Annotated in this window: 61 protein-coding genes, 1 other RNA gene and 2 other annotated features (1 of these 64 running past the window's edge); of the genes, 3 read left to right on the top strand and 59 right to left on the bottom strand. The window is 44.3% G+C overall.

Translation table 11 applies throughout. The features are described from left to right. From CF394_RS13360 to cymR, 16 genes are all read right to left on the bottom strand, one after another. Nucleotides 1-17 carry the beginning of a YrrS family protein gene (locus CF394_RS13360; protein WP_094944269.1) on the bottom strand. Its footprint begins 655 nt before the window's first position, so 17 of the gene's 672 nt are visible here — the first part of the coding sequence; it begins with the start codon at nt 15-17; the stop codon falls past the left edge of the window. 143 nt (nt 18-160) lie between these two features. Next, complete coding sequence (gene greA / locus CF394_RS13355) at nt 161-634, bottom strand: transcription elongation factor GreA (RefSeq protein WP_094944267.1); 474 nt, start codon at nt 632-634, stop codon at nt 161-163. A 42-nt stretch (nt 635-676) separates the two neighbouring features. Further along, nucleotides 677-1312 carry a uridine kinase gene (udk, locus tag CF394_RS13350; protein WP_094944302.1) on the bottom strand — a complete coding sequence of 212 codons (636 nt, stop codon included), beginning with the start codon at nt 1310-1312 and terminating at the stop codon, nt 677-679. After that, on the bottom strand, nt 1309-2580 hold the full coding sequence (locus CF394_RS13345) for a peptidase U32 family protein (RefSeq protein ID WP_094944266.1): 1272 nt from the start codon (nt 2578-2580) through the stop codon (nt 1309-1311). Before CF394_RS13345 ends, udk begins: the two co-directional genes overlap by 4 nt. A 13-nt stretch (nt 2581-2593) precedes the next feature. Then, nucleotides 2594-3523: a peptidase U32 family protein gene (locus tag CF394_RS13340; RefSeq protein WP_094944300.1), complete on the bottom strand. Its 930-nt coding sequence runs from the start codon at nt 3521-3523 to the stop codon at nt 2594-2596. Further along, the gene (locus CF394_RS13335) at nt 3523-4155 is read right to left on the bottom strand and encodes an O-methyltransferase (protein WP_094944264.1); all 633 of its coding nucleotides are present in this window, start codon (nt 4153-4155) and stop codon (nt 3523-3525) included. The genes CF394_RS13340 and CF394_RS13335 overlap by 1 nt, the downstream gene beginning before the upstream one ends. 101 nt (nt 4156-4256) lie before the next feature. Further along, the gene (gene mltG / locus CF394_RS13330; RefSeq protein ID WP_207761732.1) at nt 4257-5375 is read right to left on the bottom strand and encodes an endolytic transglycosylase MltG; all 1119 of its coding nucleotides are present in this window, start codon (nt 5373-5375) and stop codon (nt 4257-4259) included. A gap of 306 nt (nt 5376-5681) precedes the next feature. Further along, on the bottom strand, nt 5682-5993 hold the full coding sequence (locus CF394_RS13325) for a DUF1292 domain-containing protein (protein ID WP_094944263.1): 312 nt from the start codon (nt 5991-5993) through the stop codon (nt 5682-5684). A gap of 11 nt (nt 5994-6004) precedes the next feature. Next, a complete protein-coding gene (ruvX, locus tag CF394_RS13320) occupies nt 6005-6424 on the bottom strand; it encodes a Holliday junction resolvase RuvX (protein ID WP_094944261.1) in 420 nt (139 codons plus the stop codon). After that, a complete protein-coding gene (locus CF394_RS13315; protein ID WP_094944260.1) occupies nt 6417-6692 on the bottom strand; it encodes an IreB family regulatory phosphoprotein in 276 nt (91 codons plus the stop codon). Before CF394_RS13315 ends, ruvX begins: the two co-directional genes overlap by 8 nt. Nucleotides 6693-6766: 74 nt before the next feature. Further along, nucleotides 6767-9394, bottom strand: coding sequence for an alanine--tRNA ligase (gene alaS, locus CF394_RS13310; RefSeq protein ID WP_094944258.1), 2628 nt, complete (start codon nt 9392-9394; stop codon nt 6767-6769). Between the two features lie 291 nt (nt 9395-9685). Then, nucleotides 9686-12076 (bottom strand): SF1B family DNA helicase RecD2, encoded by a 2391-nt coding sequence (gene recD2, locus CF394_RS13305; RefSeq protein WP_094944257.1) that lies wholly within the window; start codon nt 12074-12076, stop codon nt 9686-9688. A gap of 16 nt (nt 12077-12092) precedes the next feature. Further along, nucleotides 12093-12749 (bottom strand): tetratricopeptide repeat protein, encoded by a 657-nt coding sequence (locus CF394_RS13300; RefSeq protein ID WP_094944255.1) that lies wholly within the window; start codon nt 12747-12749, stop codon nt 12093-12095. A 6-nt stretch (nt 12750-12755) separates the two neighbouring features. Next, nucleotides 12756-13868 carry a tRNA 2-thiouridine(34) synthase MnmA gene (mnmA, locus tag CF394_RS13295; RefSeq protein ID WP_094944254.1) on the bottom strand — a complete coding sequence of 371 codons (1113 nt, stop codon included), beginning with the start codon at nt 13866-13868 and terminating at the stop codon, nt 12756-12758. Nucleotides 13869-13873: 5 nt separating this feature from the next. Next, nucleotides 13874-15025 carry a cysteine desulfurase family protein gene (locus tag CF394_RS13290; RefSeq protein ID WP_094944252.1) on the bottom strand — a complete coding sequence of 384 codons (1152 nt, stop codon included), beginning with the start codon at nt 15023-15025 and terminating at the stop codon, nt 13874-13876. Between the two features lie 11 nt (nt 15026-15036). Beyond that, nucleotides 15037-15459, bottom strand: coding sequence for a cysteine metabolism transcriptional regulator CymR (gene cymR / locus CF394_RS13285; protein ID WP_094944251.1), 423 nt, complete (start codon nt 15457-15459; stop codon nt 15037-15039). 134 nt (nt 15460-15593) lie between these two features. Between cymR and CF394_RS13280 the strand changes: the two genes are divergently transcribed. Further along, entirely contained in the window at nt 15594-16883 is a 1290-nt protein-coding gene (locus CF394_RS13280; protein WP_094944249.1) for a replication-associated recombination protein A, read from the top strand. An 860-nt stretch (nt 16884-17743) separates the two neighbouring features. On the opposite strand, the gene CF394_RS13275 is transcribed toward CF394_RS13280, so the two are convergent. The 4 genes from CF394_RS13275 to hisS all read right to left on the bottom strand — a co-directional run bounded on the left by CF394_RS13275 (nt 17744) and on the right by hisS (nt 21913). Next, a complete protein-coding gene (locus tag CF394_RS13275; RefSeq protein ID WP_094944247.1) occupies nt 17744-18523 on the bottom strand; it encodes a tRNA threonylcarbamoyladenosine dehydratase in 780 nt (259 codons plus the stop codon). 93 nt (nt 18524-18616) lie between these two features. Further along, nucleotides 18617-18801: non-coding RNA, 6S RNA (ssrS, locus tag CF394_RS13270), on the bottom strand. 56 nt (nt 18802-18857) lie between these two features. Further along, nucleotides 18858-20630, bottom strand: coding sequence for an aspartate--tRNA ligase (gene aspS, locus CF394_RS13265; protein WP_094944245.1), 1773 nt, complete (start codon nt 20628-20630; stop codon nt 18858-18860). Beyond that, nucleotides 20627-21913, bottom strand: coding sequence for a histidine--tRNA ligase (gene hisS / locus CF394_RS13260; RefSeq protein ID WP_094944244.1), 1287 nt, complete (start codon nt 21911-21913; stop codon nt 20627-20629). The genes aspS and hisS overlap by 4 nt, the downstream gene beginning before the upstream one ends. A 711-nt stretch (nt 21914-22624) precedes the next feature. Beyond that, nucleotides 22625-22858, bottom strand: a binding site (T-box leader). Between the two features lie 116 nt (nt 22859-22974). Between hisS and CF394_RS13255 the strand changes: the two genes are divergently transcribed. Beyond that, a complete protein-coding gene (locus CF394_RS13255; protein ID WP_094944242.1) occupies nt 22975-24501 on the top strand; it encodes an N-acetylmuramoyl-L-alanine amidase family protein in 1527 nt (508 codons plus the stop codon). 72 nt (nt 24502-24573) lie between these two features. Here CF394_RS13255 and dtd read toward each other — a convergent pair whose 3' ends face one another. The 14 genes from dtd to CF394_RS16385 form a co-directional block, all read right to left on the bottom strand. Beyond that, the gene (gene dtd, locus CF394_RS13250; RefSeq protein WP_094944241.1) at nt 24574-25011 is read right to left on the bottom strand and encodes a D-aminoacyl-tRNA deacylase; all 438 of its coding nucleotides are present in this window, start codon (nt 25009-25011) and stop codon (nt 24574-24576) included. A gap of 10 nt (nt 25012-25021) precedes the next feature. Continuing rightward, the gene (locus tag CF394_RS13245) at nt 25022-27211 is read right to left on the bottom strand and encodes a RelA/SpoT family protein (RefSeq protein WP_094944240.1); all 2190 of its coding nucleotides are present in this window, start codon (nt 27209-27211) and stop codon (nt 25022-25024) included. A 659-nt stretch (nt 27212-27870) separates the two neighbouring features. After that, nucleotides 27871-28383: an adenine phosphoribosyltransferase gene (locus tag CF394_RS13240; protein WP_094944238.1), complete on the bottom strand. Its 513-nt coding sequence runs from the start codon at nt 28381-28383 to the stop codon at nt 27871-27873. Between the two features lie 12 nt (nt 28384-28395). Further along, entirely contained in the window at nt 28396-30702 is a 2307-nt protein-coding gene (recJ, locus tag CF394_RS13235) for a single-stranded-DNA-specific exonuclease RecJ (RefSeq protein WP_094944237.1), read from the bottom strand. Nucleotides 30703-30768: 66 nt separating this feature from the next. Beyond that, the gene (locus tag CF394_RS13230; RefSeq protein ID WP_094944235.1) at nt 30769-31113 is read right to left on the bottom strand and encodes a LapA family protein; all 345 of its coding nucleotides are present in this window, start codon (nt 31111-31113) and stop codon (nt 30769-30771) included. A gap of 90 nt (nt 31114-31203) precedes the next feature. Further along, entirely contained in the window at nt 31204-33477 is a 2274-nt protein-coding gene (gene secDF, locus CF394_RS13225) for a protein translocase subunit SecDF (protein ID WP_094944234.1), read from the bottom strand. Between the two features lie 124 nt (nt 33478-33601). Further along, nucleotides 33602-33904 (bottom strand): post-transcriptional regulator, encoded by a 303-nt coding sequence (locus tag CF394_RS13220; protein WP_094944232.1) that lies wholly within the window; start codon nt 33902-33904, stop codon nt 33602-33604. Between the two features lie 114 nt (nt 33905-34018). After that, nucleotides 34019-34309 (bottom strand): DUF421 domain-containing protein, encoded by a 291-nt coding sequence (locus CF394_RS13215; RefSeq protein ID WP_094944231.1) that lies wholly within the window; start codon nt 34307-34309, stop codon nt 34019-34021. 264 nt (nt 34310-34573) lie between these two features. Further along, nucleotides 34574-34831, bottom strand: a complete 258-nt coding sequence (gene yajC / locus CF394_RS13210; RefSeq protein WP_094944229.1) for a preprotein translocase subunit YajC — start codon at nt 34829-34831, stop codon at nt 34574-34576. Nucleotides 34832-34876: 45 nt separating this feature from the next. After that, a complete protein-coding gene (gene tgt, locus CF394_RS13205; RefSeq protein ID WP_094944228.1) occupies nt 34877-36016 on the bottom strand; it encodes a tRNA guanosine(34) transglycosylase Tgt in 1140 nt (379 codons plus the stop codon). Beyond that, nucleotides 36013-37056, bottom strand: coding sequence for a tRNA preQ1(34) S-adenosylmethionine ribosyltransferase-isomerase QueA (gene queA / locus CF394_RS13200; RefSeq protein ID WP_094944226.1), 1044 nt, complete (start codon nt 37054-37056; stop codon nt 36013-36015). Before queA ends, tgt begins: the two co-directional genes overlap by 4 nt. Nucleotides 37057-37074: 18 nt before the next feature. Then, nucleotides 37075-38073, bottom strand: coding sequence for a Holliday junction branch migration DNA helicase RuvB (ruvB, locus tag CF394_RS13195; RefSeq protein WP_094944225.1), 999 nt, complete (start codon nt 38071-38073; stop codon nt 37075-37077). Nucleotides 38074-38085: 12 nt separating this feature from the next. Next, nucleotides 38086-38694, bottom strand: coding sequence for a Holliday junction branch migration protein RuvA (ruvA, locus tag CF394_RS13190; RefSeq protein ID WP_094944223.1), 609 nt, complete (start codon nt 38692-38694; stop codon nt 38086-38088). A gap of 245 nt (nt 38695-38939) precedes the next feature. Then, on the bottom strand, nt 38940-39053 hold the full coding sequence (locus tag CF394_RS16385) for a LysM peptidoglycan-binding domain-containing protein (protein WP_500691230.1): 114 nt from the start codon (nt 39051-39053) through the stop codon (nt 38940-38942). A 100-nt stretch (nt 39054-39153) separates the two neighbouring features. On the opposite strand from CF394_RS16385, the gene CF394_RS13185 reads away from it, so the two are divergent. Beyond that, nucleotides 39154-39678: a transcription repressor NadR gene (locus CF394_RS13185; protein ID WP_243370871.1), complete on the top strand. Its 525-nt coding sequence runs from the start codon at nt 39154-39156 to the stop codon at nt 39676-39678. Between the two features lie 233 nt (nt 39679-39911). Here the strand turns inward: CF394_RS13185 and pheA are convergent, their stop codons facing one another. From pheA to CF394_RS13075, 25 genes are all read right to left on the bottom strand, one after another. Next, entirely contained in the window at nt 39912-40772 is an 861-nt protein-coding gene (gene pheA / locus CF394_RS13180; protein WP_094944220.1) for a prephenate dehydratase, read from the bottom strand. Then, the gene (thrR, locus tag CF394_RS13175; protein WP_094944219.1) at nt 40772-41227 is read right to left on the bottom strand and encodes a transcriptional regulator ThrR; all 456 of its coding nucleotides are present in this window, start codon (nt 41225-41227) and stop codon (nt 40772-40774) included. The genes pheA and thrR overlap by 1 nt, the downstream gene beginning before the upstream one ends. A 26-nt stretch (nt 41228-41253) precedes the next feature. Further along, a complete protein-coding gene (obgE, locus tag CF394_RS13170; RefSeq protein WP_094944217.1) occupies nt 41254-42543 on the bottom strand; it encodes a GTPase ObgE in 1290 nt (429 codons plus the stop codon). A gap of 4 nt (nt 42544-42547) precedes the next feature. After that, nucleotides 42548-43078: a Spo0B domain-containing protein gene (locus CF394_RS13165; RefSeq protein ID WP_094944216.1), complete on the bottom strand. Its 531-nt coding sequence runs from the start codon at nt 43076-43078 to the stop codon at nt 42548-42550. Nucleotides 43079-43200: 122 nt separating this feature from the next. Beyond that, entirely contained in the window at nt 43201-43491 is a 291-nt protein-coding gene (gene rpmA, locus CF394_RS13160; protein ID WP_094944214.1) for a 50S ribosomal protein L27, read from the bottom strand. Between the two features lie 16 nt (nt 43492-43507). Beyond that, nucleotides 43508-43840 (bottom strand): ribosomal-processing cysteine protease Prp, encoded by a 333-nt coding sequence (locus tag CF394_RS13155; protein WP_094944213.1) that lies wholly within the window; start codon nt 43838-43840, stop codon nt 43508-43510. Nucleotides 43841-43842: 2 nt separating this feature from the next. Then, entirely contained in the window at nt 43843-44151 is a 309-nt protein-coding gene (gene rplU, locus CF394_RS13150) for a 50S ribosomal protein L21 (protein WP_094944211.1), read from the bottom strand. Between the two features lie 14 nt (nt 44152-44165). Further along, nucleotides 44166-44243, bottom strand: a sequence feature (ribosomal protein L21 leader region). Nucleotides 44244-44293: 50 nt separating this feature from the next. Beyond that, nucleotides 44294-44470 carry a hypothetical protein gene (locus CF394_RS15855; protein WP_165767564.1) on the bottom strand — a complete coding sequence of 59 codons (177 nt, stop codon included), beginning with the start codon at nt 44468-44470 and terminating at the stop codon, nt 44294-44296. 244 nt (nt 44471-44714) lie between these two features. Further along, nucleotides 44715-45515: a septum site-determining protein MinD gene (minD, locus tag CF394_RS13145; protein ID WP_094944210.1), complete on the bottom strand. Its 801-nt coding sequence runs from the start codon at nt 45513-45515 to the stop codon at nt 44715-44717. A gap of 1 nt (nt 45516) precedes the next feature. Continuing rightward, a complete protein-coding gene (gene minC / locus CF394_RS13140; protein ID WP_094944208.1) occupies nt 45517-46188 on the bottom strand; it encodes a septum site-determining protein MinC in 672 nt (223 codons plus the stop codon). Between the two features lie 17 nt (nt 46189-46205). Beyond that, the gene (mreD, locus tag CF394_RS13135; RefSeq protein WP_094944207.1) at nt 46206-46730 is read right to left on the bottom strand and encodes a rod shape-determining protein MreD; all 525 of its coding nucleotides are present in this window, start codon (nt 46728-46730) and stop codon (nt 46206-46208) included. Further along, a complete protein-coding gene (gene mreC, locus CF394_RS13130; RefSeq protein ID WP_094944205.1) occupies nt 46727-47626 on the bottom strand; it encodes a rod shape-determining protein MreC in 900 nt (299 codons plus the stop codon). Before mreC ends, mreD begins: the two co-directional genes overlap by 4 nt. A 12-nt stretch (nt 47627-47638) precedes the next feature. Then, nucleotides 47639-48658: a rod shape-determining protein gene (locus tag CF394_RS13125; RefSeq protein WP_094944203.1), complete on the bottom strand. Its 1020-nt coding sequence runs from the start codon at nt 48656-48658 to the stop codon at nt 47639-47641. 82 nt (nt 48659-48740) lie between these two features. Beyond that, on the bottom strand, nt 48741-49442 hold the full coding sequence (radC, locus tag CF394_RS13120; RefSeq protein WP_279327664.1) for a RadC family protein: 702 nt from the start codon (nt 49440-49442) through the stop codon (nt 48741-48743). A 90-nt stretch (nt 49443-49532) separates the two neighbouring features. Further along, nucleotides 49533-49763 (bottom strand): hypothetical protein, encoded by a 231-nt coding sequence (locus CF394_RS13115; RefSeq protein ID WP_094944201.1) that lies wholly within the window; start codon nt 49761-49763, stop codon nt 49533-49535. A 45-nt stretch (nt 49764-49808) separates the two neighbouring features. Continuing rightward, entirely contained in the window at nt 49809-49958 is a 150-nt protein-coding gene (locus CF394_RS15850) for a hypothetical protein (RefSeq protein WP_165767563.1), read from the bottom strand. 137 nt (nt 49959-50095) lie between these two features. Beyond that, nucleotides 50096-50848 carry a prepilin peptidase gene (locus CF394_RS13110; protein ID WP_094944200.1) on the bottom strand — a complete coding sequence of 251 codons (753 nt, stop codon included), beginning with the start codon at nt 50846-50848 and terminating at the stop codon, nt 50096-50098. After that, nucleotides 50845-52398 carry a GGDEF domain-containing protein gene (locus tag CF394_RS13105; protein ID WP_094944198.1) on the bottom strand — a complete coding sequence of 518 codons (1554 nt, stop codon included), beginning with the start codon at nt 52396-52398 and terminating at the stop codon, nt 50845-50847. Before CF394_RS13105 ends, CF394_RS13110 begins: the two co-directional genes overlap by 4 nt. 19 nt (nt 52399-52417) lie before the next feature. Continuing rightward, nucleotides 52418-53158 (bottom strand): hypothetical protein, encoded by a 741-nt coding sequence (locus tag CF394_RS13100; RefSeq protein ID WP_094944197.1) that lies wholly within the window; start codon nt 53156-53158, stop codon nt 52418-52420. Continuing rightward, nucleotides 53155-53751 carry a PilN domain-containing protein gene (locus CF394_RS13095; RefSeq protein WP_094944195.1) on the bottom strand — a complete coding sequence of 199 codons (597 nt, stop codon included), beginning with the start codon at nt 53749-53751 and terminating at the stop codon, nt 53155-53157. The genes CF394_RS13100 and CF394_RS13095 overlap by 4 nt, the downstream gene beginning before the upstream one ends. Next, nucleotides 53735-54727 carry a type IV pilus biogenesis protein PilM gene (gene pilM / locus CF394_RS13090; protein WP_094944193.1) on the bottom strand — a complete coding sequence of 331 codons (993 nt, stop codon included), beginning with the start codon at nt 54725-54727 and terminating at the stop codon, nt 53735-53737. Before pilM ends, CF394_RS13095 begins: the two co-directional genes overlap by 17 nt. 93 nt (nt 54728-54820) lie before the next feature. Further along, the gene (locus tag CF394_RS16180; protein ID WP_341476745.1) at nt 54821-55297 is read right to left on the bottom strand and encodes a type II secretion system protein; all 477 of its coding nucleotides are present in this window, start codon (nt 55295-55297) and stop codon (nt 54821-54823) included. A gap of 43 nt (nt 55298-55340) precedes the next feature. Beyond that, entirely contained in the window at nt 55341-56489 is a 1149-nt protein-coding gene (locus CF394_RS13080; protein ID WP_369333191.1) for a type II secretion system F family protein, read from the bottom strand. Next, a complete protein-coding gene (locus tag CF394_RS16305; protein ID WP_369333190.1) occupies nt 56434-56631 on the bottom strand; it encodes a GW dipeptide domain-containing protein in 198 nt (65 codons plus the stop codon). The genes CF394_RS13080 and CF394_RS16305 overlap by 56 nt, the downstream gene beginning before the upstream one ends. Next, nucleotides 56546-57586 (bottom strand): type IV pilus twitching motility protein PilT, encoded by a 1041-nt coding sequence (locus tag CF394_RS13075; protein ID WP_094944294.1) that lies wholly within the window; start codon nt 57584-57586, stop codon nt 56546-56548. The genes CF394_RS16305 and CF394_RS13075 overlap by 86 nt, the downstream gene beginning before the upstream one ends. Nucleotides 57587-57671 lie beyond the last annotated feature (85 nt).

Below are 57671 nucleotides of genomic sequence, written 5' to 3'. Positions count from 1 at the left end.
GATGTTTCTTGTGGCATAGTACTCACTCCTTAGTGTTCATAAAACCTCATTTCATCTTACTAGGAAACCGAGCCGCAAGCAACTGAACGCCATTGTTTGTCACGAAAATGAAAACTGCCTGACAGCTTGACCTGTCAGGCAATACGCTTCATTCGAACTATTAAGAAATCGAAACGATTTTAACGTCCATTTCGCCACCAGGCGTCAGAATTTTGACATTATCCCCAATAGTACGGCCAAGTAGACCTTTTGCAATCGGTGAATCGTTTGAAATCAATCCTTCTAGTGGATCCGCTTCTGCAGAACCAACGATCGTATATGTCTCTTCTTCCCCATCTGGGATTTCGATAAATGTAACCGTTTTCCCTAGTGAAACTGTATCATCGTTTGCATCTTCTTCAATAATGACCGCATTGCGAATCATGGATTCAAGTAAACTGATACGACCTTCGACGAATGCTTGGTCTTCTTTAGCAGAATCGTATTCCGAGTTCTCTGAGAGATCTCCGAAGTCACGAGCAACTTTGATGCGCTCAACAACTTCTTTACGTTTTACATTTTTTAATAGATCTAATTCTTCCTCTAACTTTTGCTTACCTGCAAGCGTCATCGGATATGTTTTTTCATTTGACACTCCCATACACTCCTTTAATCTTTAGCCACTCGTATCATCATATTATACAATTCCATTACTTTCAAGAATAGCCTTAATTTTCGTAACCATCAGATCAATAGCTACTTCATTCTGGCCACCTTCTGGAATGATGACGTCGGCATAGCGTTTTGTTGGTTCAATGAACTGGTTATGCATTGGTCGGACAACGTTTAAGTACTGTTCTACAACGGATTCTACTGTCCGGCCTCGTTCAGAGATATCTCGCAGGATACGACGAATGATGCGAAGATCGGCATCTGTATCTACGTATAATTTAATATTCATCAAATCCCGTAGACGCTCGTCTTCTAGTACTAGAATACCTTCTAAGATAATAACATCTTTCGGTTCGATAAGAATCGTCTCTTTTGAACGTGTATGCGCCGCATAATCATAAACTGGTTTTTCAATTCCTTGACGCTGTAATAACTGATTGACGTGATCAATCAAAAGATCGTTGTCAAAAGCAAGTGGATGATCATAGTTTGTCATCAATCGCTCTTCCATCTCCAAATGAGACTGGTCTTTATAATAGAAGTCTTGTTGAATCACGACTACTGAGTGATCCTTAAAAGCCTCATAAATAGCATTAGTAACACTTGTCTTTCCAGAACCAGAACCGCCTGCGATTCCGATAACCAATGGTCTTTTCACTATACTAACCTCTTCCGCATCATATTGTTCGGGTACACCTTGACCGGACAATGGAACTGGATCGTCTGCAGCGGATGACGCGCAGCATCTAGAGCTTTGCCTTTGTTGTCATAAATCTCAGGTACGACGAGCCGCACATTATCGATTTGCGGACCAAAGAATTCGATTTCATCGCCCGGCTTGAAATAATTCCGTTGTTCGAGCGTCACCGTCTGAGTGGTCTCGTTATAGTCTACCACAAGACCAACAAAGTCGTGAGACACTTTTCTACTATGTTCTCCATACATCTGTTGTTCATATCCTGGCTCTCCTTCAAAAAAAGCAGGAGCGGATTCCCGGTTGGCACATTTATCGAGCTCGATCAGCCACTCAGGATCCATTTTAAAATTGTCTGGGTCTGCACAATAAGCATCGATTACTTTACGGTACACTTGAACGACAGTTGCGACGTAATGAATGGACTTCATTCGTCCCTCTACTTTAAGTGAGTCGATCCCCATCTCAATCATACGGGGAATGGATTCAATCAATTTCAAGTCTTTTGGACTCATGGCAAAGGCCGCTGTACCTTCATCAGCAACAGCCACTTGTCCCTCTTCTGTGTTTTCAAAAAGTGTGTAATCCCACCTGCAAGACTGACAACAGCCTCCGCGATTGGAGTCACGTGCTGTCATATGGTTTGAAAGTGTACAACGTCCGCTGTACGCAATACACATAGCACCGTGAATAAATGTCTCGATCTCAATGTCTACTTTTTCTTTCATCAAAGCAATTTCATCTGCTGTCGTTTCACGAGCAAGCACGACGCGGTCGAGGCCTTCTTCTTTCCAGTACTGAACGGCTTTCCAGTTAGATAACGACTGTTGAGTACTTAGGTGGAGCTCAAGCTTTGGTGCATGCTTCCGGCACGTTTCAATGATTAACGGGTCTGCAACGATGATGCCTGTCACGCCTGTGCTCTCTACTCCTTGAAGATAATCGATTAGGCCGTCGATGTTCTCATTATGAGCAAAGATGTTGGTTGTCACATAAATTTTAGCGCCGTACTTATTAGCAAACTCGACTCCTTCACGCATCTCGTCAATCGTAAAATTACCGGCGTTTGAACGAAGACCGTATTCTTGTCCGCCAATGAACACCGCATCCGCGCCGTATTCCACAGCAATTTTTAATTTCTCTAAATTTCCAGCGGGAGCCAGTAGCTCAGGTTTTTTCACGATGACACGTTTGCCATCTACGATTTGACTGATTGAATCTGCTACTACAGTCATCTGCTCTCTCTCCTTAATAAACCGATTCTTTGAAGAAGAATCCTGTATCTAATGGTCGGTGTGGTTGTTGCATCTGTTCGATCTCAGAAAGAAGTTGTTGTTTCACAGCGCGATACTCTTTTGGAGAACTCGCATATGCGTCCAGTGCTTGACGATATAGCTTTGTAACTGCCACTGTATAGTCTTCAGTTTGCAGCTGCCCTTCAATACGAAACGCATCGATCCCAGCATCTAAAAGTTCTTCTAGTTCATCGATAATGCACATGTCGTTCGGTGAGAAGATATGCGTACCGTTCAAGTCCTCATAAATTGGGTAGCGATTGCCGCGTTCTTTATCATAGAGCAACATGTTCTTTTGCTGCGCACGATTTTCAATTTCCATCGCTTTTCCTTGGTATAAGAAATAATGCCCGAGTAAAGGTCGCTTCGACTGGAACATACAGCTCATTCCATGGACTTGTATCTCTACTTCCACATCAGCGTTTTCTTTGATTTCAATGATTTCGTCCATACTGAGTTCTCTGGCAAGATAAGCACGCTTCGATCCGCGTTCTCCCCAATAATTCGCTGTAAAATAATTTGTAGCTGTCTGTTCACTGTTCCAAAACAGAGGAACTGTACTTGCGATCTCCCGATGTGTCATCAGGACTGCCGGGTCGCCAAAATAAATTCCGTCAATTTGAAGTGCGTCCAACTGTCTCATATAAGTTTCGAGCGCTTCCACTCGGTCATTATGAAATAACGCGTTCATCGCTACATAGACTTTTTTATTTAAAGCTTTAGCAGCTTTCTTTACTTCTGCAATGGCATCCAGTGGGAATTCTCCTGCTAAGCGTAAACCGAATTGTTGTTCTCCAACTACAACTGCATCTGCACCTGCTTCAAAAAGAGCTTTTGCATGATTTACTGTTGTAGGGGTTACTAAAATTTCTGTCATCACTATCACCTCTTTGTACTTACGAGCAAGCCGTCTCCCAGTGGGAAGAAATAGCTGTCGTATTGCTCATTTTGCTGTAATTGTTGCGTAAACGCATGCAATTTCCGGACCATTGTTCGCTTGCGGCGAGGCACTTGGTCCATCGGAACTTGAGTCAATCCATTCAAGAAGATGTTATCGCTGTATATGACCCCACCTGGTTTAACTAATGGCGCGTACCTGTCAAAGAACAACTGGTATTGTCCTTTAGCGGCATCTATAAACAAGGCGTCATACTTTTCATAGGGCAATGTTTGTATATCAAACTCCAATGCATCTGCATGAAAGATCTGCACTTGAGCGGTGTACTCACTAGCTTGAATATAATTGCATGCGGTCTTAAAGCGTTCCTCGTCTCGTTCAATCGTAGAAACGTGAACTTCTGGATGTAAAGATGCCATGCGTAGAGCCGAATACCCTATTGCGGACCCAACTTCCAAAATGGTGCGAGCTTGTTGGACACGCAAGAGCTGTAAAAATGCGTCGATTCCTTCCGGTCTCATAATCGGCACGTGATGCTCTTCTGCAAAGCGTTCCATATCATGAAAAAACGCTGTTCGGTGGGAGCTGAACAGCTGTTGAAGGTCGTCTGTTGTCATGTGGTCTCCCTCTTTCCGTTGGGAAGTCGTTCAAAAAATTCATTTGTTATCATATCATGATGAACAAAAACTATCCACTAGAGAAAGTGGATAGTTTGAGCTTAACGCAAATATTCTTGAATGTTTGCCATATGTTCTTCATATGTTTCAGCAAAATGGTTCGTACCAGATGGATCTGCTAGGAAATACAGGTATTCCGAAGTAGATGGATCCATCGCTGCTTCTAAGGAGGCTTTACCAGGGCCTGCAATCGGTCCAGGTGGCAATCCTTTGTTTACATAGGTATTGTATGGATCTTGTACTTCTAAGTCCTCATACAAGACACGGTCCTTGTGTTCTCCAAGTGCATACAAAACAGTTGGATCTGTCTGGAGTGGCATATCAATCTTCAGTCGGTTGTTAAATACACTAGCAATCGTTTTACGGTCTGTTTGCGCAGTTGCTTCTTCTTCTAAAAGAGACGCAAACGTTAGCAACCAGTGAACCGATTTTTCACGTTCTGCTAAAATCTCTCGGTACGGTTGAACGTTATCTTGAGTACCTTGAAGCATGGCAAATGCAATGGTCTCCATTGAGGGGTTTTCCTCATAGAATGGATACGTGGCAGGATACAAATACCCTTCAAGTGCGTAACGAACGTTTTCACCAAAAACTTCATCAGTTATTAAGTCAGGGAATTGTTGTCTAGCTAATTCTACAAATTCTTCACTTGTCACGAGTGCAAAGAAATCCTCAGCTGAATGGTTCGTTTTCGCTTCAATGACATCTGCAATCTGATCAAGTGTCAAGCCTTCCGGGATATTCATTGTGAACACTGGTTCGCGATAAATACGACCAGATTTAAGGCTTTCAATCAGTTCATCCAGTGTCATAGATTGAGTCAGCGTATAATCTCCTGCTTGAAAATCACCTTCATTTTTAAACTTCACATAATATTTGAAGATCCGAGCATCTCGAATGATATTATTGTCTTCAAGAGTTTGCGAAATCGTATCGATACCCGATCCAATCGGAATGGAAACAGCTATCGGGTCGTTGTTCTCCGCATCGTAAGGCTTCAGGCCATCTGTAACGTAATTGTATGCAGAATAGCCTCCGATACCGGCGACGAGTAAGACAACTAGGACAACGGCTAGTACGATACGCCGGACAATCTTGACTTCTTTTTTCTTTTCTTTCATGCGTTCAAACATAATCTCTTTTTTAGAACCTTTTTCCAATTGGGCTTCCCCCTTTATCTTCAAATAGTATACTAGAAAAGTCGCAGGGACGTCCACATATGTAAAAAAGCTGGTACAAATTAAACTAAAGAGTCTAGACCAAACCCAATTAGATTGCACCATTGAAAGTTGTCACAACAACTTAATTAGCGTGTAGGGGTGACTCCAGCGGGATTAAAAGCGGAAGCTGAGACCGAGGCTCAGCCCGCGCCCGCGGAACGCTTCCCCTGCACACAAAAACATACAAAAGGGAGCTTCTCGTGAATGAGAAACTCCCTATTATAAGTTACCTGAACTATGCTGGAATTATTGTTCTTGAATTCCATATACGTCGTCTTCTTGCTCGTCCATGAACGCGCCAAGAGTCTCTTCGATCATGTCCCACTCTTCTTCTGTTTCAATTGGAAGAAGCTCTCCGTCAGTACCATCTTCAGAAGGTACGAATGAAGAAGCGTGGATTTCAATCTCTTCATTCTCGTCTTCTGCGTCTGCCCCTACTGGGTAGTACAATACGTAAGATTTGCCGAACTCGTCTGATTCAAATGTTAAAAGGACATTGCAAAGTTGCTCGTTGCCGTTCTCATCTACGATTGTGATATGTTCTTGTCCGTGTTCCATTTCACTTCACCTCATCTGTTTTTACTATCAAGATACCCTTGAAGGATCATGACAGCCGCCATTTTATCAATGACTTGCTTGCGCTTTTTGCGGCTTACATCTGCATCAATCAACATGCGGTCTGCAGCCATTGTTGTCAATCGCTCGTCCCAGAGCACGACCGGTAAATCAAACGTTTTATTGACTAATTGTGCGAAGCGTTCACTTGCTTCTGCACGCGGTCCGATTGAGTTGTTCATATTCTTTGGATAGCCGATGACAACTTCCGTCACAGTATACTCACGAATCAGCTCGCCTAGACGTTCCATGCCGAACTCTTCGTTTTCTTCGTGAATTTTGATTGTCTCAATCCCTTGTGCGGTCCACCCGAGGGCGTCACTGATTGCAACGCCCACAGTACGTGTCCCAACATCTAAACCCATTTTACGCATCTTTGCCCTCTTGTGTGTGTCGGATATAGAACCGAACCAATTCTTCTAAAATTTCATCACGCTCTAATTTACGAATGACGTTACGGGCGTCTTGATGGCGCGGAATATAAGCAGGATCTCCTGAAAGCAGATAGCCTACAATCTGATTGACAGCATTGTACCCTTTCTCTTCCAGCGCGTCGTGTACATGCGTCACCACATGCTTAACTTCCTCTTCCATTGTTTCATCTTGAACGTTAAATTTCATCGTTTTGTCAAAGGAATCCATAGTTACCAACACCCTTCCTGTCCACCTCATGGAACTGTAGTTCTAGTATACCCCATGACGGAAAAAGAAGGAACTTATTTCACTAGTTCGTCAATGGATTTCAGAGCCTCTTCAAGCTTCGAACCGTCCTTCGCACCTGCCATAGCAAAGTCTGGACGGCCTCCACCTTTACCACCACATTGTTCCGCTACATGCTTCGCTAAGTTTCCAGCGTGCGCACGCTCTCCGGCAAGATCTTTTGTGACACCAGCTGCAATCATCACTTTCTCTCCTGCTACAGCACCTAGAACAACAACTCCAGAACCAAGTTTTTGTTTCAAGTCATCTACAAGTTGACGCAATTGATTGTTGTCTTTTGCATCGACCTTGGCAGTCAATACGGACACCCCGTTCACATCACGAACAGCAGCTAACAATTCACCTGCTTGGTTACTAGAAAGCTTTGCAGATAACGACGTATTTTCTTTTTGAAGCTGTTTCACTTCTGCAAGTAGAGCTTCTAATTTCGAAACGATCTCACGAGGCTGCGATTTGATAAGAGCAGCTGCTTCAGCTAGACGTGCTTCTTCTTCTTTCATCAATTCATAAGCCGCTTGGCCAGTGACCGCTTCAATACGGCGAGTTCCTGCACCGATCCCGCCTTCAGAGACGATTTTAAAGACGCCAATTTCAGCAGTTGTCGAGACGTGACAACCACCACAAAGCTCCAACGAATAGTCGCCCATTTCCACAACGCGTACGATATCTCCGTATTTTTCACCGAAGAGTGCCATAGCTCCACGTTGTTTCGCTTCGTCAATAGAATGGAATCCTGTGACAACAGGAGTTGACTCCCAAATCTTTTCATTAACGATACGCTCTACTTGCTCAAGCTCTTCTTTCGTTGCTTGACCAAAGTGAGAGAAGTCAAAACGCAAGCGGTCTGGCCCTACATAAGAACCAGCTTGGTTGACGTGTGACCCTAGAATATCCTTAAGTGCTTGATGCAACAAGTGCGTCGCTGAGTGGTTCTTGATCGTCTTCGAACGAAGCTCTGCATCGACTTGTGCCGTCACTTCCATGCCGACTTTCAACTCCCCAGATTCGATGACAACCGAGTGCAAGTTTTGACCGTTTGGAGCTTTCTGCACATCTTTGACGCGACCTAGGAAGTGGTCGTTTGAGATTGTTCCAATATCAGCAATCTGTCCACCGCTCTCTGCATAGAAAGGCGTACGGTCAAGTACAAGCTTCACTTCGTCACCTTCTGTTGCCGAGTCCACTTTTTCAGCCCCTAAAACAATTGTAGATACTTTTCCAAGTGTCTTCAAATGATCATATCCGATAAACTCGCTGTCATCTTGAATAGACGCAAACACTTCAGATTGAACCTGCATCGAATCGACGTTTTGACGTGCTGCACGAGCTCGAGTCCGCTGCGCTTCCATCTCTAGATCAAAGCCGTCGCGATCGATCGTCATACCAGCCTCTTCTGCGTACTCTTCAGTCAGCTCTACTGGGAACCCGTATGTGTCATAAAGAGTAAAGACTGTAGTTCCTGGAACAACTGTAGAACCTCCAGCTTTTTGTTCTTCAACGGCACGTGACAAGATAGAAAGACCGTCTGCAAGTGTCTCGTGGAAACGTTCTTCTTCTGTTTTGATCACGCGTTTGATGAACGCTTCTTTTTGTTTGACCTCTGGGTAGAAGACTTCCATCAATTCCCCAACGACTGGAACAAGCTCAAATAGAAAAGGCTTTTCGATGCCTAGCTGCTTTGCAAAACGAACCGCACGGCGAAGTAAGCGACGAAGTACGTAGCCACGGCCTTCATTCGAAGGAAGTGCACCGTCCCCAATAGCAAACGCTACAGTACGGATGTGGTCTGCAATGACTTTGAATGCTACGTCTTGTTCTTTCGATTCGCCATAAGTCTTGCCACTGATGTCTTCTGTTTGCTTGATAATTGGCATGAATAGGTCTGTATCGAAGTTTGTCGGCACGTCTTGTACAACAGAAGCCATACGCTCAAGACCCATCCCTGTATCAATGTTTTGCTTTGGAAGTGGCGTGTATGTGTGGTCTGGATTGTGGTTGAACTGAGAGAACACCAAGTTCCAGATTTCTAAATAACGCTCATTTTCTCCACCTGGGTACAGTTCAGGATCTTGCGGATCGTTTCCGTACTGTTCGCCACGGTCGTAGAAAATCTCTGAGTTTGGTCCACTTGGGCCTTCTCCGATATCCCAGAAGTTCCCTTCTAAACGGATGATACGTGATTCAGGAACCCCTACTTCGTCTCTCCAAATTGCATACGCCTCTTCATCTTCTGGGTGAACAGTCACTGATAAAAGTTCTGGGTTGAACCCCATCCAGCGTTTGTCCGTCAAGAACTCCCATGCAAAGTGGATCGCTTCTTTTTTGAAATAATCCCCAATTGAAAAGTTTCCTAGCATTTCAAAAAATGTATGGTGACGGGCTGTTTTTCCTACGTTTTCAATATCATTTGTCCGAATCGATTTCTGTGCATTCGTAATACGTGGATTTTCAGGTACAACACGACCATCAAAATATTTTTTAAGTGTTGCCACTCCTGAGTTGATCCATAGAAGTGACGGGTCATTGATCGGAACTAGTGGAGCACTTGGCTCGACTTGGTGCCCTTTTTCAATAAAAAATTCCAAATACAAACGGCGAATCTCGTTACCAGTTAAAGCTTTCATCGTTGTGTCCTCCTTTATTTTCCAGACGAAAAAAGAAAAAGCCCTCATCCCCAAAGGGACGAAAGCTTTGCATTCGCGGTACCACCCTAAGTTGCAGAGAACAATACCTGCATCTCAATATGCCGTAACGTGGCGGGTACGGCAGGTTTTAGCCTGCACTCAGAAGTAGCTTTCCATAGTGGACGTTCGGAAACCCTTGCAGCCGAGGGGCTTCTTTCTAGACCGGTACACTACGTACTCTTTTCGTCATCGATTTATCTTTTCTGCCACTTATCATACCGAAAGTAGCTGTCAGCTGTCAATCTCTTGTGTAAGAAATTGCTCTGGCGTAACCCCGTCCATTCCAATCATCGGATGAATGGACAACACCGTCTCTTCATTTAAGATATAGTCTTTGTCTTCCGAATCCAAATCGACTTCAATAGGTTGCGCATCTGGTGACAGCCGTTCAATCAATGTAGTGAAGCGTAAGTTGTCATCGTTGCGTTCAATCCCGACTTGAAATGCTTGCGGGTCTCCACAAAGAATCAAATAGTTTTTGGCACGAGTAATCGCTGTATAGAGTAGGTTCCGTCTGAGCATCTTCATATAGCCTTTTGTGACAGGCAAGATGACCATGGAGAACTCACTACCTTGTGATTTGTGTACCGAGCAACAGTACGCTAGCGTCAATTGACTGAGATCTGATTTTTCATAAGTAACTTCAATCCCATCAAACGACACAATCATCAATTCTTTCTTTTCCACGTTCTCCGATGCTTTGAAGATACTGATGACTTCCCCCATATCTCCGTTAAAGACGTTCGATTCCGGCTGGTTCACTAGTTGCAACACTTTGTCGCCGATTCGGTACACTGCATCTCCAAATACCATTTCTTTTCGAGAGCCATCTGGATTGGCGTTTACCATTTCTTGAATCATTTTATTGAGGGCATCGATGCCTGCAGGTCCTCGGTACATCGGTGCGAGCACTTGTAAATCTCGGATTGTAAAGCCTTTTGCGAGTGCGCTGGAAACGACTTGCTCCACGACTTTCGGAATCTGGTCAGCTGAAGCTGGGATAAACGAGCGGTCTTTTGTCTTCGACAGCAGGTCTTGCGTCGTCTTTCCAGACTTCATAGCATGTGCGAGTTCAATGATTGATGAGCCGTCCGCTTGTCTGTAGATATCCTGAAGTTCCACTACGGGGAGTCTCCCACTTGCGAGTAAGTCTTTCAATACTTGCCCTGGACCTACGGGTGGGAGTTGATCTTGGTCGCCAACTAAAACTACTTGCGAAGTTTCAGGTACGGCCTTTAGCAATTGATGCGCGAGCCAACAATCAAGCATAGACGTCTCATCGATGATGATCAAGCTTGCTTCCACCGGGCGTCCTTCAATGTCTTCAGTATCTTGTCCCGTGAAGCCTAGCAGACGGTGAATAGTCATGGCAGGAAGTCCGGTAGATTCACTAAGTCGCTTCGCCGCTCGACCTGTTGGAGCTGCAAGAGCTATCGGAAACGGCTTGCCCTCTTTTGCCCATTCTTTTGGATCCAGTGACAGACCATTCAAATCGGCATACAGTTCAACAATGGCACGAACTACGGTCGTTTTTCCCGTTCCCGGTCCCCCGGTCAAAATTGAGATCTGGTTGTTCAGCGCCATCTCAATCGCTTTCCTTTGCGTCGGTGCATACGTCACTCCAAAGTCGGCTTCAATAGAAGTAAGGGATTCATTGATGAGTTTCTTTTTGAATCCTTTAAACTTTGTTTGTAACAGCCGCTCCGTCTTTGTTGCAATACCGACTTCTGAGAAATAGAGAGACGGCATGTAGATTCGGTTCTGCTCGACCACGATCTTGCTCTCTTCTCCGAGTTCGATAACAGCTTGAGCCAGAGATTCATAATTGATTTCAGCAGCCTGAGATTTTTCGAGCAGTCTTTTCACATCTTCAAGCAATTGTTCAGTAGGAACAAAAATATGTCCTTCTGAAAGCGATGCTTGATTGAGTAGATACAAGATACCAGCTTTTAAACGATCTGTGTGGACGCCTTCGATTCCGAGTTGAGCACCAAGTTCATCGGCACGACCAAACCCGACACCTTCGACATCTTCAATCAAACGGTAGGGATTGTCGTTAAGCTTCTCTAAAGTCTCTTCGCGGTAGATCTGATAAATCTTCATCGACAACTGAGGACCGAATCCCCATTCGTTCAGCTGCACCATGATTCGTTCCATACCATGGTTCTCTTGAAGACCTTGTATAATGGTCTGTTGTTTGTCTTTTGTCAGGCGCGGAACGGATTTCAACACGTCCGGATTGTCGAGGATTTGCTGTAGGGCATTCTCCCCGAGTTTCTTTACGATTGTCTGAGCAGTCTTTGGCCCGATCCCAGGGAATAAGTCAGAAGATAGGTAGTGAACGACTCCTCGCACAGAATCCGGCTTGTCTCGCACAAATGTATCCACAGCAAACTGCTGTCCGTAGCGAGGGTGGTTCTTGAGCTGTCCATAAAATGTGTAACTTTCATCTGTTGAGAGCTTTGGGAAGTACCCGACGATGATGCCTTCTTTGTCTGTGTAATTCGTATTTGTCGATTTGATCTTCACTTTAAGAATCGAGTACAGATTATCTTCATTATGAAAAATGGAGACAATCGGCCGACCCGAAATAAACAATTTGTCTTCATTTCGTTCCGTCATCCGATCGCCTCCGGTATTAGTTTCGTAATCGAATCATGTCCGCCATATAAAGCGCTTGGTCATAATTCGGTTCAATTTCGAGCGCTTTATCTAAATGAAGAAGTGCAGGTGCTGCATCTTCTTGCGTCAACGCATACAGGACTCCTAAGTTGTAATGTGCGTCTGCATGTTCTGGTTCGCGTTCGATCAAGTCTTCTAAGAGTGGCTTCGCTTGATCAAATAGTTCGTTAGAAGCGAGTAAAATCGCGTAATGAAGTGTAATCTCGTCATCTTCTGGAGCCAGTTCGTGAGCACGTTGTGCGTAGGGAAGTGCCAGCTTCAATTCGTCTGTCATTTGGAGTGATTTAGACAGCATGTAATGCCCGTCTGCACCTTCTAGTTGATTGCGAATCGCACGCTCATAGAGTTTGGCAGCTTCATCAAAACGCTCTGAATTGTAGTAGAGATTGGCAAGACCATAATAAGCCGTTGCTGCTGTCTCATCTAAAGTTAGAGCTTTTTGAAAGAAACGCTCTGCCCGTTCTGTATCGTTCATGATAGCTAGCAAGTTGCCGAAGTTGATATAGCCAACAGCTTCTTCCGGATTCTCTTCGATGGCTTGCGTGAATGCTTTTGCTGCTTCTTCGTAGTCTCCAGTATGCATCGCGTGGATGCCGGTTTCATTCCAATTCATTGCTGATTACCCCACGTAGTCTAATTTTTTGTTGTCACGGAAGACGTGATCGATCGTACCGCCACCTAAACATTCGTCGCCTTGATAGAAGACGACCGCTTGACCTGGTGTGATAGAGCGTACAGGCTCGTCAAACACGACTTCCACTTTGTCATCTCCAAGAAGACGAACCGTTACACCTGTATCTTGTTGACGGTAACGGAATTTTGCCGTGCAGTGGAATTCTGCCGGCTTTTCTTCAGTTGTTGTGAATGAGACGTTGTCAGCAATCAAACTAGTTGAGTACAATGCTTCGTTTTGTGCATTTTGACCAACGAATAACACGTTGCGTTTTAAGTCTTTTCCGACAACGAACCATGGGTCTCCTGCTCCGCCAATTCCTAGTCCGTGGCGTTGACCGATTGTGTAATACATCAATCCGTCGTGCTTGCCGACCACTTGGCCGTCCATCGTTTCCATGTTGCCTGGTTGCGCAGGAAGATACCCACTCAAGAAGGTCTTAAAGTCACGTTCTCCGATAAAACAGATTCCTGTTGAATCTTTTTTCGTAGCTGTCGCAAGACCTTGATCTAATGCGATTTCACGAACACGTTTTTTCTCGATCTCGCCGATTGGGAACAATACGTGCTTCAGTTGGTCTTGATTCAGTTGATTTAAGAAATACGTTTGGTCTTTGTTAGCATCTTTTCCGCGAAGCATGCGGAACTGACCATCACGCTCTTCCACTCGTGCGTAGTGACCTGTTGCCAAGTAATCGGCACCAAGTGCTAGTGCATGCTCTAAGAACGCTTTGAATTTGATTTCTTTATTGCACATTACGTCTGGGTTTGGTGTCCGACCGGCTTTGTACTCGTCCAAGAAATACGTGAACACTTTATCCCAGTATTGTTTCTCAAAGTTTACCGCATAATACGGAATCCCGATCTGATTGCACACTTTGATCACGTCGTCGTAATCTTCTGTAGCTGTACACACACCGTTTTCATCTGTGTCGTCCCAGTTTTTCATAAAGATTCCTATGACGTCGTATCCTTGTTCTTTTAATAAATAGGCCGCGACGGACGAATCCACGCCACCGGACATTCCGATGACAACGCGTTTGCCTTTAGTTTCTGTCATGTTAGTCACTTCCATATCGAGGCAGGTGTCGTTAGAACACCCGCAATTTTTTCAGCAGCTTCTGTCAGCTGCTCTTTAGTCGTTGTATAGCCGAAGCTAAATCTCACGGACGAACGAAGCTGAGGGGCTTGTTCTCCAAACATTGCAACCAGTACATGTGATGGATCGACGGCTCCTGCAGTACAAGCAGAACCACTGGATGCATCAATACCTGCAAGATCTAATTGAATCAATAAGGTCTCAATGTCTGTCTGTGGGAAAAAGAGGTTGCAGATATGTGGCAGTTGCTCGGCCGCCTTAGCATTTTCTTCAAAAGTAGCGCCGAGTCGTGTCAATTCCTCTATAAAATGTTGCTTCAAACTGAGCATAGACAAGTAATGCTTTTTCAAGCTCTGTTGTTTAATATCTGCAGCTTTTGCGAATGCCACAGCTAGAGGAATCGCTTCAGTTCCTGCTCTGCGTTTGCGCTCTTGTTGACCACCTTGAGCTAAGGGACGAAGCTTTGTTCCGGTCCGTTGGTAAAGAAATCCGATTCCTTTAGGACCATTGATCTTGTGTGCACTGGTACTAAGTAAATCGACTCCTAATTCCTTTACATCGATTTCAAGCGTTCCGTAAGCTTGAACGGCATCTGTATGAAAGACGGCTTGGTGGTCCTTGACTACACCAGCAAGCTCTTTAATATTTTGAATTGTCCCGACTTCGTTATTACCAAACATGATTGACACAAGAACTGTATCGTCGCGCAATGCGTTCTCGAGTGCTTCGACTGTTACCACTCCTGCTTCGTTAACAGGTAGATAGGTCACGTCAAAGCCTTCTTTCTCGAGTTGGATGGCAGCGTGTAACACGGCATGGTGTTCAATCGAAGTGGTAATGACGTGAGTTCCTAAATGACGATTCGCATAGGCCGCACCTAGAACAGCAAGGTTGTCTGCTTCTGTACCACCACTAGTTAAAATGATTTCATTCGGATGAGCCTGGATGGTCGCTGCGAGTTGTTCCCGTGCTTGATCTAGCTGTTTACGTGCTGCTCTCCCCGTCCCATGGATGCTCGAAGCATTTCCGAAACACGTCGTATAACTTTCTGTCAATGCTGCTATCACGTCAGGGTGTACAGGTGATGTAGCCGCATGATCTAAATAAATTCTGTTCATTAGAACCTCTCCTAAATATAAAACATATATGCGTCCGAAGTGAACGGATCGTCTGAGTGATCGGCCAAGTCGCGAATAGTCGTTGTATCTAAAACATTTTTCACGGCATCACGAATACGAATCCATAGCTCGCGTTGTGCTGGAGCTTCGTCTTCAATACCCTCGACCGGTTGAATCGGTCCTTCTAAGACACGAATCACATCACCAGCAGTGATTTCTTCTGATGGTTTAGCAAGTTTATAGCCGCCGTATGCTCCTCTAACACTTTTTACTAATCCTGTGTTGCGAAGTGGCGAGACAATCTGTTCTAAATACGCTTCCGATAAATCATGGTCCGCAGCAATTTGGCGAAGAGACAACGGGCGCTCTCCTTCATTTTTGGCTAATGCAATCATAATTGTGAGGCCATAGCGGCCTTTAGTTGAGATTTTCATCTCCTGACACCGTCCGTTCATTAGTTAACTTTTCCGCTACAAGTATAGCATACCTAGCAAGGGATTTTCGATGAAATGACCTGTCATCTTTGGTACACTAAGAAGTACAAATGTTCGTAATAGGAGGTGTCTGCATGGCATCAGGAGAACCCCTCGCATTTCGCATGCGACCTCAGAAGCTTGAAGAGATTGTGGGTCAACAAGATATTATAGGCCCTACAACCGGTTTATACCAAATGATACGCAACGGGCACGTCCCGTCTATGCTGCTTTACGGTGAACCAGGTATCGGCAAGACATCACTTGCTTATGCAATCGCGGGATCTTCAAATCTTCCCTTTATTGCACTGAATGCAACAACTTCTGGGAAAAAAGATATTGAAGATGTTGTTAAAGAGTCTCGTTTAACTGGAAAAGTGTTGTTGTTTTTAGATGAGATTCATCGCTTTAACAAGCTACAACAAGATACACTACTCCCTCATGTGGAAAACGGGTCCATTGTCTTGATTGGGGCGACTACAGAAAACCCGTACCATGATGTCAATCCCGCCATCCGGTCACGCTGTGGTGAAATCAAACAATTGAAACGCATTGAGCAACCTGATATGGAAAAGCTCTTGCGTCGTGCTCTTGAAGACGAAGACAGAGGGCTTGGCAAAATGGACATTGCTATTACGGATGCTCAGATCGTGCAGATTGCTGAGGCTTCTAATGGAGATGCCAGGAAAGCGTTGACGTTACTTGAGTCCATTGTAGAAGCTTCTGATGAAGAAGATGGAAAAATTTTGATTGAGGATTCTCTTGTTGAGCAGCTCGCTTCGCGAATCGGTGTCTTCGGAGACAAAAAAGGAAGTCACTTTTATAACCTACTGTCTGCACTTCAAAAATCGATACGCGGTAGCGACACCGATGCCGCTCTCTACTACACAGCTCATTTACTAGAAAGCGGAGATTTAGTGGCCTTATCTAGGAGACTTCTTGTCATTGCATACGAAGATATCGGTCTAGCAAACCCCGCTGTTGGTGGACAAGTATTATCTGCCATCCAAGCAGCCGAACGGTTAGGATTACCGGAAGCTCGCATTCCTCTAGCAAATGCCGTCGTCTTAATGTGCTTATCCGAAAAATCCAACTCTGCATACAAAGCACTTGATGCAGCAATTGCTGGAATACATGCCGGCAAGACCGGAGACATCCCACTTCACTTGCGAGATGCACACTATGGAGGCGCTAAAGCACTAGGTCATGTTGGCTATCAGTATCCACACGACACAAAGGTCGGGTCGTTCGGTGGCTGGGTCGATCAGACGTATTTGCCAGACAAATTAGTTGGCACGCATTATTATGAGCCTGTGGAGGCTGGCGAAGAAAAACGCCTGTCTTCTATCTACCACAAGCTCGAATCCTTTAAAAAGAAGAAATGATCTCCAACTGAGAAAACTATTTAAAAACCAATTCCTTATACTAAACCGAAAATCTGAAGAGTATCAGTCACGTCTACTCGCCGAGGTTTGATTTTTTAATAGAAATAAAAACTAGCAGTGGCTGATTCGCTTATTGAGCAAATCAGCCACTGCTCTTCTTAGTTCTCTGATAAATCAATCCAAGCCTTCAGATAGGACCGGTATTACTAAAGCTTTGTTGAGAAGTGGTAGAACTACAAAACTTCTGCGACGTCTACGCCTCTACTTGTTCCGAAGTTTTAACCAACTAGCTGAATAGAGATCGGAAAGCAGTCGGGCTACGCTGGGGCGGGCCCGTCATGTCAAGTTTAGAATCACATTCTAGTCAGCGAGAAAGTTGCACGCAACTTAATAGTTCAGTACTAAATACAGTTGGTATTGATTCAACCCCAAGGGTTGGGTTTTAATTTGGAAGTCTACGCTCCTGCTGTCCTAAACTATGAGTCTTAACTTAATCAATCGGGCCTTGCTCCAGCACAGCCCCGCCTTCATCTAGTTGTATAGAAGATATCTGTAAGTTTTGCCACATCTGTTAGAGGCAGAGCCGACGAAGGGATAGTGAAGTTTTCGCAACTTCCTCCAAAGCAGTTACAAACTGACTTTCTGCCACTATTAGATGTGGATTTTCTCCCGTACGATGAAGACAGGTGCAGGACCCGCTCAATAAGCGAGTCCTGCACCTGTGGTTTATTGCACTAAAAGAAAATCCATCGTCTCGAGATTGAAGAAAGTCAATCAAAATTACCAAGGTTCTCCCCTAGGAATATGACATTTTGGGTGAAGGGGATATTTTCTGAAAAAAATTAGCTTTTAAGCACTAGTTATTTCTTCTTCGACTTTACATCCATAACCGTTTGGATTTCAATTGGCTCTAAAATATCGCGAATGACCCAGCTCGCTGCAATCAACCCAGCAGCTGAAGGAACAAACGCATTCGAGCTCGGCGGCATCTTCGCCTTACGGATCTCCGCTTCAGGCTTCCCTACTGTCTTCACAACATCTTCACGAACCACAATCGGGCTCTCATCTGAGAAAATAACTGGAATCCCTTTTTTAATTCCTTCTTTACGAAGCTTCGTACGGATGACCTTCGCAATCGGATCCGTATGTGTCTTCGAGATGTCCGCAATACGGAAACGAGTTGGGTCCATTTTGTTTGCAGCACCCATACTCGAGATGATCTTAATATTGCGCTTCAAACATTCTTTCATCAGATGCACTTTGTAAATGATAGTATCTGATGCATCAATCACATAATCGATACCAAGGTCAAAGAACTGCTCGTAAGTTTCTTCCGTATAAAACATATGCATATCGATGACTTCACAGTCTGGGTTGATATCCGCAATCCGGTCTTTCATGATAGCAGATTTACTCTTCCCTACAGTCGAAAGATACGCAACAAGCTGGCGGTTGATATTTGTGATATCTACGTTATCTTTGTCCACCAAAATAATGCGCCCCACTCCACTTCGAGCACAAGCTTCAGCAGCAAACGATCCGACTCCACCGATACCTAAAATAGCAACAGTTGTATTCTTTAAAAGGTCAAGTCCCTCTGTTCCTATAGCTAATTCATTTCTTGAAAATTGATGCAACATAAAATTCACTCCAAAAGTTAGTTGATTAGTCGGATTTACTCCGTTAAAAAACCCTTCAGCTAGATAACTGAAGGGGTAGCATTCAATAAGAAGACGAATCCCAAGCGTGCCGTCTCTGTAAAGCTATCGTTTTGAACCCGCACTCAGCAGGTGGGTGTCCTCTTCACAACGCCGAAGCGTCCACCGAGATGGCATGCTCTTTATTGTGAAAGTCAGACTCCCGACGATAAAATGTTCGGTCAAAATCGATTAACAAGTCACGTACACATCAGGATTCGTATTACCGTTATAGTAGCACAGAAATTTATCTCTTGCAACACTTAACGTGAATTGTTTACTGATTATTCTGTGAAATCACTGCAACGTGGAGATCTTTCAACTGGTTTTCAGCAACTGGGCTTGGTGCATCTGTAAGGACACAGCTTGCACTTGCCGTTTTCGGGAACGCAATTGTGTCACGAAGGTTTGTACGACCCGCTAAAAGCATGACTAAGCGGTCAAGTCCAAACGCTACACCACCGTGTGGAGGCGTTCCGTATTCAAATGCTTCGAGCAAGAAACCAAACTGTTCTTTCGCTTCTTCATCACTGAAGCCAAGTGTGCGGAACATTTTTTCCTGCATCTCACGCTCGTAAATTCGTAGTGATCCGCCACCAAGTTCAAAGCCGTTTAATACTAAATCATAGGCTTGAGCTCGGACATTCGCAGGATCCGTGTCTAAAAGAGCGGCATCTTCATCAGCAGGACGTGTGAATGGATGGTGCGCAGCAAAATAACGACCTAGTTCTGCATCGTACTCAAATAGTGGCCAGTTGACTACCCACAGGAAAGCAAATTTAGACTCATCGATCAGATTGCGCTCTTTCCCGAATTTCATACGTAGAGCTCCAAGGGCATCCGCTACCACTGCTGGTTTGTCTGCTACAAATAGTAGCAAGTCTCCTGGCTCGGCTTGCATAGCAACAATCAACTCTTCCCCTTTTTGTTCTGGGAAGAATTTTGCGATTGGTCCTTTGACGCCGTCTTCTTCGACTTTCAACCAAGCAAGACCCTTCGCACCGTAACGTCCAGCGAATTCACCAAGTGCATCGATGTCTTTACGAGAGTAATCTGCTGCAGCACCTTTAACAGCAATCCCTTTCACTTGACCACCGTTTGCTACCGCGTTTTTGAAGACGCCAAAATCTGAAGTCTCAGCAATTGCTTGAAGATCTTGTAATTCTAATCCAAAACGAACATCCGGTTTATCAGAACCGAAACGCGCCATCGCCTCTTGATAATCCATGCGAGGGAATGGGGTCTGTACGTCGATTCCTTTTACATCTTTCATCACTTGTTTCATCAGACGCTCATTTAATTCAATGATCTCGTCCATAGACATGAAGCTCATCTCCATATCGATCTGAGTGAATTCCGGCTGACGGTCAGCACGCAAGTCTTCGTCTCGGAAACAACGTGCAATTTGGAAATAGCGCTCAAATCCTGACACCATCAACATCTGTTTGAAGAGTTGTGGTGATTGTGGCAACGCATAGAATTCCCCTTCGTGCACACGGCTTGGTACTAAGTAATCGCGCGCGCCTTCAGGTGTAGATTTCGTCAAAATAGGTGTTTCAACTTCTAAGAATCCTTCGTCAGCTAAGAAGTTGCGAACTGTTTTTGTAATATCTGAACGCAATTTGAACGTGTCATACATCACCGGACGGCGAAGATCCAAGTAGCGGTGTTTTAGACGAAGATCTTCATTTACATCTGTTTGATTTTCGATTGCAAATGGTGGTGTCTTCGATTCGTTGATCACCGTAAGTTCATTCACTTGAACTTCGATTTCACCTGTTTTCATAGATGCATTTACTTGTTTCTCATCGCGAGCTACAACCGTCCCTTTAACAGAGATTAAAAACTCGCTACGAAGCTTGTCTGCTTTTTCGATGGCTTCTTGTGAGAAGTCCGGGTTGAACACGACTTGCACGATTCCTGAACGGTCACGTAGGTCAACGAAAATCAAGCCGCCTAGGTCACGGCGTTTTTGTACCCAACCAATCAGTTCTACTTGCTGTGCAATCGCTTCTTTTGTAATGGTGCCACATGTATGTGTGCGTTTCATTGTGTTGCCTCCTTGGTGTTCATCTTTTGTTGTAAATACGAGACGGCTTCTTCAATAGCCACCATCTGTTGGTCCCCTGTTGCTAGTTCTTTGATTTGCACACTGCGAGAATTCAATTCGTCTTCTCCTAAAATAAAAACAAATTGAGACTTCTTACGGTCTGCTGATTTCATTTGCGCTTTTAATTTGCGATCTGCGTAATCCATTTCTGCGCTGATTCCCGAATCTCGTAAAGACTTCACGATTTTCATGGCTTCAAGTTTCGGTACATCACCAAGAGCAATCACGTAAGCATCACTTGCTGAGTTGTCTTCGATTTCTACTTGCTCCGCTTCTAGAGCTAAAAGCAAACGCTCGATACTCATCGCAAAACCGATACCAGGCGAAGACGGACCTCCAAGCTCTTCCACAAGACCGTTGTATCGACCGCCACCTGCTAGAGTCGTAATTGCGCCAAAACCACTAGCTGTCGACATAATTTCGAATGCTGTGTGGTTGTAGTAATCAAGACCGCGAACAAGATTCGGATCCAGCTCATACGAAATGTCGAGTGCCTCAAGATAGGCTTTTATTCGTTCAAAATACGCTGCAGATTCTTCGTTCAAATAATCCGTCAGCTGTGGAGCCGAAGCCATCAATTCGTGGTCTCGGTCCTTCTTACAATCCAATATACGTAGTGGATTTTTTTCAAGACGTTGTTGACAGTCTCCGCAGAACTCATCAATGCGAGGTGCAAAGTGTGCTACTAACGCTTCTTTGTGAGCTGTGCGACTTTCCGTATCCCCTAGAGAATTCAGAACTAATTTTATATCTTTCAGACCCGCTTTTTTATAAACATCCATTGCTAGAGCGATCACTTCTGCATCTACTGCTGCATCCGCACTTCCAATCGCTTCAATCCCAAACTGCACGAACTGGCGATAGCGACCTGCCTGCTGGCGTTCATAACGGAACATCGGCCCCATATAATACAGTTTTACTGGTTGATCGGGTTGTCCAAACAATTTGTGTTCAACATAAGCGCGCACTGTAGAAGCTGTTCCTTCTGGTCGAAGCGTTAAAGATCGGTTCCCTCGGTCTTCGAATGTGTACATCTCTTTTTGTACGATATCTGTAGTATCTCCAACGGAACGTGTGAACAATTCTGTGTGCTCAAAAATTGGTGTACGAATCTCTTTATATTGATAGACGTTGCATGTATCGCGAATGATGGCTTCAACAGTTTGCCATTTGAAAGATTGTTCCGGCAAAATATCTTGCGTGCCTCTTGGTACCTTAATCATGAAATAACCTCCTAATTATTAGATGTGAAGAACGCCGCTCCAGAAATTTTGTAAAAATTGGGCGTATCCGTAAAGGCGCTTTTTGTCTTTATGGATGCGAACGATTTTTGCGGGGATTTCTGGCGTTCGCAACTCGATTTCGATTAGATGTGAAGAACGCCGCTCTAATGCTTAAATCGTGCCTGACTTGGGGCTGTTTCCAAAAGGGCCGCGCCGAATCTTCCCAATCGCTTTACGGGTAAAGCGACACGGGTGATATCCGGCATCGACCTGATCCTTCAGGAAACAGCCCCAAGATCTACGGCACGCTTTTTTCGCAACATTCCTTGAAGCTGTTATTATGTGAGAGGGTGAAGGAAAAGATACGCGTTCCGTGGTATCAGAGTGGTTTGAAGAACCCGCAGCGGAGGCCAAAGCGCTACGAAAAGTGGAACCGGCTTGGTCAGAAACTTCTCGGGAATTGGACGGACCCGGTGAGGTGTTCTTTGCCTCATTGGGTGTGGCCGATTTTCGAGTGGGTTTCTAGCCGGTGTAACTAGATCAGCTTTGGTATGCCGAGAGGATTCTGATGGCCGCTCCCATAGATAAGCGTTTCTTTTCCGAGCACTTTCAGCAAAAAGGCTTCTCAGATGAAGTTCACAACTCGATTTCGATTAGATGTGAAGAACGGTCAAAAACATAAAAAAGCCCCCGTCTCCCTGCGTGCACGACGCAAGGGACGAGAGCTTGTAAGCTTCCGCGGTTCCACCCTGATTGACCGAAATTCGGTCCTCTTCATTAACTGGGTAACGGCCAGTACCGTCTTCACCTACACCCAAAATGGGTTCGACAAAGCGCCTCTCGAGTGTTGTTCACCTGTACGGTCTGTAGAAAAGATTTCAGCCACGTCTTTTCCTCTCTTGTCAGTCCCTCTGTACCTGTTACTTTCTCGGTCTTCGGCAATGTGTTCATGTAATATACTTTATCTTAATGACGTATTTATCGAAAGTCAATGGTTATTTTAAAATGAACCTAGATATTTGACGACACTGTCTGTACTATATGTATAAGGAGGTCGATTTATGCAGAATTTTCGTACATATGGCTATTTCGTACTGATACTTTTTCTTCTCCTCGCACCTCTCACCGCTTTTGCAGAAAGCGCCGTCGTCAATACCCCTTCTTTAAAGGTTCGTTCAGGCCCTGGTTTGACGTATGAGGTGATTGGCTCCGTAAAAGCTGGTGACGAGTTGGATATCTTATCAAAAGAGAATGATTGGTATCAGATTGATTACAACGGCCAACAAGGATGGGTGGCAAGCTGGTTAACGACGGGATCCACATCCACAGTTGAGAACCAAGCAGCCATCGTTCAAGTGAAAACATTGAATGTTCGAGCTGATGCTTCGACAAGTTCCTCAAAGCTCGGTCAGCTTGCAGAAGGAACATCAGTATCTGTCAAATCCGTTAAAGGTGACTGGCTAGAGATTGACTACAACGGTTCGAGTGCATGGATACATAAAGAATACGTGCAACTTACAAGTGCTAGTGACATGGTAGAGCAACCTATTAATGATGCATTTCGAGTGGAAGTCGACGCATTGAATGTTCGTAAAAAACCATCTCTTGATTCAAAACGGACCGCACTTATTTATCGCAATGATGTTTTCCAAGTGGTCTCTCAAGATGATACATGGGTAGAACTACAACTCGCAGACGGTTCTACTGGTTGGGTGTACAAATTTTATGGAAGCTTCGAAGCAACCACGCCCTCACCTTCAGCTGAACAAGTTGAAAGTGATGAGACACCTTCTGCTGCGCCATCAGTAGTTACTATTTTGTACAATGGGACTAACTTACGTGCGCAGCCTTCTACTTCAAGCGAAGTAAAAGCTCGCGTTGATGCAGGTAAGCAACTACAAGTTAAAGGCGCTGAAAGCGATTGGTACGAGATCGAACTCGACGGCGACACGATGTTCGTAGCCAATTGGGTTGTCACTACCGATGCTGCTGCAATAGTTGAAGAAGAGAAAGAAGAAGTGACGAGAAAACCAGGTACACTCACTGGTCTCACCATAGTACTTGATCCAGGTCATGGTGGTAACGACCACGGAACGACTGGTTATTACGGGACAGCTGAGAAAGGCTTAACCCTGCCTACCGCTGAGTTACTGGCAGCCAAGCTTGAAGCAGCTGGAGCAGACGTTATTTTCACTCGTGAATCTGATGCCTATATTGCACTCCGTAAGCGAGTTTCTGTGAGTCATCAACATGCTGCAGATGCCTTTGTCAGTATTCATTACGATTCAGTAGATGATTCGTCAGTAAATGGCTTCACAACATATTATCAACATAGCTTTCAAAAGCCTTTAGCCGATCACATTCATAGCGCTCTGCAAGACCGATTATCTTTAAAGGACCGTGGTGTGCGAGAAGGCAATTACCTAGTGTTGCGTGAAAACCAACAGCATGCAGTGTTGCTAGAACTTGGCTATTTGAGCAATGCAACTGAAGAACGCTCTGTCTCAACCGCGCAGTTCCGTGAAACGGCTGCTCATGCCATCTACGAAGGATTAATTTCGTTTTTCGATAGTGAATTAGAAGATTGATTGCTCACTCCCTTTTGGGAGTGAGTTTTTTAGTCACAAAAAACTCCAGAAGAGCACACAGCTCTCCTGGAGTTATTTTTCTAAAATAATCGTAACCGGACCATCATTGATCAGTTGAACGTCCATCATGGCTCCGAAGCGCCCAGTCTCCACAGCAAGACCGTGAGACCTAAGTCGTTCATTGAAATACTCCCATAGAGGCTCTGCTTGATCAGGACGCGCAGCCTCGATAAAGGAAGGACGCCGCCCCTTCTTTGTATCGGCATATAAAGTAAACTGAGAAACGGACAAAATCGAACCGCCAACATCTTGCAGACCGCGATTCATTTTCCCTTCATCGTCCTCGAAAAGACGCATTCCAGCAATCTTATCTGCTAGCCAATCTGCTTGCGCTTCACTATCTTCATGAGTCACGCCGACTAGCAGCACATAGCCATGTGAAATGGCTCCGACTGTCTCTCCAGCCACGGTAACACTCGCTTGTTTTGCTCGCTGTAAAACAACTCGCATAAGTCACCTCTTAGTTGATAATTCGCTGCACGGAGTATACATTCGGAAGTTGTTTGATTCGGTCCACTACTCTGTGTAAATGCGAGATATTCGTAATTTTAATCGTTAAGTTGATGGTCGCAATGTCTTTTTCAGACTTGCCTGTTACTGCTGCAATCGTCGTCTTAGAATCAGTCACAGCCATCAATACTTCGTTTAGAAGTCCTGTTCGATCAAACGCAGCCACTTCAATATCTACTGCGTACTCTTTCTTCGCTGATGTATCTTGTTCCCACTCCACATCAATCAAGCGTTGGTTACTGTCCGCACCTTGCACGTTAGGACAATCCGCACGGTGAACTGAGACACCGCGGCCCTTCGTGATAAATCCGACAATCTCATCACCAGGAACTGGACTACAGCAACGTGACAAGCGAATCAAAAGGTTGTCAATTCCTTTTACAACAACTCCAGACTCCGTCGATTTTTTGACAGGAGGTGATGCCATATTTTTTGAAATCTTCTCTAGTGTCTCTTCGTGATCTCGTTCTTTTCGCATCTTTTCAGCTAGACGGTTTACCACTTGTTGAGCAGTAATTCCTCCAAATCCAACAGCCGAGTAGAGATCTTCTTCACTCGTGAACGCATATTTCTCACAGACACGTTTCAAGTTTTCAGAAGTTAAAACAACTTTCGGATCGAAATCTTGTGAACGAATCTCTTTATCGATGGCTTCTTTGCCTTTTTCGATATTCTCATCGCGCTGCTGCTTTTTAAAGAATTGCTTGATCTTGTTTTTCGCTTGGGAGGACTGGGCAATCTTGAGCCAGTCACGACTTGGTCCAAAAGATTGTTTAGATGTTAAGACTTCGATAATGTCACCTGTCTTAAGCTTAGTATCAAGAGGCACCATTTTACCATTCACTTTAGCGCCAATTGTTTTATTGCCGACTTCAGAGTGAACGCGGTAAGCGAAATCGATTGGAACAGAACCTGCTGGGAGCTCGATGACGTCTCCTTTTGGCGTAAACACATACACCATGTCAGAAAACAAATCGAACTTTAGTGACTCCATAAATTCTTCTGCATTCGACGATTCATTTTGGAACTCCAAAATTTCTCGGAACCACGACAGTTTTGTATCAACAGATTCATCAGACGTCTCGACTTTACGACCTTCTTTATAGGCCCAGTGCGCTGCTACCCCGTACTCGGCGATATTGTGCATCTCTTGAGTACGGATTTGAACTTCAAGAGGGTCTCCGTTCGGTCCGATAACTGTGGTGTGGATAGACTGATACAAGTTTTGCTTCGGCATCGCAATATAATCTTTAAAACGGCCTGGCATAGGCTTCCATAACGTATGGATGATTCCAAGCACCGCATAACAGTCTTTAATGCTATCCACGATAATGCGCATAGCAAGCAAGTCATAGATTTCGTTAAACTGTTTCTGCTGAATGACCATTTTGCGGTAGATGCTGTAAATGTGTTTTGGACGCCCTGAAATATCCGCTTGAATACCTACTTCGTCAAGCTGGCTATTTATGTCTTTCATGACATGGTTCAGATACGCTTCCCGTTCAGTACGTTTCTTTTTCATGAAATTAACGATTCGATAGTACTGCTGCGGATTGAGATATCGAAGCGAGGTATCTTCTAGTTCCCATTTCACTGTTGAAATCCCAAGTCGGTGCGCTAGTGGCGCAAAGATTTCAAGAGTCTCATTGGCAATTCGGCGCTGCTTTTCTTCAGGCAAGTGTTTGAGCGTGCGCATGTTGTGAAGACGGTCTGCCAGTTTGATCAAGATGATTCGAATGTCTTGAGCCATTGCAATGAACATTTTGCGGTGGTTCTCTGCCTGTTGTTCTTCTTTAGACATGTATTTGATCTTTCCGAGCTTGGTTACACCTTCAACTAACATCGCGACTTCTTCACTGAATTCCTTTACGAGATCTTCGCGAGTGTATTCTGTGTCTTCGATGACATCGTGAAGAAATCCAGCCGCTACGGTTTCTGGATCCATCTGCAGGTCTGCAAGAATTCCAGCTACTTGTATTGGATGGATGATATAAGGTTCACCTGAATTTCGGAATTGATTGCGGTGGGCATGTTCTGCCAGCTTATACGCTTTTTCAACAAACCGAACGTTGGTTTCATTCATATATGTTGCTGTGATTGCAAAGACTTCTTCGGCTGTCCGCACTTGTTCTTTTGCCATACCCACTCACCTGTTTCTGTTGATTTCGTTTCGAAAGTTATAATCTCTATTGTAGTAAACTAATAGCTCCATTGTAAAGGGCTGCTGGCCTCTGAATTCGAATAATTGACTAAGTTCTAGATGTGGAGAACGCCGCTCTAGAAATTTCATCAAAACCAGGCGCACCAAATGAGGCGTTTTTTGCCTCGGTTGGGGTGAATGGTTTTGATGTGGATTTCTGGCGTTCGCAACTCGATATCGTTTAGATGTGGAACCGACTGTTTAGAAACGCCGTTTTAATGCTAAAATCGTGCCTGACTTGGGGCTGTTTCCAAAAGGGCCGCGCCGAATCTTCCCAATCGCTTCACGCAAGAAAAGTGGAACCGGCTTGGTCAGAAACTTCTCGGGAATCGGATGGACCCGGTGAGGCGTTCTTTGCCTCATTGGGTGTGGCCGATTTTCGAGTGGGTTTCTAGACGGTGTAACTAGACATCTAAGCGACACGGGTGATATCCGGCATCGACCTGATCCTTCAGGAAACAGCCCCAAGATCTACGGCACGCTTTTTCGCAACATTTTTTGCAGATCTCAATAAAGTAAAGATTTACCCTTCAGAATTGTATACTTTGATATTTATTTAAAAAAACGCAGTCAGAGAAGTCCTCTGCTGCGTCTTAAAATTAATAGCTGATTAGCGTACGAATATCGATGCCTTTTAACTTGTCGCGGCCATCTAAATACGTCAATTCGATCATGAAAGCAGCACCAACTACTTCCCCACCTAATTGTTGAATCAAGTTAACTGTCGCTTCTACTGTTCCACCTGTTGCTAACAAATCATCTACGATTAACACTTTTTGACCTGGTTTGATAGCATCTTTATGCATCGTTAATGTGTCTTTTCCATACTCAAGACCGTAATCTGCAGTAATCACTTCACGTGGAAGTTTACCTGGTTTACGAACTGGTGCAAATCCAACTTCTAGAGCATAAGCCACTGGGCATCCGATGATAAATCCACGTGCTTCAGGACCGACGATGACTTCAGCGCCAACTTCTTTTGCATACTTGACGATTTCATCTACTGCATATTTATAAGCAGGACCATTATCCATGATCGTTGTAATGTCTTTAAATCGAATTCCTTCTTTTGGCCAATCTTCAACGATTGTTACGTACTGTTTTAAATCCACAATTGTTCCTCCTCAGGACCGGTGTTGGCGCTTGGCGTCAAACCACTGCTTCAGTTCGCGATACGGAGCGTAGAGCAATACCTGTTCGAGCTCCATTCGCTTTTGTTGTTGCTGATAGCTTGGGGCTTCGGTCAAGTCGCGCTTTTGACTCTCCGTATTGACCACCAAATGTCCATTGTCTATTTTAACAAAATCTAATTCAAAAAACACCTTTGACATAAAATTAATTGTTTGTTCGCTCCAGCCTTTATGTCGCGCAAGTTGTGCACCTTGTTCTTTCAAAGCGAAACGCTCACGACTTTTCAAAAACGAATAGTACCATTTGAACTGATCCCGGCTCGGTAACCCTTCAAAGAAAGCTTGTGAAGGAGTAAAGAAATGCGCAAAAATGCGGCTCCACGAGGCTTTTTCCATGATAGCATCTAACTCGCACTCTTCATCTGGCATGTCGAGTAGCACGACGGAGCTATGTTGCGGTTTGAAGTCTTGAGGTTTCGTAATGGCTACAGGCAATTGACTCTGATAGGTCTGAATGGTCTGATCATGAAACGCGATAAAATGCGCGTCCCCTTCAGGTACCTGATTGAGCCAGCGGTAGAGCTGACGAATTCCCCGGACATCAAATAGCTGCCAGTCAGTTGATGCTGCGTCTTCTAACATCATCTGAGGTTTTTTCCGCCCGTTCCATTCATTGACTTGCAAATCTCCAACCAAAGATAGTGAGGTCATAGGAGCAAGCTGATCGACAAGCTCGCCTTGATGGAAACCAATTACATCTAACGAGTGCCCATCTTGCGTCACTTCAAGTTTGGCATGATTTTGGTTCGCACCAATCTTGCGGAACGTGGTCACTTCAGCATTCTGAATGCTGTAGACCGGTTTAGCAAATCCCATCCCGTAAGGTCCTAGTTTCGCTGTTTTTTCAATGGCTTCAACAGAAATCTCAGAAAGTTGTACAGCAACATCCACGGTCACGATTGGAGTAAAGTGCTCTTCTGTCAATATCTCGTCACCTTGCTTTGTCATCCGCTCAATGAACTCGTCTAAATTGTCAAGTGGAATCGTCATCCCTGCCGCCATCGGGTGGCCTCCAAAATGAGGAACAAGGTCCCGGTTTTTCGCAATTTCTTGATAGAGATGGAAGCCTTCAATACTCCTTGCAGACCCTTTCGCAATACCTTTTTCTAAGTCCACACCGAGTACAATTGTCGGGCGTGTATACTTCTCTACCAAACGAGACGCCACAATTCCTAAAATACCAGGATTCCAGTCTTCTTGTGCCACAATGATGACACTTGGGACGGGACCTGCTTCAACTTGAGCAATGGCTTCATCACTGATGGCTTTAACAATGGATTGCCGCTCCTTGTTTTTGTCATTCAAAAATTTCGCATAGAGAGAGGCTTCTTCTTTACTTGCACTCCGGAACAAATGCACTCCAGGATCAGCGTCTCCTAATCTTCCTACTGCGTTGATACGAGGTCCAAACGCAAACCCAACTGTTTCTTCATTGATGTCTCCAATTTCTACACTAGAGACGCTAGCGAGCGCTCGAATGGCTTCAGTTGGGCGTGTGCGCATCAACTCAAGTCCACGCTTCACATAGTAGCGATTCTCTCCTCGTAAGGACACGATATCCGCAATGGTTCCAATGGCAACTAAATACATCAACTCTTCAGGAACACGACCTAGTAGAGCATGTGCCAATTTGAAAGCCACACCGACCCCAGCTAATTCGGAAAACGGATAGTTTTCTTCTAAATGCGGATGAATGATAAAGTCTGCATTTGGAATGATGTCGCCCGCTTCGTGGTGATCTGTCAAGATGACGTCCATTCCAAGCTCTTTCGCCACAGCTATTTGGCTCACTCCTGAAATCCCGTTATCGACCGTGATTAAGAGTTGGACGCCGTCTTCATGTGCGATACGGAACAATCGTTCACTAGGTCCATAGCCGTCCTCAAAACGGTTTGGAATGCGGAACGATACATCTGCTCCCATCGAAGTCAACGTCTCCATCAATACCGTCACACTCGTGATGCCGTCAGCGTCATAATCTCCGTAAACAAGAATCTTTTCTTTTGACTCTATTGCCTTTTTAATCCGAGCAACAGCACCTTCCATGTCTTGAAACAAGAAAGGATCATGGATGACGCTAGCGTCTGTATGTAAAAACTCATCTGCTTTTTCTTTTGTGTCGAGTCCGCGGGCAAGCAATAGCTTGGCAACCAACAGCTCGACCCCTAGTTCTTCTGCGAATGCTTCCGCTTGTTGTTGCGGAATGGAGTGCATTCTCCATTTTTTCTTCGATTGAATCATTTAAGTCACTTCCTCACAGACTTCCATTATACAAAAAAACCTGCCCATTTGGACAGGCTCCTGATTTTAAAGTGTGCGGTTGACATCTTCCTCGTATTGAGGCTGTGCTTTCATCTCGCGCTCTTTGTATACGGTCAACTCGTTCTGAGCAGCATGTAGTTCTGCATCTCGCGTCGCTTTTTCGGCTTCGAGCGCTTTTACTTTGCGACTTAACGTAAAGCTGCGAACCATGGCGAGCATTCCGCTCACTAATGCACCGAGTAGTGCAGAGCCTAAAATTACTAGGATCAGTGGCCACTGTGCTTCTCCGAACAAGTAGTTGACGGGAACAGGATCCACATTCACTACAGCAAAGATGGCGATGATGATAGCTAAAACAAGACCGATTAAAATTGCCCATTGTGCTTTCATAAATTCATCCTCCTATGTATCGCTTTACCTCAATTAAAAAAATCGAGGTATAGAAGACCTATACCCCGATTAGAGAATGATTGAAACGTTTTACACTACAGGCTCGTCAGAACCCCATTGTTTCTTTTCTTGAACTACATCGATAGCGCCTTTTTTCGTTAATTGCTTGCGTTTCATGTCGTACCACAGCTGTGCTGCAATAAAGACTGATGAATACGTTCCTGCAATCAAACCAATAAGTAACGCGATCGAGAAGTTTTGAATCGACACAGCACCGAAGAAAATAAGTGCTAAGACTACAAACACGACCGTAAGCACCGTATTCACGGAGCGACCTAGCGTTTGACGAAGTGACTTGTTGACCACTTCTGCAAGTTGCTCTTCTGTTTCAATCGTTCCGGAACGTGACATGTTCTCACGAATACGGTCGAACGTCACGATCGTATCATTGATGGAATATCCGACAATGGTCAATACGGCAGCGATGAACGTGATATCTACTTCAAGTCGCAGAATACTGAATACGGCTACCATGAAGAATGCATCGTGCAGCAAGGAAACAATAGCCGCTAAGCCCATGCGCCATTCAAATCGAATGGATGCGTAAATGATGATTCCCACCATAGCAATAGCTAGAGCGTAGATCGCATTACGTGCCAGCTCTTTTCCTACAGTTGGAGATACAGCACTGACACCCGGTTCAATTCCGTAAATAGCAGTTAAATCTGTCTTCAACTGATTGATTTGCTCTTGAGTAAAGTCTTCATTGTAGCGAATGACAGCAATGTTGCTGTCGTCACCTGAGATGACGATATCGTCGGACGGATGACCTGCTGCTTCAATTTCTTGACGAACTTCATCAGTAGTCAGTGTCTGATCCGCTAAAATTTCAACACGTGTCCCACTAGAGAAGTCAATTCCTAGATTTAATTGGAAAATCGCGAGCATAGCAATTCCAGCTGATAATAATAGTGCTGAAAGTGAATAAAACAGTTTGCGCTTTCCTACAAAATCGAATCGATCAAATTTCGTTGGAAGATCGAGCGTATCGACTTCGTTCTCAATTGGGTGAATCGATTTTTTCGAAATACCAAACCATGTCTTTTTGTTATCAAGCCATCCGCTGTCGACTAGAAGACCTAACAATAAACGAGATCCCCAAACAGCTGTGATAAAGCTTGCTAAAATACTAATGATCAACATTGTCGCAAACCCTTTAACTGAGCTTGTTCCGAAATAAAAGAGAACTGCTGCAGCTAAAAGCGTCGTAACGTTCGCATCTAAAATCGCGCTAAAGGATTGCTTTGCACCCATCTTGAACGATTGTGCAACCGATTTCCCGACACGCAGTTCTTCTTTGATTCGCTCATAAGTGATGATATTCGCATCGACTGCCATCCCTACACCGAGCATGATTGCTGCGATACCAGGAAGTGTTAACACGCCGTTGATTAATTCAAATACAAGCAGGATTAAGTAGATGTAGACTGAGAGCGTAATCATGGCTACAAAACCTGGTAGACGGTAGTAGAACAGCATAAATACGAAGATTAATGCAATCCCGATTATAGCTGCAAGAACTGTTGAATCCAGTGCTTGTTCCCCAAACTGAGCTCCTACAGAAGTCGAGTAGATTTCCGTCAGTTTTACAGGAAGTGCACCTGCATTCAAGATACCTGCTAAGTTTTTAGTCTCATCGGTCGTAAACACACCGTCGATTTGCACATCGCTCGATGCAATTCGGCTCGTTACTTGTGGAGCAGAGACAAATTTAGGATCAGGCTTTGCCATTTCAGCTTGGTAGCTGTCGACACCTTCTTCAAAGTCTAACCAGATGACCAATAAGTTTTGACCAATTGGACGAGAAGCAAGTTCTTCTGTTACTTGAGCAAACTTGTCTGGATCTTTTAATTTCAATGTTACAATCGGTTGTCCGTTTGCATCGAACGATGGCTGCGCGCCACCTTCTACAAGGTCCGTACCGTCAAGCATCACTTCGTCATTGACGTCGCGGAACTCTAGGTTAGCTTCAGTAGACAGCAATTCACGTGCTGCATTCTGATCTTCTACACCTGGTAACTGAACACGGATCCGATTGTTTTCTTCTTCTTGGATGACCGGTTCACTGACACCGAGAACGTTAATTCGGTTGTTCAGCGCTTCTGCCGTATCGGCTACGGTCTCTTGACTGATTTTACCTGTCTCACCATCAAGGGATTCCAACTGATAGAGGACCTCGAAGCCCCCTTGAAGGTCCAGCCCTAATTTAATATCTTTCAGTATGCCATTTGCAGTACTGCCAATGGTACCTGCAAAGATGACGAGGAGTAGCAAGAAAGCTACTATTCTTCCTCTGGATTTCATTTTCATTCTCCCTTCTTTTCCCCTAAGCGAGGGGAATCACAGACCCCGGTCTGAAACCGAAAAAAACACAACATGATTATTATGAATCACGTCGTGTAGTGTGTCAAATGCCCATAGACCCGAATCAACGGGGATTTAGCAATTGTTCTAAATCTTCTTTCTTTAATTCCGAGAACCAGTTTTCACTTTTAAATTGCTGGATTTGAGTTACTGACATATAAGTCGACGGTGAAATGGCATAGAGATCCGCTACTATCTGATGTAGTGGCAGTTCATCCAAACGTTTCTTTTTCCAAAACTTCACTTTCGCAAATTCCCAAAGGTCTTTTTTGGTAACGGTAGTGAAATGATACAGTTCAAACTCACTGACTTTGCTGTCGAGAACCATCTCGACTTTGTCGTACAAGGCTTGCTCCCCTTTATCCATTCGGTTTCCTCCTGTGCATAATTTATCTGTCCGCTCATACGTTGTGGTAGTAGCTAAAATCGTATCGATTTATGAAGGATGTGTCAATTGTCTTTTCGAAAAGGATCTCTTATTTTAATGGCAGCCTACCTCATCACCAAGATCCTTGGCTTTGTTTTCCGTATGCAATTCTCGCATATAAGACTTACTGTGGATTCGACACTGCTGCCTCTGTAAGGCGAAGCAATACCAGACCGACTGATTGGGCTTATGAATCGTCTCAGCAGCCACTTCTGCAATCATCAAAAAACTGACCGCGTCAAAAACACTTAAATTCCCGACCTCTCGCTTGCCTAAAAATCGCAAACTCAAAAGTAACAATGTATAGAAAAAGGCTGTTCGCCAAATCAACGTCCAGTATTCCATTTGATCATCTCAGTTGCAGGATGGTCTAATGAGTTGTGAATTAAGCAAGAGATAGAAGCGCATGAGTATAAAATCGGTTCTGTTGAATAGAAGTTCGAATATGAAGAAAAGAATTCCGAATTTGCTTAAAAGAATCTCAAATCCGCTGAAAAGAACTGCAAGTTCGTCGATGAACATCCGCTCTGCACCGCGAGCCAATCAATTTCTAGAGCATACAAAAACCCCACGAGCACTAGCGGTGCTCATGGGGTTCTCTAAAGTACCTTATTCTACTACGCGGCCGATTGCCACTTTCTCGAACTGAAGACGTGTACCGTCTGCTACTGTAATAAATACAGTTGTATCGTCAAGCGCATCAATCGTCCCGTGTAATCCACCAACTGTGATTACGTGGTCTCCACGCTTTAAGCTATTTTGCATAGTTGCAGTCGCTTTTTGACGTTTCTGTGCTGGTCGGATGATGAAGAACCACATCACACCAAACATCGCAATAATAGGTAATAAGCCTATAAGTGTATCCATCTAGAAATTGCCCCCTTTCTATGTATCTCGATAATTATACTCGAATTAAAAGTTTTTTGCATTTGGTTTGTTGTAGCCATACTCTTCGAAGAACTCTTCTTTGAAGTCTAGCAAACGGTCTTCACGAATGGCTTGACGCACGTCTTTCATGAGGTTCATCAAGAAATGAAGATTGTGTGTCGACGCTAAACGAAGACCAAATGTCTCGTCCGCTTTAAATAAATGACGTAAATAAGCGCGAGAATAGTTTTTGCACGTATAACAATCACATGTCTCATCGACAGGTCCAAAGTCACGTGCAAATTTCGCACCTTTGATCACCAAACGGCCTTTTTTTGTGAACATCGTACCATTACGTGCAATACGAGTTGGTAATACACAGTCAAACATATCCACACCACGGATGGCTCCATCGATCAATGAGTCAGGCGAACCCACCCCCATCAAATAGCGCGGTTTGTTATCTGGCATAAGCGGAGTTGTGAACTCAAGAACGCGGTTCATGATGTCTTTTGGTTCCCCTACAGACAAGCCTCCGATTGCATATCCTGGGAAGTCGAGTGAAATGATATCTTGTGCCGATTGACGACGAAGATCTTCGTACTCTCCCCCTTGGATGATGCCAAACAAGCCTTGCTTGTCTGTGTTTGTATGAGCCGTCATACAACGCTCTGCCCAGCGAGACGTGCGCTCTACAGATGCTTTCATGTATTCGTGAGAAGCTGGATACGGTGGACACTCATCGAACGCCATCATGATGTCTGAACCCAGTGCGTTTTGAACTTCCATCGATTTTTCCGGACTTAAGAACAACTTATCCCCGTTCAAATGGTTGCGGAAATGAACGCCTTCTTCTTCGATTTTACGCATGTCACTTAAGCTGAACACTTGGAAACCGCCAGAGTCTGTTAAGATAGCGCGGTCCCAGTTCATGAATTTGTGCAAACCGCCTGCTTCACGGATGATGTCATGACCAGGACGCAACCACAAGTGATACGTGTTGCTCAAGATGATTCCAGCGTCCATTCCTTTGATTTCTTCTGGAGACATTGTTTTTACAGTAGCTTGTGTTCCTACCGGCATGAATGTCGGAGTCTCAAACGAGCCATGTGGCGTGTGGACAATTCCAAGACGAGCTCCTGTCTGTTTATCTTTTTTCAATAATTCATAGCGAATCGCTGTCATTTAAAATCCTTTCCTTTGATCAGCATCGCATCTCCAAAACTGAAGAAACGGTAGCGCTGGTCAATCGCTTCTTGATAAGCGTCTAATATAAAGTCACGTGACGTCAAAGCACTAACGAGCATAACGAGCGTGGATTTTGGCAAGTGAAAGTTCGTGATCATCGCATCGATGACCTTGAATTCAAAGCCTGGGAAAATGAAGATGGACGTCCAGTCACTGTCTTCTTTGACTTCTCCATCGAACTTCTTCGCAACGGATTCCAGTGTGCGAGTTGAAGTGGTTCCAACTGCAACGACACGTCCTCCTGCTGCTTTTGTTTCATTAATCAAATCTGCTGTCACTTGAGGCATGCGGTAAAATTCCGCGTGCATCTCGTGGCTCTCGATCGTGTCCACACTGACCGGTCGGAACGTTCCAAGACCTACGTGCAGTGTGACATAGCCGATCTTCACACCTTTTTTCTCCATGGCTTCTAATAATTCCGAAGTAAAATGAAGACCAGCTGTCGGCGCCGCTGCAGAGCCTTGCTCTTTGGCATATACTGTCTGATAGCGGTCACGGTCTTCGAGTTTCTCATGGATATACGGCGGTAATGGCATCTCGCCGAGCTGATCCAGTACTTCAAAAAACACACCGTCATAGTTCATCTTGAACACACGCCCCCCGTGGTCTTTGATGGCAGTACACGTCGCTGTCAGCAACCCATCTCCAAACGAGATGACCGTGCCGATTTTCACGCGTTTCGCGGGTTTGACAAGTGTTTCCCACTCATCGTCTGCAAGTTGGGTCAGAAGCAAGACTTCAACAGAAGCACCCGTTTCTTCTTTGACACCCATAAGACGGGCAGGCATCACTTTTGTATCGTTTAAAATCAAGCAGTCTCCTTCGCGTAATTCGTCTAGGATGTGCTGAAATGTTGTATGGTGCAACTCATTGTTTGGATAATCCGCAACAAGCAGCTTACTGCTTGTACGATCTGCAAGAGGAGTTTGAGCAATCAATTCCTCTGGCAAATGAAAATCAAAATCTTCTACTTTCATAGTCAACTTCCTTTGCTATCATTCTGGTACGGGAATTCCAAGATGGTCATACGCAAGTGGCGTCAAGACCCGACCTCTTGGAGTCCGCTGGATAAAGCCGATCTGCAACAAGTACGGCTCATACACTTCTTCTAGTGTAGCAGATTCTTCTCCGACACTCGCGGCAAGCGTATCAAGGCCTACTGGCCCTCCACGGAACCTTTCCGCCATAGCACGTACGAGCTTGTGGTCGATGTGATCGAGACCACGACGGTCTACTTGCAACAGTTCTAGAGCTTCGGTTGCAAGTGATTCTGTGATGCGCCCATCGCCACGCACTTGTGCGTAATCGCGAACTCGTTTCAATAAGCGGTTGGCAATACGAGGTGTCCCTCGTGAGCGACGAGCAATCTCGACTGCTGCACGGTCTTCTATGTCAGCGCCAAATAGACGGCTGCTACGTCTGACGATCTCCGTGAGCGCTAGCTCGTCGTAATATTCAAGTCTAGATAAGACTCCAAAACGGTCACGTAAAGGAGCAGAAAGTGAGCCTGCACGCGTCGTTGCACCGACCAATGTGAACGGCGGCAAATCAAGGCGAATCGATTTTGCAGTCGGTCCTTTGCCAACAACGATATCGAGGCAAAAATCTTCCATTGCCGGATACAACACTTCTTCAATCGCACGGTTCAAGCGGTGAATCTCATCTATAAATAAGACGTCTCCTGGTTCTAGCGCACTGACTATAGCAGCTAAATCTCCAGGGCGTTCAATTGCAGGTCCACTCGTCATTCGAATCTGGACACCCATTTCGTTTGCGATGACATTTGCAAGTGTGGTCTTCCCTAGTCCAGGTGGTCCGTAGAGAAGGACATGGTCAAGGCTCTCCTCACGAAGCTTTGCCGCTTGGATGAAGATGCTCAAATTTTCTTTGATCTGTGCTTGACCGATATATGAGCCGAGCGTGTCGGGGCGCAAGGTCTCTTCAAACGGCTCATCAAACTGGGTGGCGTCACTTGTAATCACTCGGTCCGTCACGGGCGTCTCCTCCTAACTGCCAAATAGTAGTTGTAGTGCTTTTTTCATGATGACATCAGTCGTCTCGTTCTCAAACTCTTCTAATTTAGGTGCAATCTTTTTCAGTTCACGTTCTGAATACCCAAGTGCCTGAAGTGCTTGGAGCGCTTCATCAAGCGACTGGTTCACAGCAGGCTGTGCATCGTCTTCGAGTTCAAACAAGCCATCTGTAAATTCCACATCGGCTAAGTCATGCAACTTGCCTTTCAAGTCGAGAATGATCTGGCGAGCCGTCTTCTTCCCAACTCCCGGAAACTTTACTAAGAAAGCATCGTCTTCGCGTTCAATGGCTCCGATGACTTGCTCAGGTTGGCCACTAGCAAGGATCGCAAGCGCTCCTTTAGGTCCAATCCCAGTTACTTGAATGAGCTTTCGGAACAGTTCACGTTCTGATAAAGTCTTGAACCCAATCAATTGCTGCAAGTCTTCGCGTACTTGCAAGTACGTATAAACAAGTTCGTGTTGTCCAACTTGGAAACGAAACGGGTTCGGTGTCAGGATTTGAAACCCAAGTCCGTCTCGGTCGATCACGATGTATTCGGGTGTAATGCGGGCAATCTCGCCTTTTATGTAGTCGTACATCTAAGTTCCCCATTTCGCCTTCACTCAACAAAGAAGGCCGCTAAAGAGTAGCGGCCGTCACGAGCGTTTCATATTACCCATCATACCATAGTTTGCGGTGATTTTCTATCGCTTTTGCGCTAAATGCCAACAGACGTTCTTGTTTTTTAGGATGTGGTTTTTGTAAAAAAGCCAGACATTCACGAAACAGTTCGTTGGGGCAGCCAGACGATATCTACCGACATAATCTGATACGGATTCGGAATTTAAGGATTGGCTGCTTTCCACTCAAAAAAATCAAAGTCATACATTTTGGCTATCTTCCACAACTTATCGCCTTTTGTACTGTGTGAACTTGCACCATATGCCTCCTTTTTCATTTCTCTACATCCTATGCAACGGTTTTGAAATTGTGACATGAAAAATCGCAAACGGCATGGTACACTAGGAACAACTTAGAAGATGCGAGGGATGAGCACGATGCGTAAAAAAGGGGAAGAACGGCGTCAATGGATTCTCAAAAAATTACAGCAACAGCAGTTAGCAGTTAAAGGAGCAGATCTTGCTGAACAAGCTCAGGTCAGTCGTCAAGTCATCGTCAATGATATCAACTTATTGAAAGTGGCTGGTCACCCCATCATGGCGACGAGCCAGGGCTACATTTTGTTTAGCGAAACGTCTGAGAACTTGGTGCGTGAGCGTGTGGTATGCAATCACCTCCCAGAAAACACGATGGATGAATTGAACACAATCATCGACTGCGGTGTGTCTGTGGAAGATGTGACCGTCGAGCATCCTGTTTACGGAGAAATCTCAGCACGAGTTATGGTGTCCAATCGTAACGAGATCAACGATTTTATGGACAAGTTGAACGAGAATAAGGCGACGCTACTCCTTCAGATGACGGATGGGACCCATCTTCACTGGTTAGCGTCAGACTCACAACAAAAAATCGATGCAGCTAAAGAAGCGCTTCGTCGAAAAGGATATTTGATTGAGAATTGAGCATGCAGTCCAGCCCTTGGTGGCTGGATTTTTTGTTGTGCATAAAATAGTTTACATAATATTTTTATGTATGACTAGAAAGGGTTTTGTGACTCGAGGATGTTGGTTTGTGTCCTTTGGAGTTCACTTTGTGCCTTTCGAAAAGTTTTTGTGCCCTTTCGATTGCGCTTTGTGCCCTTTGTCAATTCCTTTTCCGTAAAACAACAAAAACCCTTCCGAAGAAGGGTTTCAACTCAATCGCTTTCCGTTTCATACGTCGTATACGAGCCTAAACTTTTCACCGTGCAGCCAAGAAACGTCAGTTCCTCCTCTGCCCCTCGCATCATCACATGGTCTTCTTGTTCCAGAATATCGACGATAAAGAAATAATGGCCAAGACCTGTCTTCAAAGGGCGCGACTCGATCTTGCTCAAGTTCAATCGGCGCCACGCAAATACAGACAGTACTTGGTGCAGGAGACCTGGTCGGTCATCTTGAGGCAATTTCAACATCCAAGTCGTCTTGATCTGCGGCTGGTGTCCTTTGAACGTCAATTGATTTTTCTCTGAACCGAGTACAAGAAAACGTGTGTGATTGAAATGAAAATCGTGGATATCACGTTCCACAATCACGAGTCCATATTCGTGAGCAGCTGTCTCGTTCGCTATTGCAGCAATCGACATATCAGGATTCTCAGCGCAAAGCTTTGCCGCTGCAGCGGTGGAAGAATATTGCTCCATCGGCACATGAGGCAACCGGTACGATAAGTATTTGTGACACTGTGCAAGCGCGTGTGGATGCGAGTAGATCGTCTCTACTTGATCCCAGTGGGCAACATGATCCGGATGGACCATTAAATGCTGGGCAATAGGCGCAAGCACTTCAGCTTGTATGTAGACGTCTGCTTCGTGAAACAAGTAATCAATCGTTAGAGGCACGGTTCCTTCAAGAGCATTCTCTACAGGTACTACCGCTACATCAACCTTCACTTGCGACACCGCTTCAATGCATTCAGGAATCGTCCGCATCGGCACTAAAGACTCTGATGGAAATAAAGATTTAGCTGCTAAATGCGTGAACGACGCTTCCGGTCCGAGATAAGCAATCTTTGTCATTAGAAAGCCCCCGAACTGATGACATCCGCAGTCTCCACGAAGTCAAGACGCTTCATTTCTGTTAAAAATTCATTGATATCTTTACTCATTGCCGTGACATCTAATGATAAAGTGACACTTGCACGTCCTTGTATTGGAATCGTCTGGTGGATCGTCAGTACATTGCACTGACTTTCCGCAACGAGCTGCAACAGACGAGCAAGTGTTCCTTCACGGTCCTCCAACTGCAAGAACACAGTTAAGATGCGTTCTTGCACGATGGAGTGGAACGGAAAGACGGCGTCCCGGTATTTATAGAAGGCACTGCGAGAAAGATCGACTTCCTTCACAGCGTCCCAAATTGAATTCACCTTGCCATTTTGCAAAAGCGCCTTTGCTTCAAGCGTCTTCTGCATTGCTTCTGTCAGTACGTCTTCACGCACTAAATAAAAATGCTGGTTGGTTACATCCTTCACGATCGCTCCGCCTTTCCTACCGACTACTACTCAATAAATTCAAATTCAAATTCTAGAAGACGCACTGTGTCGCCATCTTTCGCACCGCGCTCGCGAAGGGCATCATCGATTCCCATTCCGCGAAGCTGACGTGCAAATCGACGAATCGATTCTTCACGTGAGAAGTCCGTCATCTTGAAGACGCGCTCTACCGTGCCGCCAGACAACACAAATGCTCCATCATCATCACGAGTGATTACGAAGGCATCTTTAGACGCTTCGTGTTTGTAAAGAACGGATTTATCCGATGCTTCTTCAACTACTTCATGAAGTGGATATTCTGGAGCCGTCTCAAGAACTTTCGCAATTGCGTATAGTAGTGGCTGCAAGCCTTGACGAGAGACTGCTGAGATTGGGAAGATTTCTACATCATCTCCGACTTTCTCTTTAAATGCTTTTAAGTTTTCTTCAGCATCCGGCATATCCATCTTGTTCGCTACAATGATTTGCTGGCGTTCTGTCAGACGAAGATTGTAGTTCTTCAACTCATCGTTGATTGTGACGTAATCCTCGTATGGGTCGCGCCCTTCCATTCCTGACATATCAATGACGTGTACGATTGCTCGAGTACGCTCGATGTGCTTCAAGAACTGGTGACCAAGACCAACACCTTCAGAAGCGCCTTCAATAAGTCCTGGTAGATCCGCCATAACAAAGCTGCGGTTGTCTTCCATATCGACCATTCCTAGGTTTGGTACGATTGTTGTGAAGTGGTACGCTCCGATCTTCGGCTTCGCTGAAGACACTACAGATAATAATGTAGATTTCCCAACGCTTGGAAATCCGACTAAACCGACGTCTGCTAATACTTTCAGTTCTAAAATAATGTTCAACTCTTGACCTGGCTCTCCTTTTTCAGAAAGCTCAGGCGCTGGGTTTTGTGGTGTTGCGAAACGGATGTTCCCGCGTCCTCCACGCCCACCTTTAGCGATAGTTTTTTGTTGGCCGTGCTCAACTAGATCTGCAAGGATGTCTCCCGTTTCTTCATTGATAACGACGGTACCTGGTGGAACTTTGACAACCATGTCTTGTGCTCCACGACCGTGCATGCCTTTAGTCGCTCCGTGTTCTCCACGGTCCGCCTTAAAGTGACGCTTGAAACGGAAATCCATCAGCGTACGAAGACCTTCGTCTACTTCAAATACGACGTTCCCGCCGCGTCCGCCGTCTCCACCAGCTGGTCCTCCATTTGGTACATACTTTTCACGACGGAAGGCTACCATGCCATCTCCGCCGTCACCGCCTTTTAAGTAAATCTTAACGTGATCGACAAACATGTTCTCACTCCTGTTCTCTTCGCTCCACTACTTCTAGCTTCAGAGAGGTTTTTGTATATTCTTGTACTTCTGTTGTAAATTCGGTATCCTGCCCACAAGAGATTACTTTCAAATCCGACCAATTGCCGACCAATTGAATGGAAATATGAAGTGGGTTGTCCATAGAAAACACTACGTGCATCAATTGATCATGGTACCCGATAAACCGCTCTTTCATCTGAGCGGTGAACGCTTGAAACATCATGACCATTTCCTCATCTTGTTCTACCGTTGCTTTGCGGTTCCCGACCACTTCATACGTGGCTTTCAGCTCCGGATGATGCATATGAATCGTTTCCAACCAGTTGTTAGTCTTCTTGAATCCTACATTGTTGAGCCTAAAAAAATGTTGGCAACGCAACGAGTATTCTTCTATCAGACGACGCACTTCATCCGTGCGACCTAGATCTAGATTCATCTGCATCACCTGCAGCCGATTCAGCGCATCATGATTGATAGTGCGCAATAGATCATTGATTTCAATGGTGTCTCTCATCTCTCTCAACTCCACAGCGAATGTGTCTTTATTATACCCTTGTGAGGTGGAATAATTCCACTGTATGCGTACAGTGTTCAAAAGAAAAAGGACTGCAAGTGCAGTCCTTTTAACCGATAAGCTTATGCTTCTTGAGCTGTTGGGTATACGCTCACTTTTTTCTTGTCGCGTCCGAAGCGTTCGAAACGAACAACTCCATCAACTTTAGCGAAAAGTGTATCGTCACCACCACGGCCTACGTTTTCACCTGGGTGAATCTTTGTACCGCGTTGACGGTAAAGGATTGAACCACCAGATACGAATTGACCATCAGCGCGTTTAGCGCCAAGGCGTTTAGATTGAGAGTCACGACCGTTCTTAGTCGAACCAACTCCCTTTTTCGATGCGAAAAACTGAAGATCTAATCTTAACATGTGTCTCACCACCTGTTTAGTTATAGGATATTTTTATATACTGACTATAATCGTTTTCTATCGTTTCGAGCGATGTACGAAGTGTATCGAGAATCACTTGGACCCGAATCTTCGTCATCTCATCCTCAATTTGAGGAATCTCGACGGCTAAGTAGCCTCCATCCGTGCCTTGATCAATGATGGGTTCAATCTTGCCATTCACAAAAAGTGAGTTGACAGCGCCAAATGCAACAGCAGAAGCTCCTGCACAGACTAGATCTTTACCTTTAACATCAAACTCAGCATGTCCGGACATCGAAAATGACTGAATCATCCCTGCCTCATCTCGGTTGAAAACAACACGAATCATGATTATAGGTTGATTGCGTCAACAACTAATTTCGTGTACGGTTGACGGTGACCTTGCTTTTTACGGTAGTTTTTCTTCGCTTTGTATTTGAAGACAGTAATTTTCTTAGCTTTACCATTCTTCACGGCTTTCGCTGTTACAGTTGCGCCATCCACGAATGGAGCTCCAACTTTAACATCGTCACCACCAACGAATAAAACTTTATCAAATGTTACAGTCTCATCAGCTTCTACATTCAATTTCTCGATGTAGATTTCTTGACCAGCCTCTACTTTGATTTGTTTACCACCAGTTTCAATAATTGCGTACATATTCCTGCACCTCCTCATATACTTAGACTCGCCTGCCATCAGGTGATTCCAAATGGAATACTTGAACCTTCTCAGTGCGGTTGCAGCCACAGGTGCTACAAAGACTAACATCAAATAGAATACCATAAACGAGACTCGAACGTCAAGACTTTATACGGAGATAATTTTCATAGAGAAGCACCGCTACAACAACCATCGGGAACACATTTGCTTCTACGAAAAACTGGTTAGCAGCGAATAACGATGCCCCTAGTAATGCTGTGTACGAAAGACCATTCGCGATTGGTTGGAAAGGTGTTTTTGCAAATAAGATGTGCACCATGTATCCTCCGTCATGTGGCGGGATAGGAAGCAAGTTCACAAGGAGAATCCATCACTGGATCTGTAGAATCTGAAGCCTAAGCCAAATCGTGCCACCATAGGACCGAATCGTGCCACCTCCAAAAAAGCTTATTCGCATAATCCAAGTTAACTCTTTAACGAAATAACCCCTGGGGTCATCTCAAAACCCACTAAACTCCACAAAAAAATGCCAAGAGCTTACTAGCTCCTGGCATTCCTAATTATTTCGTAAAAATCGATTTCAATTTTGAGAAGACGCCGCCTTTAGAATCGGTCATCGACATCAGCGGCACGGATTCACCTAAGATACGACGTGCGATATTGCGGTAACCTTGAGCTGCCTTCGTCGTCGGATCCATCACAATCGGCTCTCCTTTGTTAGAAGAACTGATAACACGCTCGTCATCTGCCACGATACCCAGAAGGTCGATTGAGAGGTGGGTCGTGATTTCGTTCACATCGAGTGCTTCGCCTTTATCCATCAAATGCTGACGGATTCGGTTGATGATCAACTTTGGTGGCTCCAGATTCGGTTCTTGCTCAAGTAGTCCGATAATCCGGTCCGCGTCACGTACTGCAGAAATCTCTGGAGTCGTCACGACGATAGCTTGATCAGCACCTGCAACAGCGTTTTTGTACCCTTGCTCGATACCAGCAGGACAGTCGATCAAAATATAATCATAGTCTTGCTTGAGTTCTGAGATCAATTCTTTCATTTGTTCCGGTGACACCGCGTGCTTATCAGCAGTCTGAGCAGCCGGCAACAGGAACAATTTGTCATCAAAGCGCTTGTCTTTCACAAGGGCTTGATGCACTTTGCAACGCCCTTCCACTACGTCTACTAAATCATAGATGATGCGGTTTTCAAGTCCGAGGACTACATCTAAATTGCGGAGACCGATGTCAGTATCCACGAGACAAACTTTTTTGCCTTGTAAAGCCAATGCAGTTCCCAGGTTGGCTGTGGACGTCGTCTTGCCCACACCCCCTTTACCTGAAGTAATTACGATTGCTTGTCCCACATTAGCTTCCTCCTTTAAACGTCGAGATGTCCGGACGAATCCGTCTTAATTCTTGGAGTCGGTCAATGACCAACTTCCCTGTTGTATGTAAATACGCGCATTCCATTTCAGGGTGTTCGGATAGTACGGTAAGTTCGTCAGTCATCGTCTCAAGGACATCGTCAATTTGAAGATGTGTCGCTTCTAACCAACTCGCTGCTATCACAGCGCTACGGTTCCCGTTAGCACCTGCATGAGCAATGCCTTTGAGACGGCCTAAAACGTAGATGTTACCACCTGCTATGACGCGTCCATTCGGGTTGATGTCTCCAATCACGACCAGATCGCCTTGTGCTCGAACGATTTGACCGGAACGAACAATGCCGACATAGGTCTCAGACTGCTTTTCAACTAAGCGCTGGTTGCATTCCTCGACGGTCATGACTTCACTTTGTACTTTAGTGATGCGGATCTTCTGATTTTTCTCAATCAGTTGGATTACATCTTTTTTCTGTTCATTTGTTAAATACCGGTGGCCTAGTTGGACGGTCATCTCGGCTTGGCCATCGAATGCTTCTTCACTGAGTTTTGCTTTCAGTTCGTCAAGTAGCTCCTGATAGCCCATTTGGTCATCGAAGCGCATGACGAGCCCATCTTTTGTGCCTCGGATGGTGATTCCTTGTTGTTTCGACAAACACTTCACCCCATCTATCATGTGTTTACGTGATATTTTTGTTCGTACCGCTGGACGAGTAGCCACTTAAAGAACCAGCCCATGACAGCCACAAACACGAAGTTTGCAATCATAGTTGGAATCAGACGTAGCTGTAAAAACTCATCAAAGACTAATGTTGTCGTGCCAATAATTGTGTGGAACACGAACAACAACGATTCCAATCCTGCTAGTAACAATAAAATCAGCAGGGAGAGTGTCAAGACATTCAAATGAATGTAGCGCATCACCCACACACTGATAAAAATCAGGATCGGATAAATAAAGGTATACAGTCCAATAATATCAATGAAAAACACATCATACAAGAGACCAAAAATCACACCGAACAGGATGGCCCGCTTGCGATTGTAGTAAATCGCCACGAATACCAAGTAGATTAGTAAAAAACGCGGAACTAAAATATAGAACTGTTGCCCTATACTGACGGGCGAAAGGAGTCCAAAGACAGGCTCCATATAAAAGAGAAAAACCGCGACGAAGATGACAAGAACTCGAATCATTCACTGTCCTCTCCTTCCGCAGCTTCTTCTCCTTCAGCTGTCCCGTCCTCACCAGATACCATTGGCACAGTGCGTGCTGCAATCATCACTTGGTTAAGAGTCAGAAAATCATCAGCCGGTTTTACATAAGCAAGTTTTGTTAGACCATGGTCATCAGAAGTCACTTCAGTCACTTCACCGATATAAATGCCTTTCGGGAAGATGCCTCCAAGGCCAGATGTCGTGATCTTTTGCCCTTTTTCAATCTTTGCATTAGTATCCAGTCGGCGTAAAATCAACTCACGACGCTCTTCATCATAGCCTTCGATCAAACCGAAAATCGTTTCGTCTTCTGCGACGAATGCAGAAATACGGTTGTTCGGATTTTGTGTCGTAACTAGCTCAACAGTCGCTGTTCGGTTTGTAACTAGAGTTACTTTTCCGATCAATCCCTGAGCAGTCATGACAGCCATGTTGGCGGATACACCGTGTAATTTTCCACGGTCTAAAATAATCTTTTCATCCCATTGTTCTGGGTTTCGCGCAATGACAGTAGCACGAATCGGCTCATAATCGCTCAAGTCCTCCTGAACTTCCGCCAATTCTTTCAGCTCTGCGTTTTCTTGCTGGAGCTGTTGAACTTCGGCTTGTACAGCAGCGTAGTCTTGGATGCGTGCCTTCAAACGCTCATTTTCTTCATATGTATGGAGAAAATCTTCGACATTTTTATAACGTTCAACGACAAAATGCGTTGGTTTGGCAACCAGAGATTGACCAAAACCAACGACATCCTTTATCAATGACTCCGCAGGATTCGCATTGTCGCGACCGCGGAGCGTAAAACTGATTAACACAACAAGAACGATCATGCCCACCAATAGTACAATTAAGCGTTTCGCAGAAAATAATGATGGCATGTCAACGTCTCCTTATCGGCGTGGTTGTTGTTTGCGAATTTCATTCATGTGATCGAGTGCCATACCTGTTCCGACAGCAACACAATCTAGTGGTTCTTCTGCAATAAAGACCGGCATGTTCGTTTCGTCACTGATTACTTTATCTAAGTTTTTCAGTAACGCGCCACCGCCTGTCAACATAATGCCACGTTCCATGATGTCCGCAGACAATTCTGGAGGCGTTTTTTCAAGTGTACGCTTCACGCCATCAATTATCGTTGAAATCGACTCGCGAAGTGCATCAGCGATTTCTTTAGAAGAGATTTCAATCGTTTTGGGTAGACCTGTTACGAGGTCACGTCCACGAATCTCCATCTTGTCTTCTTCACCAATGACTAATGCAGAACCGATTTCCATTTTGATAGCTTCTGCTGTACGTTCACCGATTGTCAGGTTGTAAGTTTTGCGGATGTAGCTAGTGATAGCTGAATCCATCGCATCCCCTGCAACTCGAACCGATTCACTTGTCACGATACCACCAAGTGAGATTACGGCAACTTCTGTAGTTCCTCCACCAATATCAACGACCATAGAGCCCGTTGGTTCCCAAACTGGTAAACTTGCTCCAATTGCTGCTGCAAATGGTTCTTCAATCGTTACAGCATCACGAGCACCTGCTTGCTTCGCTGCATCGATAACAGCACGTTGTTCAACAGATGTAATACCATAAGGTACACAGATCATGACATTAGGTTTACTCCATGAGCTACCTGCCGCTTTCAAACCGTTTTTCATATAGTATTCAATCATTTTCCAAGTAGTGTCATAGTCTGCAATAACTCCATCTTTCATCGGACGAATTGCGACGATAGACCCCGGTGTACGGCCAATCATATTACGAGCGTCGTTCCCGACAGCTACGATTTCATTTGTTTGCGTATTTTTAGCTACAACGGAAGGCTCACGCAAGACGATACCTTTCCCCTTCATAAATACAAGTGTATTAGCGGTTCCTAAATCAATTCCTATATCTTTTGCTCCAAATCCAAACACGTTCCAACTTCCTTTCTATCGCTGTCACCCCAAGTGACGTCATAAAGTTCATTATAGACGATAGAAGAAAAATAATACAGTCTCACATGTACCCCTTTTCTTTCAAACTGATGAACTGATGGTCCCCGATAATGAGATGATCTAGCAACTCGATACCCATAATCTGACCGGCATCTCGTAGGCGTTTGGTCACAGCGATGTCTTCTGGACTAGGTGTCGGATTTCCACTTGGGTGATTGTGCACAGCAATGATCGACGCACACGACTTTTTAATAGCTTCACGAAACACTTCCCGAGGATGGACAATCGATGCACTGAGCCCTCCAATAAATATGGTCTGTTTATGAATGATTTGATTTTTTACATTTAAAAATAAAATGATGAAATGTTCTTGCATCAAGTGATGCAGATCGTGTTTGATGTAATCGGCTGCGTCTTTTGGAGACCGGACAGTTACTTTGTCCTGGACGTCTTGAGTCGCAAGGCGTCTTCCAAATTCCACGGCAGCAAGTAATTGTACAGCTTTAACGGTTCCCACTCCTTTGATCTGTTTCAGTTCTTCAATTGTGGCGTTCTTCAAATAATGGATGCGTTCGAAGTATTTGAGTATCTCGTTCGACACGGATAATACAGAATGGTCTCTTGTTCCGGTGCGAAGTAAAATGGCGAGGAGTTCTTGGTTGGAGAGGCTCTGAGCCCCTTGCTGGATGAGTCGCTCGCGCGGGCGATCTTCGTGATGCACATCTCGAATCATTTCAAATGAGTCTGCTAATAGTTTGGTCATTGGTTTCCCCCTTTGACATCAAGTGTAGCGCGCTACTGAATTGCTGAAAACTTGGTGACAATTGCGATAATAGCATTGTCACGGCGTCAGTTAATTTAGTTCGATAGCGATACAGGACTCACTTGTAAGTGTGGAATTCAGTGTGAATAAGGCTTTGGAAGGATGTTCTTTGATAGCATTTAGCACTTTTTGCAACTTTTCAATTTCCTTACATTTAAATTTTCTGGCCTTTGCTTCGCTCAAAATAAAATTTTGATCATCGAGCTTGGCTAGATTTTCTGCCAGCAATTCAATCGGAGCAGGACACCCTTTCGCTTTCACAAGCAATTCTTTAGTGAATGACTGGACATCTATTTTTTTTGGAAGTCAATCGGGTGCAGCAGCCAGAACTGGAGCAGTTTTATCTAGATAGGTGATCAAATACCCCATCAACAAGAATCCGACAATCCCAATGAGCGCCCCCTGCGCGATGGCAATCATATACACGCCAACATCTTTTTGTTTTGATCGAATCATACCGTTCGCCTCCTTTATAGTAGACACTACCGCATGGTAGCTAAAAATGAAGTCGAATGATGAACGGGAATTGAAACAAATCCAGTCAAAAAACACCTACTGCATCTCTTTTTAGAGAAACAGTAGGTGTAGATCAATTAAAATAAGTTCCAGTACCAATCAATCAGCTCGGTGCCATATAAATGGACTATGACGGCTGCGATGGCTATAGAGGGGCCAAACGGAATCGGTGTCTTGCGGCCATTTTTCGTTAGTCGCAAAGAAATCAGTCCGAAGATTAAGCCAATAACAGAAGCCAGTCCTAAAACCACTAACGAATGGACGGTTCCAAGAACGATTCCAATCACTAAGAAGAGCTTTATGTCGCCTCCACCCATACCTCCTCTGGAGATAATCGCGATAAGGAGCAATAATATAAATCCGATAGAAGCTCCTAAATAACTATCCCACCACGGGTCAAGAGGTTCTACAATTCGCAGAAGGACTAAGGGAATACCAAAGAACAGTAGAAACTTGTCCGGAATCAACATATAAGCGAGGTCTGAAACTGTCAGTACAACTAGTAAGGAATAAAATACTAAAGCTACTGCCAATTCCCACGACCAGCCAAAATGCAAATAAGCGACCGCAAACAAGACGCCTGTAATCAATTCCATCATAGGATAAATCGGACTGATCTTTGTTCCACATCCCCTGCATTTCCCTCTTAAAAACACATAAGAAAATACAGGTACTAAGTCGAGAATCGTCAGCCTGCGGTCACAGGTTGGACAATGAGATGGTGGATGAGCTATGGATTCGTCTTTTGGAACCCTCAAACCCACCACATTATAAAAACTTCCAAATATTAAACCATACACAAAGAAAAAAGCAGCTACAACAACAGTCAATTGGATGAATTCCTTTCATGGGGACGATCTTTATATTTTTCTTTATACATCTGCTCATCCGCTCGCATCAACAGTTCATCGAGCGTATCGCCAGTCTGATAAAACGCGCCACCTACACTATATTCGACAGGCACCGCGAGTTCTCCTAGAGAAACTGTGAAATTTTTTCCTTTTCTACGGATGAACGAGATATTTTCTTCAAGCTGAGATTGCCGCGTGATGTCTCGAAGTAACACGACGAATTCGTCACCACCGAGACGCGCTGGAATATGCGGCTCTGGGAACGATTCGACGAGAAGGTCTGCGATGGCTCGTAACACTTCGTCACCGCTCAAGTGGCCAAACTTGTCATTGATCTGCTTGAACCGGTTTAAGTCAAGCAGCATCACACCGACCGGTTGTCCAAGAACAATCGATTTTTCAAGTTCTGCAACGAAATACGTGCGGTTTGCAAGACCCGTTAGAGAATCCTGATATGCCAGTTTGTTGACTAATTTCGTATTCTCGATCTCTGTCGTCATGTCGCGGTAAATAATAGCATAATGCGTATTCGCATCTATTTTCATAACTGCACCGTCAATTCGAAGGTGAATTACCTGGCCTTTCACTTCAAACGAAATTGTTGTCTGATGATGCAAGGGTGTCTTCTGCAACTCTTCGACAAATGCTACAAATTGATCAGCAATATTGATTTGACCGAGCATGTCTTTTAAGTTCGATCCCTTCAATCCAAATCGGTTGATTTGTTTCTTCGCTGCATCATTAAATTCAATGAGTTCCCATCTTTCATTGACAATCACAAGTGCATTTGGATTTAACGAGAAGATGGTCTTATAACGCTCCGTAAGCGATGGAATCAAATTGAATTTGTAGATGGCAATCGTTAAATACATACTGAAGATCAGCCCAATATAAATATACGAATGCGGAGGCAGCACACTACCAAAGCTAAAGAAGCCAAGAACTAACATCGCAACAAGCGTCACAATAGAGCCGCTGCGAATAAACTGAAGCATACGAATACGCTGTTCTGATTTCTCTAGTCTGATCCCTAGCGATAAAATAAACAAAGACACTAAAATCAACACCACCGAGCCGACCATCGTTCCGAAATATTTAGTATTGTACTCCGGCACAATCCATAGACCTTGTCTTGTAAACTCTTCACTGTTCGTAAGAGTATCCCCACCAAAAATATTTAAAAGAATCAAAAGGACAGGTATCACATATAGAATCATCGGGTAATACGGAATCTTCTTCTGAAGATGAATTCGACTGATTTGAATATACATATGGAGCGATACGCCCAACATAATTAATCCCACATTACCGAAAAATAAATTCACAAACATGGGACTATATTCTATAGGTAATAAATGACGGATGAATTCGGTAAATAGCAATAACGTATAGAGAAATGGAATGGCCGCAACTACTTGATTGTCCCGGTTCGAGGGATTTGAAAGGAGCGCCAAAACAGACAACATAAAAAGAGTGGCTGCAGGAAGAAGATAGACCAGAATGTACACTGTTATCTGTCCGACTTCCATCGCAACCACCCTTTCAATTTTATTGTAAGTAATAGAAAGTGGTAATCGTTAATGAGGCACTGATTTGTTCATCTGCATCTGTTGCGATCTGCTCTTCCCCAGGTAATCCGGTATCCAAAGAGTCAATCCGATACACACGTTCTAAATTTTCAATTTCTTTCATTATAGCAACCAACTGTTCTTCTGTCTCGGCTGTGACATCGACCGTCATCGTGATCATGCGAAGCTCGAGTGGCAAGTCTGCAACAGAGATTGTCGATATTGGAGTCTCTTCAGTAGCGGCTTCTTCACGAGCTTCTGTAGAAGAGTCACCAGGTTCCGGAGTTTCTTCATCAGTCACTGGATCTTCGGCTTGTTCTTCTGGCTCTTCGTTGACGACTTCTTCCTCTTCTTCTTCGACGAAACCAGTGACACCTTCAGACTCATATCCATTGAATGTCACACTACCTACTTTCGTCTGAGTGATCAATTCAATTTCTTCGATCGTGCGAATAATCTTGTCGAGCTCAAGCTGGTTCGGGACTTTTTTCATCAGTTCGTATGGGTCATCTTGAAGCGGAACTTCTTCTTCCCCGTCGCCCGCTTGTTCTTGAAGTGCGACAATTTCAGCTTGAATCAATGCATTGGCATTACGCTTTGCTTCGTTTTCATCTTGTAAAGGCACGATATACAAGTAGTAGACGCCAGCTAAAATTAATGCGATTAGTGCACCTAAAAGTAAGAACGCTGCTCGTTTGTTTTCACGAATTGAATCCATCATGGCTGCGTCACCCCCTGTGCAACATACTCAGGAAGTGGTTTGATACGAATGGAGGCTGTATACCGTGGCGCGACTTCCTCTTCTTCTACTACGCCTTCAGTTTCTTCAGTAGTGCTAAGCGGCTCAAATTCCACGATACTGTCGACTTGAACGTTTTCGAAGTAGTTGCTCTTCATCAAGTTTTCTACAAAAAGCGCCACTTGTGATTTGGTTTCAAAATCTACAGCGAGTGTAATAGCTTCTGGACTGAATGCATAGTTTCGGACATATGTATTCGCATCGGCTAAGTTTTGAATTTCTTCGTATAGTGGAGACACAGGGTATGAGTTCGTTTCGACGAATAAAACCGCATCCGCATACGTGATCTCTGGTGCAGGTTCTCCGGTTGCCACTTCATTTTGAAGTGCTGCACGTTGTGCAATCAAGTTCTGTTCTTCAGCAGCCAAGTCCGCCGCATCTTGCTTGATACCCATTAAATAAATAGCGAGAAACACTATCAAGGCTCCAAGAATAATAATAAATAAAATAAGTCCAAGATAACTTTCTGGCTTTCGCTTCTCAAAGACGGGCAGTAAATTAATTTCCGGATTCATTTACATCCCCCTTTAAAGCCAGACCTACAAGCGAAACGTCACTAGTACCAAAACCAGTATAAAACTTCGCAACATCCTCATCACGAATGGTCGTAATCTGCGGGAACGACGGGTTATCTCTTAGTAGCTCGTCGATATAGTCTAGTTGTGGAGACTCTCCAAACGAGATGATTTCATCTACTGCGATATCTCCTTTGTGAATAGAGAATCGGTAGAACGTCATCATTCTTTCAAGCTCTGTTACTTGATCGACCAATTGACTCCGGTAGTCGTTTTCATCCCCACTGAAAGTGAAGCGAATGTCATCTCCATCTTCAGAAGCTTTGTAAGTTCCCATTTCGCGTTCAAATGGTTGGTAGCGAAGAAATTCAACTAAACCATCTCGGAAAATCGTAACGACCGCCCCTGTCATAAGCCACTCTACGAGTAAATATGATTTTTCGTGCTTTAAATAGTTACGTTTTGTGAAATAACGAATGGACGATAATGCTCGAATATCTGCAACTGTTGGATCTAAACCAGCATCGTCTAAGATATTCGCAAAGCGCATCACTTCTTCTGCAGGAGCAGCGAAAAGTGTCGCTTTCTTATCGCCTTCTACCGGGTCATAAACATCAAGCAGAGGATTTTCAAAAGGCAATTGAATCGAACGCCCTAGTTCCATTTGGACATACCCTTTCAAACCTTCAGAAGTGACATCATCCGGATGGTCGAACGCTTTCATCATGACTGCACTGTCGGGAACGAAATAACGAACTTCTTCACGCTTTATTCCCCAAGCGCTTACTTGTTCTTTCATCCACGAAATGAAGCCCATCTCATCTTTGATCATATCTTCTTCTACATAGCCAGCAGGAACTGCCGCTTCATACAGCGTCCAGTCCGCCCCATCTTCACGCGGGCGCACTAACGCTCGCAACACCGTTTCGTGAAGATCCATCGACACCACTTGCCGACTTCCGCGTTTTCGAAACATCCCATGACCCCTCTCTGCCGTTCTCTATCTACTTGCTTGGAAATGCCAAGCTTATGTCAGGCCGGATTACTCCGGCCTCAAATAAGGTTGGTATTATTTTATCTCAGTAGTTTGCTCCGTATTAGTATTGATTTTGTCTACAGTAGCATTTGTAAATTTAACTTTTTTGTCACCACTGTACGTTATGTCGGTAGTCGTCAGTCCTCTTGGACTATTTACAGAGACTGTAGCTTCGCCAGGAATTTTTCCAGCTGAATCTAAAAATTTGTTTGTTATAAGGTCAGAAACTTTTACCGCGGTAGTAGTTGAAGGGTTTTCTGTGTAATATAGATTCGCAGCATTAATTACATTTACTGCGTCGGCTTTAACAGCCTTGTAACGCGAATTTTCGATTACATTACCAATTGCCGGAACAGCAATAGCAGCCACAATAGCAAGAATTACAATTACTGCTAAAAGTTCGATAAGTGTTAAACCTTTTTGGTTTAAACGTTTTTTAAGTAGTGTTTTCATGAATGAGTTCTCTCCCATCGTTTCATTTTGGTGTTTTAAGTACTTACTTTCGTCCATAGTTGTTTTCACCTCCTTAAAAGAATTTAAGTTATGATTTTCCTTACATTTGTTCATATAAACTAAACATTGGTATCATAATTGCCATAACAATGCCCCCTACAATAAATGCTAAGAAAAGAATCATTAATGGTTCAATTAATGATTTAAGTGTATCGACTGTGCGATCCACTTCATCTTCGTAGAAAACAGCAACTTTTTCTAACATGTAATCTAAAGAACCAGTTTGTTCACCAATGAGAGTCATCTGAGTAACAAGCGGAGGGAAAATCCAACTTGCTTGCAAAGGAGCTGTTAAAGTACTCCCTTTTTCTAAACTCCGTTTTGCTTCTAGTAATACCTTACCTATTACAGGGTTTCCAGAAACTTTCTCTACAATAGTCAATGCTTGTAGAATTGGAACTGATGAGCTAAATAATGAGGATAAAGTTCTTGTGACTCGAGCAATCGAAGATTTCTGAACTAACTGTCCAAAAACCGGCATCCTCATAATTGCATACGTCACTCCAAAATGAAATTTCGAATTGTTTTTGTAGAGCCACATGAATGCACCAATTGTAATAAAAATGACGGGTAAAATAATAAACCAACTAGATTGAAGAAATTCACTTAGTGCCATAACGAATTTCGTGATAGCGGGGAGTTCTGCACCCATATCATTAAACATAGTCACAAATTGCGGAACAATCGTAAGCATTAAAAATCCAGCAACACCAAAAGTTAAAATCAATAAAATCACAGGATACGTCAATGTCGATTGTACTTTCTTTTTAATTGCGAACTGCTTTTCTAACGACATCGCTAGACGATCTAACGAAGTATCCAAATTACCCGTCGCTTCCCCTGCACGAATCATATTGACAAAAACCGCAGGAAACACATTCGGATACTTCGCAGCCGCATCAGAGAAAGTCAATCCTGTTCGCACATCTTCTTCTACATTATTTAAAGCTTTCTTCAGTGGCTTCGACTTCGTTTGATCCGCTAAAATTCGCGTAGATTCCACGATTGAAACGCCAGCACGAATTAAAGTAGCGAACTGTCGAGTATAGATAACAAAGTCTTGGTTCTTTACCTTTTGTCCTATTGATAACTCTTTGTGCAATAGCGACTTTGACTCTTCGACTTTTCTAGGATTAATTTTCATATCTCTTAATTTTTGTATTGCATGTTTTTTTGTATTTGCCTCGATAACACCTTTTTTTAAGTATCCATCTACTGTCCGCCCAAAATATCGGTATACAACCATTAGTACTCACCTGCCAATAAGTATAGCTTTGCGTCTTCGTACTTGATAGAACCTTTTGTGATGAGTTCTTGAATGTTGGCTTCAAGTGTATGCATTCCGAGCGCTCGGCTTGTCTGCATAACGTTTTGGATTTGGTGAACTTTCTCGTTACGAATCAAGTTAGAGATTGCAGGAGTCGAAACTAAAATTTCTGTCGCTGCGACCCTCCCATTTCCAGTAGCGTTGACGAATAATCTTTGTGAGACGATTCCCTGCAACACGTTACCAAGTTGAATTCGAATCTGGCCTTGTTGGAACGGCGGGAACACGTCGATAATTCGGTCAATCGTCGTTGGTGCCGAACTTGTATGCAAGGTACCCATTACTAAGTGGCCAGTCTCAGCTGCTGTAATAGCGGTTGAAATGGTTTCCAAGTCGCGCAACTCACCGACCAGAATAACATCTGGATCTTGACGAAGCGCTGCACGTAATGCATTCGCAAATGAATGCGAATCGGCTCCAATCTCACGTTGATTGACGATTGATTGGTTATGCGGATGTACATACTCGATTGGATCTTCAAGAGTCAGAATATGTCGTGACATCGTACGGTTGATATGATCAATCATTGCAGCTAGTGTCGTCGACTTACCTGATCCAGTAGGACCCGTTACCAAAATCAACCCTTGCGGACGTTCCGCTAATTCATATAATACCTTTGGCATGTTGAGCTGTTGTAAAGTCGGAATGGAATTTGAGATTTGACGAGCAGCTAATGCCATTCGCTTTTGCTGGTGGTAGGCATTGATACGGAATCGGCACTTGTCTCCAAGCGCAAAACCAAAGTCCGTCTCGCCCTTTTCCATAAACTCTTGCTGCTTATCAGCTGGCAAAATTTCATTGACCATCTGCTTTGTCATGTCTTCTGTCAATTTCACGTCTCCGCCTGGAATCAACTTCCCGTGTTTTCGGAACATAGGTGGGACACCCACTGTAATATGCAAATCGGAAATCTTCTCGTCGTAGCTGCGGTTTAATAAGTCTAGAATTGAATATGCCAGTGGTTCCACCTCCCTCTATAAATGTTGATATATCAATGGTTTTCACCATCGCAAGTGCCCGAAAAAATATTTTCCGTCACCAATA

The organism is Tetzosporium hominis (genome assembly GCF_002265435.1).
GTDB classification, from domain to species: Bacteria; Bacillota; Bacilli; order Bacillales_A; family Planococcaceae; genus Chryseomicrobium; species Chryseomicrobium hominis.
This window is presented reverse-complemented; position numbering and strand designations above follow the sequence as displayed.

Excerpts from the sequence above, each read along its gene's own strand:
- CF394_RS13345 (WP_094944266.1), bottom strand. The coding sequence starts at position 2,580 with ATGACTGTAGTAGCAGATTCAATCAGTCAAATCGTAGATGGCAAACGT.
- CF394_RS13335 (WP_094944264.1), bottom strand. The coding sequence starts at position 4,155 with ATGACAACAGACGACCTTCAACAGCTGTTCAGCTCCCACCGAACAGCG.
- CF394_RS13325 (WP_094944263.1), bottom strand. The coding sequence starts at position 5,993 with ATGGAACACGGACAAGAACATATCACAATCGTAGATGAGAACGGCAAC.
- ruvX (WP_094944261.1), bottom strand. The coding sequence starts at position 6,424 with ATGCGTAAAATGGGTTTAGATGTTGGGACACGTACTGTGGGCGTTGCA.
- CF394_RS13315 (WP_094944260.1), bottom strand. The coding sequence starts at position 6,692 with ATGGATTCCTTTGACAAAACGATGAAATTTAACGTTCAAGATGAAACA.
- alaS (WP_094944258.1), bottom strand. The coding sequence starts at position 9,394 with ATGAAAGCTTTAACTGGTAACGAGATTCGCCGTTTGTATTTGGAATTT.
- recD2 (WP_094944257.1), bottom strand. The coding sequence starts at position 12,076 with ATGACGGAACGAAATGAAGACAAATTGTTTATTTCGGGTCGGCCGATT.
- CF394_RS13300 (WP_094944255.1), bottom strand. The coding sequence starts at position 12,749 with ATGAATTGGAATGAAACCGGCATCCACGCGATGCATACTGGAGACTAC.
- mnmA (WP_094944254.1), bottom strand. The coding sequence starts at position 13,868 with ATGACAGAAACTAAAGGCAAACGCGTTGTCATCGGAATGTCCGGTGGC.
- CF394_RS13290 (WP_094944252.1), bottom strand. The coding sequence starts at position 15,025 with ATGAACAGAATTTATTTAGATCATGCGGCTACATCACCTGTACACCCT.
- cymR (WP_094944251.1), bottom strand. The coding sequence starts at position 15,459 with ATGAAAATCTCAACTAAAGGCCGCTATGGCCTCACAATTATGATTGCA.
- CF394_RS13280 (WP_094944249.1), top strand. The coding sequence starts at position 15,594 with ATGGCATCAGGAGAACCCCTCGCATTTCGCATGCGACCTCAGAAGCTT.
- CF394_RS13275 (WP_094944247.1), bottom strand. The coding sequence starts at position 18,523 with ATGTTGCATCAATTTTCAAGAAATGAATTAGCTATAGGAACAGAGGGA.
- aspS (WP_094944245.1), bottom strand. The coding sequence starts at position 20,630 with ATGAAACGCACACATACATGTGGCACCATTACAAAAGAAGCGATTGCA.
- hisS (WP_094944244.1), bottom strand. The coding sequence starts at position 21,913 with ATGATTAAGGTACCAAGAGGCACGCAAGATATTTTGCCGGAACAATCT.
- CF394_RS13255 (WP_094944242.1), top strand. The coding sequence starts at position 22,975 with ATGCAGAATTTTCGTACATATGGCTATTTCGTACTGATACTTTTTCTT.
- dtd (WP_094944241.1), bottom strand. The coding sequence starts at position 25,011 with ATGCGAGTTGTTTTACAGCGAGCAAAACAAGCGAGTGTTACCGTGGCT.
- CF394_RS13245 (WP_094944240.1), bottom strand. The coding sequence starts at position 27,211 with ATGGCAAAAGAACAAGTGCGGACAGCCGAAGAAGTCTTTGCAATCACA.
- recJ (WP_094944237.1), bottom strand. The coding sequence starts at position 30,702 with ATGATTCAATCGAAGAAAAAATGGAGAATGCACTCCATTCCGCAACAA.
- CF394_RS13230 (WP_094944235.1), bottom strand. The coding sequence starts at position 31,113 with ATGAAAGCACAATGGGCAATTTTAATCGGTCTTGTTTTAGCTATCATC.
- secDF (WP_094944234.1), bottom strand. The coding sequence starts at position 33,477 with ATGAAATCCAGAGGAAGAATAGTAGCTTTCTTGCTACTCCTCGTCATC.
- CF394_RS13220 (WP_094944232.1), bottom strand. The coding sequence starts at position 33,904 with ATGGATAAAGGGGAGCAAGCCTTGTACGACAAAGTCGAGATGGTTCTC.
- CF394_RS13215 (WP_094944231.1), bottom strand. The coding sequence starts at position 34,309 with ATGGAATACTGGACGTTGATTTGGCGAACAGCCTTTTTCTATACATTG.
- yajC (WP_094944229.1), bottom strand. The coding sequence starts at position 34,831 with ATGGATACACTTATAGGCTTATTACCTATTATTGCGATGTTTGGTGTG.
- tgt (WP_094944228.1), bottom strand. The coding sequence starts at position 36,016 with ATGACAGCGATTCGCTATGAATTATTGAAAAAAGATAAACAGACAGGA.
- queA (WP_094944226.1), bottom strand. The coding sequence starts at position 37,056 with ATGAAAGTAGAAGATTTTGATTTTCATTTGCCAGAGGAATTGATTGCT.
- ruvA (WP_094944223.1), bottom strand. The coding sequence starts at position 38,694 with ATGTACGACTACATAAAAGGCGAGATTGCCCGCATTACACCCGAATAC.
- CF394_RS16385 (WP_500691230.1), bottom strand. The coding sequence starts at position 39,053 with ATGAAAAAGGAGGCATATGGTGCAAGTTCACACAGTACAAAAGGCGAT.
- CF394_RS13185 (WP_243370871.1), top strand. The coding sequence starts at position 39,154 with ATGCGTAAAAAAGGGGAAGAACGGCGTCAATGGATTCTCAAAAAATTA.
- pheA (WP_094944220.1), bottom strand. The coding sequence starts at position 40,772 with ATGACAAAGATTGCTTATCTCGGACCGGAAGCGTCGTTCACGCATTTA.
- obgE (WP_094944217.1), bottom strand. The coding sequence starts at position 42,543 with ATGTTTGTCGATCACGTTAAGATTTACTTAAAAGGCGGTGACGGCGGA.
- CF394_RS13165 (WP_094944216.1), bottom strand. The coding sequence starts at position 43,078 with ATGAGAGACACCATTGAAATCAATGATCTATTGCGCACTATCAATCAT.
- rpmA (WP_094944214.1), bottom strand. The coding sequence starts at position 43,491 with ATGTTAAGATTAGATCTTCAGTTTTTCGCATCGAAAAAGGGAGTTGGT.
- CF394_RS13155 (WP_094944213.1), bottom strand. The coding sequence starts at position 43,840 with ATGATTCGTGTTGTTTTCAACCGAGATGAGGCAGGGATGATTCAGTCA.
- rplU (WP_094944211.1), bottom strand. The coding sequence starts at position 44,151 with ATGTACGCAATTATTGAAACTGGTGGTAAACAAATCAAAGTAGAGGCT.
- mreD (WP_094944207.1), bottom strand. The coding sequence starts at position 46,730 with ATGATTCGAGTTCTTGTCATCTTCGTCGCGGTTTTTCTCTTTTATATG.
- mreC (WP_094944205.1), bottom strand. The coding sequence starts at position 47,626 with ATGCCATCATTATTTTCTGCGAAACGCTTAATTGTACTATTGGTGGGC.
- radC (WP_279327664.1), bottom strand. The coding sequence starts at position 49,442 with ATGACCAAACTATTAGCAGACTCATTTGAAATGATTCGAGATGTGCAT.
- CF394_RS15850 (WP_165767563.1), bottom strand. The coding sequence starts at position 49,958 with ATGATTCGATCAAAACAAAAAGATGTTGGCGTGTATATGATTGCCATC.
- CF394_RS13105 (WP_094944198.1), bottom strand. The coding sequence starts at position 52,398 with ATGGAAGTCGGACAGATAACAGTGTACATTCTGGTCTATCTTCTTCCT.
- CF394_RS13100 (WP_094944197.1), bottom strand. The coding sequence starts at position 53,158 with ATGATGGATTCAATTCGTGAAAACAAACGAGCAGCGTTCTTACTTTTA.
- CF394_RS13095 (WP_094944195.1), bottom strand. The coding sequence starts at position 53,751 with ATGAATCCGGAAATTAATTTACTGCCCGTCTTTGAGAAGCGAAAGCCA.
- pilM (WP_094944193.1), bottom strand. The coding sequence starts at position 54,727 with ATGTTTCGAAAACGCGGAAGTCGGCAAGTGGTGTCGATGGATCTTCAC.
- CF394_RS16180 (WP_341476745.1), bottom strand. The coding sequence starts at position 55,297 with ATGGACGAAAGTAAGTACTTAAAACACCAAAATGAAACGATGGGAGAG.